Source organism: Christiangramia crocea (assembly GCF_022410465.1).
Classification (GTDB): domain Bacteria; phylum Bacteroidota; class Bacteroidia; order Flavobacteriales; family Flavobacteriaceae; genus Christiangramia; species Christiangramia crocea.
Genome location: NZ_JAJSON010000013.1, coordinates 1 through 57,671, shown reverse-complemented (window position 1 = coordinate 57,671; position 57,671 = coordinate 1). Strand labels below are relative to the sequence as shown.

Here is a 57,671-nt window from a genome sequence, read left to right as displayed (position 1 = left end):
GCGAATGTTCATACTGTTTTTGATAGGTGTTTTTCATATAATATTTATCTGGTCTGGAGATGTTCTGAATCTTTATGCTTTGCTGGGATTAATGGTGACAACTCTTATAGGTAGATCTAACCGATTGATATTATTTCTGTCTTTCTTTTTTTTATTGTTTCCATTTTATGATGAGGTAATGGGGTTCTTCATGGAATCACTAAATTATGATCCGGGCAGTTATTTAAATGGCTATGATGGTGAACTGGTAAACCAAATCATCAGTGAAGGTTCATACCTGGAAGGAATACAATTGCGAATCCGGGAATATTTAAGCAATGTTCCAATGCTCTTCTCTTTCCTTGCACCTATTGCCCTTTCTGTGTTTTTACTAGGATTATATCTGGGAAAAAACCAGATCTATAAAAACCTGGAATCTTTCATTTCCAGAATTGGGAAACCCCTGCTTCTGGCAGGAATACTTTCAAATATTTACCGGCTTGTTTTCTTATTTGTACTTCCTGAATACGATATATATTCTGATGAAAATTTAAGACCATACTTTGTTAAAGCAATGGTAGTATCAGACGTGGTGATGGGCATCTTTTACCTGTGGATAATTGGTTGGCTCTGGTACAATTCAAAACTAAAGACTTTGCTTAAACCTTTGAGATATGCGGGTAGAATGGCACTTACTAATTATATAATGCAAAGCTTTTTAGGTCTTATCCTATTCTCTTCAATAGGTTTTTCGCTATACGAAACCATGAGCCCATTCCAGACTCTATCCACGGCAGTGGCAATATTTTCTGTTCAGGTAATATACAGTAAGCTCTGGTTAACCTATTTTAAGTTCGGTCCCTTGGAATGGCTATGGAGATGCCTTACGTATAAAAAGTTACTACCCATTAGAAGATTACAAAAAGCTAATCTTCCAGAGGTGGGTTATGAAAAGCAATAGAAAACTTTCCTGATAAATTTATAAATTGAACCCACCAGGTTATCAGGACTACATTTCAAACAAAAAGCTAAATCATGGCAGGCAAAAATCATTTGGCTTCAAAGGAGACAAAGAAACTGATCGGGCTTCTAAAAACCCGTTTTGAAAAGCATATGGAACGTCATCAGGGTATCGAATGGGCAGAGGTACAGGCAAAACTGGAAAAGAATGCAGACAAACTCTGGTCCCTTAACGAGATGGAAAACACCGGAGGGGAACCCGATGTGGTTGGTCATGATGAGGATGCGGACGAATATATTTTCTATGATTGCTCGGCTGAGAGCCCTAAAGGTCGCAGGAGTACCTGTTATGATCGTGAGGCATGGGAAGCCCGGAAAAAGCATAAACCCGAAAACAATGCTTTGGATATGGCCGCAGGGATGGGTATAGAATTGCTTACCGAGGCACAATACCGCGAATTGCAGGAGCTTGGTGATTTTGACAGCAAGACATCCAGCTGGCTTAAGACCCCTTCAGAGATCAGGGAACTTGGAGGCGCCATCTTTGGTGATTTTAGATACAGTACTGTGTTTATTTACCATAACGGAGCACAGTCTTACTATGCCGCAAGGGGATTTCGAGGAGTTTTAAGGTTATAGCCGGAAATCCCGGAATCTGTAATTCTATATTCCCGTTTAAAAAACACAGAAAATAATTAATTTCACAACCCGGGATAAGCCTTGTCTTTACGATCAGACTGATCTGGACTCCAAAACATGAACTTTAGCCCCGGAAATCAGGAAAATATGAAACTATTGGATACAATTTTTAAATCTACCTATTACTTCTGGGTGGTCACAAGAGTGGTTTTGATAATGTTATTTGCAAGTACCATCACCTATTATGCAAATGAAGAATTAGATTTGACATCCATTATCATTGGGGTCTTTATACTGGGCTTCGTGATTTCGCTGCTGGTAATAGTTATTAAAAAACTGATGAAAAAGGAAACAAATGCTTTTCTACATATTTATAATGGGGTCTTCGCGATCATTTTCTCTTTGGGGATCATCTATGTAAGTATTGCCTATTTTGACCTTTCCACAGGATGGTATGTTTTATATCTTCCGGTCTGGATACTTTTATACGGACTGTGGGAACTAACCTATGAAAGTCAAAAGCGAGGCCTGGTTTCTAGTGATTCTTAAATGCGCGGGTATAACTGGTAATTCAAACAGGATCAGATCTGATAAATGAAAGAGATAGACTATAATAACTGGAACAGAAAGGAACACTTTGAGTTCTTTTCGGAATATGATAATCCCTTTTTTGGAATTGTAACCGAGATCGACTGTACAGAGGCTTATGAAATTGCAAAGAAGAATAACTTATCCTTCTTTGGCTGTTATCTACACAGGTCTATTATCGCCGTTAACAGAACAGAGGAATTATGCCTGCGCTTGCTGGATGACAAGGTAGTTAGCTTTGATAAGATACATGCGGCAACCACAATTGGCCGGGAAGATGGCACTTTCGGTTTTTCCCACGTGGAATTCTCTGATAGTTTCAGCGATTTCAATAAAAACCTGAAAGACCAGATAAGGATCGTTCAGAATTCTACCGGGTTAAGAGCCACAGGAGATTCTGAAAGACTTGATGTTGTACACTACTCAACATTGCCCTGGTTCAGGATCACCGGGGTGTCCTATGCAAAAAATCATAATTCAGGAGAAAGTGTTCCTAAGATAACTTTCGGGAAGTCCTTTATGGACGGGAATGTGAGAAAGATGGCTGTTTCCATCGAAGCCCATCACGGATTGGTGGATGGGATACATATAGCCAGATTTCTTGACCAGTTTCAGGATTTAATGGCCGAAAGGATCTAACAGATACCCGAATTTTTTAGCGTTTACGGTTACTAATACTTGAAGTGATTTAATTTTGATAATTTGTGAGCACAAAAAGCAATCAGATCCATGAAAAAATTCGCTGGTTTACTCTTCATATTAGGGGGTATTTGCCTTTCATGTACCAATACTGTTAAAACTGAAGATGGCGACACAGAGTCCGCCCCTATCAAAATAGATATTTCCAAGGAAGGAAAGGATGCAGGCTTTCCATTGTTTGAGTATGATTCTACACATGTTTTCCCTACTACCAGGGATCTCGATGTTCCCGAGGATGGAGCCGGGCTGCCGGATGGCAGGCTGGTGGTAGCCGATGATACCGATGGACTTCATTTGATAGAAAAGGACGGGTCTCATCGTATTTTTGGAAAAATGAAAGAGAAAGGTTACAAAGAAGGTGGAGCCAGAGGCGTATTCCTGGAGGATAACAATAAATTTTTACTTGTTTCATGTGTTTATTCAGGAAAGATTTTCAGGATAAATATAGAAACTGAAGATACCGAAATGATCTATCAGCATTCTTACGGAGTGAATAATGTTTACAGGGATAAAAAGGGCAGTATATGGTTCTCACAATCTTCGAATAATCCGAATGGAACCTCAGAGGCATTAGATGATGCTTTTGCTACACCTATACCTACAGGGGCTGTATATATGTTGAAAGAAGGCAGGAAGGACAATGAAGAAATGGAGGCGAAACTTGTGGCAGACAGCTTATATTTTGCAAATGGTATTACTATGGATAAAGACGAGGAACATTTATTTGTAGCAGAATTTAGGATAGACAGGATTTTGAGATTCAAAATTGACCGGGAAAAAGATACACTTTCAGAGAAACAGCACTATGCTTTTGTGCTTTCACCAGATAATTTAGAAACAGATGAAAATGGCAACCTCTGGCTGGCTTCATTAATTCAGAACAAGATCCTGGCTATAGATAAAGACGACCAGAGCATTCATAACGTGTTTTCCGCTCCCTCACCAGATAATTCAAAGAAGCAGCTGGAATGGGTTTTAAAGACCCATTTGGGCGAATCTATAATTGATATTGGTGAACCGGAAATGTGGAAACCATTAAATAATCCTTTAACCGGAGTTTTCTGGTCTCATGACAGGTCCACTGTTTATTTTACAGGTTTGGGGAATGCGCTTCTCAGATATGATTATGATTCCGAAATCGAAATTCTGGATTAAATGGATTCGGGACAGTAATCTTTTAAAAACACTGTAATCCTTTTGTGATCAAAATGGTTATTTTCGCAAACCAGTTTTATAAATTTTAAATTAAAATGGAAGATAGTGATCCTCAGCTTACAGACTCAGCCGAAATGAATAAAGGAAATTCAGAAGTATTACCTGAACTTTATTCCAAACGGGTGATCTATATCTTCTCGGTTATCTTTTCCACTATTTTCGGGACAGTTCTTTTGATGAGCAATCTCAAACAGGTAAAGGATAATAAGGCGAGGTGGGAGGTGCTTGCATTTGGGGTGATTTTTACTGTGGGATCAGCCATTACCCTCACTACAGTTCAGTTACAGACCAATCTGGGAATTCCTTTGAATATCCTGGGAGCTGTTATTCTAAATGAATTCTTCTGGAATAGATCTATAGGTAAGGATGCAGAATTTGAAAAGAAAAGCTGGCATAAACCCGCGATCATTTCAGCACTTATCACTCTGCCATTTGCGATAGCACTTTTCGCAGCCGGTTAGGATTTTTTCAGTTCAATATTTTCATAATTCACGAAATGAGAAATTAGGATTTTCAGAAAATTGGTGAGATTATAATTGTTTTCCCTCCCATCCTGGTAGGCGTTTATTGGCTACATTTAATGCGGTCTTTTTTATAAAACGTTTATAGTTATTTCCGGCAATAGAGATGATTTTCGAGAATGTTTATCCCTGTGCAGCTTTGCAGGAATACGTTAGCCTGTACAGGATACGCCATTTTATCATTCCTCCTAATTTGAGAACTACCCCGAAGCCTTATCCTCCTCATCCCGAGCAGTGCATTATCTTTTATCCCAGAGGTGCAGAGGTCACAAATTTTTCTGGTGAAAATTCAAAGTATACCCGCTCGCGATCTGTTATAGTAGGTCAATTCACAAAACGTATAGACCGTATTAGTATCGATAATGAAATCATGATCATTCTGGTGGTTTTTAAACCGGGAGTACTTCATCGTCTCACCGGTATCCCCTTCAGGCTGCTTATCAACATGGCGGTAGATTTGGAGGCCGTTATTCCAGTAAAGGCACGAGAAGTTAATGTTAGACTGAGCAGCTGCGAAACTTATGAAGAGATGATCGGGGTTATTGAGACATTTTTATTAGACCTAACCGCAACACCAAAAATGCTCTCAAGACCATCTGATAAGATTTTCGAATTCATGGTAAGCAACAGTGGAAAATTCACACTTGACTGGCTTTCAAAGGAGGCCTGTTTATCTTCCCGCCAATTTGAAAGAAAATCACAGGATTATATAGGAATAAACCCTAAACTATTTGCAAGGATCGCCAGATTCAATCAGTCTTATTTCATGAGCATGCAGCCTCTGCGGCCCGATTGGCTTGACATATCACTTTACTGTGGTTATCACGATTATCAACATCTGGTGAAAGACTATAAGGAATTTACCGGTGCTACCCCAACATATTTTATGAGTGAAGAGTCCAGGTCCATAGAAAGGGCATTGGGGTTAAACCGATAAGGCCTAATCAATGTCGTTTTTTTACCACCAGAATATGTCTGGAAATTTCCAATTTTATGTTGTCAATCCCTGCGTTGTCATCCATTTTGTTTAATTAATTCATCAGTTATGAAAACGACATTCAAATTTTTAGGTGGACTAATAATCCTAATTAGTCTGGGGTCATGTGAAAAAGACGTGATCGAATCTGGCGACGCCGAATTATCTTCAGCCGACATAAAAGGCGTCCAAAACTTCAATAATGGTATGATAAATTCATACAGTAATGAAGTTGTACTTCAATGGAACGAATTATTAAGTCAGTCTATAGATGACCTTATGCCGCTGCCGGCGGAATCTAAGATATATGCAATGGTCACGCTGGCTATGCACGATGCTTTGAACAATGTAGTTCCAAAATATGAGACCTATACGCTGGATAATTTAGAAGTTGATGCCACTGGTATTTCCAAAAAGAATATCCATTCCATAGCCGATGCTGCGGTCTCACAGGCGGCGAGGGATATGATGGTTCAGCTGTTTCCGGCATCGGCAGCTGCCGCTGATGCCCAGTTGAATTCCATTCTTGCGGGGATTGAAGATTCAGATCTTAAAATCAGAGGTATTAATATAGGCAAGAATGCCGCGGCAGCCATGCTGGAAAAAAGAGCGAATGATTTTCCACTGCGTTTTGAAACATATATCGGGGGGACCGCACCGGGAGAATATCAGGTCAATTATATGCCCTTTATGCTTGCCAATCCGCCAATATGGCCAGCAAATGCAGCTTACGCTCCTAATATGGGCGAGCTTACCCCATTCGGAATAATTTCAGGAGATCAGTTCAGGGATGAGGGCCTTTATCCTTTAAACTCCAGTGAATATGTGGCAGATTATAATGAGGTTAAATCTCTTGGATGTACCAACTGTCCCATGAGAACTGATGAACAAACTGAGATAGGTGCCTTCTGGATTGAAAGCAATGCCAGTTCCATGAACAGGTTGGCAAGAATCTTAATAGAGGAGCGAAAACTGGATGGCTGGGAAGCAGCAAGGTTAATAGGTCTTGTAGAAATGGCGGTAATAGATGCCTATATAGCCTCATTCGAAGGCAAGGCCTATTACAAATTCTGGAGACCGGTCTCGGCCATACGTGCCGGGGACTTTGACGGAGTTGATGCTACCGTTGGGGATCTAACCTGGACATCAAGTTTCTTTACACCTCCCACAGCAGAATTCCCTTCAACTCATGCCTATGCCGGCGGTTCTGCCGCAGCTGTTTTTAAATCTTATTTCAATAGTGATCATATCAATCTGAATCTTACAAGTCCGTATTACTTACCCGGAGTTGAACGTCATTTGACCAGCTTTTCGCAAATGTCTTACGAAACAGCTATCTCCAGGATTTATATAGGTTATCACTTTAGACATGCTATAGAAGTAGGTGAAAGACAGGGGAAAGAACTTGGCAATTATGTATTTCAAAATAACCTGAGGGAACTTAAAAAGATTTTGTAAAGTGTTTTTAGTGAAAGAATAGAAGGAGTTTACAGTTTCTATGTGATTTCCTGTGAATTTTTGAGAGAAGTCCGGGTCGCTACAGAGGGATCCGGACTTCCTCTATTTCTCGTGGTGAGAATGTCGTTTTTATACCACCAGAATATGCCTGTAAATTTCCAATTTTATAGTGGCAACCCCTGCATTGTCATCATTTTAGTCTAATTAATCCATTAGTTATGAATGCGAAACTTAAATTTTTAGGCGGACTGATATTTATTATTGGTCTAGGATCTTGTGAAAAGGATTCAATCGAATCTAATGACTCCCATTTATTGTATTCTGCAGATGCAAAAGGGCAAAATTTTAACAATGGAATGATAAATTCCTATAGCAATGAAGCCGTACTGCAGTGGAACGAGTTACTCAGTCAGAATTTAGACCAGCAAATCCCCCAACCCCTGGAAGTAAAGATCTATGCCATGGTAACTTTGGCCATGCATGATGCTTTGAACAATGTAGTGCCAAAATTCGAGACCTATGCGCTGGATAATTCTGATGTGGATGCGGAAGGGATTACTAAGAAAAACATCCATTCCATTGCCGATGCTGCAGTATCTCAGGCAGCAAGGGATATGATCGTTCAGCTTTATCCTCCCGCAGCCATGGCCTCGGAATCCCAATTAAGTATTATCCTTTCAGGCATTGAAGATTCCGATCTTAAAAGCAGAGGAATTAACATTGGTAAAGATGCAGCGGCAGCTGTTCTTTCTAAAAGAGCAGGTGATATTTCTATTGGTTTTTCCAGCTATATTGGAGGTACTGAACCTGGTGACTACCAGGCAAATTATCCGCCTTATGTGTTTCCTGGTCCCATCTGGCCTGCAAATGGGGTGTTTGGAGCAAATCTGGGGAATCTTACTCCGTTTGGAATTCTGTCTAGTGACCAGTTCATGGATGAAGCTCCATATTCTATTAATTCTGAAGAGTATTTGGCCGATTATAATGAAGTGAAAGAACTGGGTTGCAACAATTGCCCGCTGCGCACTGCAGATCAAACCGAGATTAGTATTTTCTGGAGGGAAACTTCTTCAAGTTCCATGAACCGGCTAACCCGAATATTAGTAGAAAATAGAAAACTGGATGGCTGGGAAGCAGCGCGGTTAATAGGGCTTATTCAAATGTCGGTGATAGATTCTTATATTGCTTCATTTGAAGAGAAATTTCATTATGCTTTCTGGCGGCCTATTACAGCGATCAGGGCTGGCGATTCAGACGGTAATGAATCTACTATAGGAGATGTGAGCTGGACCCCTTCCTCGCCGAGTCCCACTCCTCCCAACCCAACCTTTCCGCCTTCTAATGCATATAGTGCAGGTGCTGCGGCCGAAATTCTAAAATCCTATTTCCATAGCGATGTTGCAAATTTTAATGTCAGTAGTCCGTACTATTTGCCTGGTGTTGAAAGGTATATGGATACTTTTTCCGAAATGGCTTCAGAAAAAAGCATTTTTGGAGTCTATGCCGGTTACGATTTCAGGCAGGGTGCTGAGGTTGGTGAACGACATGGGCGAGAACTTGGAAAGTATATTTTTGAAAATAACCTGAGGGAAATTAAGAAGTTCCTTTAAAAATCGGGTGGTTTTGCTTAAAAGTCCGGCTTTATATGAGGCCGGACTTTTTTTATAATTGGAGCTCGTATCCGGTAGTATCTGGTCTAAGCTTTTTTGTATTTTTATCGGAATTGAAAATATGCCTTCTGTCTTTAAGAAAATGTAGGCTTAATATAATAATCTACAATATGAAATTAATCAAGATCAGTCTCTTTCTCCTTATTTTAATTCCGGTATTTTCTTTCGCCCAGCTCAACAGGGTGGAAAAGAAGATCGTAAAGTCGGTTGATGAACATACCGAGGCATCCATTGACCTGCTTACAGAAGCTGTGAACATAAACAGCGGTACCATGAATTTTGAAGGAGTACGGGAAGTGGGTAAACTTTTTAAGACTGAACTGGATAAACTGGGTTTTGAAACTCAGCTTACTTCAGGCGAACCTTATGGACGTGCGGGTCATTTAGTCGCTACTCACGAAGGCAGGCCAGGTCTGAAATTATTACTTATAGGCCATCTGGATACGGTATTTGAACTGGACAGTCCGTTTCAAAGTTCAACTATGGAGAATGACTCCATTATGAAAGCGCCAGGAGTAGCCGATATGAAGGGTGGTGATGTGGTAATAATTCTGGCTATGCGCGCTCTAAAGGAGGCGGGTGTATTGGATGAAATGTCGGTAAAGATAGTGATGACCGGGGATGAAGAAAAAAGCGGGGATCCCATTGAACTTTCAAAGGAAGAACTTGTAGAAGGGGCGAAGTGGGCAGATGTAGCCCTTGGTTTTGAGAATGGTGATGGAAACCCGGAGACCATTGTGATCTCGAGAAGAGGCTCCACAAGCTGGAAGCTTGAAGTAAGTGGCAATGCAGCACATTCTTCACAGGTATTTACCGATAAGGTAGGAACCGGAGCCATATATGAGGCTTCCCGAATCCTTAATGAATTCTATGCCGAATTGTCTTCAGAAGAGAATCTTACTTTTAATCCGGGATTTATTCTGGGAGGAACTTCGGTGGATGTGAAAGCAGACAATACTGGCGGTACAGCATTTGGTAAAACGAACGTGGTTGCGCAAAAGGCAGTTGTAAGAGGAGATATAAGGGCCGTTTCTTTAGAGCAATTAGCCCGGGCAAAAGCTACCATGACCAAAATAGTTACTGAAAATTATCCACAAACGGAAGCACAACTCAGTTTTGATGATGGGGGCTATCCTCCTCTCGCACCTGCCGAGGGCAATTCAAAATTGCTGGAATATTATAACGAGATAAGCCAGGATCTCGGGTTTGGAGAGGTTTATGCTGTTGATCCGAGAAACGCTGGGGCCGCTGATATTTCATTTTCCGAGGGACATGTTGAAATGGCTGTAGATGGACTCGGACTAAGCGGTGCAGATGATCATACGGTGAATGAAACCGGAAATTTGAATATGGTCTCACGTCAGGCTAAAAGAGCGGCTATCCTGATGCACAGGCTGTCGCAGATGAAAAGGTTTAAGTAACTAAACAGGTTAACTACTAAAAAGTTGATAAATTACAGAACCGGAGAATCTGAAGCCGACCTCAGAGGTATACTTGACCTTCAAAAACAGAACCTAAGGCAAAATCTCAGTTTGGAGGAGATAACTACCCAGGGTTTTGTGACCGTACAGCATTCTTTTGAGCAATTATACAATCTAAATCAAACTGAAAAGCATGTGATTGCAGAATATAATGGGCAGGTCATAGCTTACTTGCTTGCAATGACTATTATATCTGAGCATGAAGTGCCGGTTCTTAGACCCATGTTCGAGCGGTTTAAAGAACTAATCATTAATAATAGGGGAATTACATCATATAATTATCTGGTTGTTGGCCAGGTTTGTGTTGCAAAGGAATATCGCGGGAAAGGAGTTTTATTTTCCTGCTATAAGGCCTATAAGGATTTTTATTCTGCAAATTATGATTTTGCCATAACCGAAATCTCTTCCTTAAATTCCCGTTCCTTAAATGCACATAAAAAAATAGGTTTCAAGGAAATAGACCGGTATAAGGATAGTTCAGGGATAGAATGGATAGTGATAGTTTGGGACTGGAATTAATCTTCATTAAATTTCAATAATGATCGAAAGAATAAAGGAACTCGAAAAAATTTCAAGACTTCTTAGTCCTTCACCTGAGCAAAAAGAAAACTGGAACGCTCAGGTACTTCAATATTCAGCTAATTTCCTAAAGAATATTGAACAGGATAAGGCCTATTATCATTCCGAAGAAAAAGGAAAGGGCATATATAAATTTGATATTTCCGAAGAACCCACAGAAATTGACAGTCTTATTAAGGCTGTGGAAGGCAACATAGACCGGGTAGGGATCAACCCGGCTTCTGGTGGTTACCTGGGTTATATTCCGGGCGGAGGTATTTATCCTTCAGCGCTTGGTGATTATATGGCAGCCGTAAGCAACAGGTATGCGGGTGTTTTCTATGCTGCTCCCGGAGCCGTGAGGCTTGAGAATATGCTATTGCGATGGATGTGCAGGCTGATGGGTTTCCCGGAAAATTCTGCCGGGAATCTCACTTCAGGAGGTTCTATTGCAAATCTCATTGCCATTGTAACTGCACGTGAAGCTCAAAATCTTAAGGCTCGTGATTTCGAAAGAGCGGTGATCTATCTTTCGGAACAGGCTCATCATTCTATCCAAAAGGCTATTCGCATTGCGGGTTTATCTGAAGCTGTTTTGAGGTATGTGCCGATGGATGAGAATTTGAAAATTTCTGCAAATGAGCTGGAAAAGACAATTATAGATGACAGGAAGAAAGGATTGATTCCATTCTTTATCATTGCTTCCGTTGGAACCACCAACACCGGGGCCGTAGATCCAATTAATGACATTGCCGATATAGCGGAGAAATATGGACTTTGGTTCCATATTGATGCAGCTTACGGGGGATTCTTTAAACTGGTGCCGCAAATGAGAGATAAGTTTGTGGGAGTAGAGAGAGCCGACTCCATCATCCTGGATCCGCATAAATCCCTTTTCCTGCCTTTTGGTACAGGAGCTGTGCTGATAAAGCAAAAAGAGGCCCTTTTAGAAGTGCATCATTACCTGGCCGATTATATGCAGGATACACGTGCGGAAAACGAGGAGATTTCCCCTGCCGATATCTCTCCTGAACTTACCAAACATTTCAGGGGTATGCGGCTCTGGCTGCCTTTGAAATTATTCGGGCTGAAACCCTTCAGAGCGGCACTGGAAGAAAAAATATACCTGGCCAGATATTTCCATAGGGAGATTCAGAAAATTGAAGGTTTTGAAGTCGGGCCGGCACCGCAACTTTCCGTATCTATGTTTCGTTATATTCCTGCGAAAGGTGATGCCAATAGTTTCAATAAGAAGTTGCTGGAAGACATTCAGAAAGACGGAAGGATATTTCTGTCTTCCACCAGTATAAATGGGGTATTCTGGATTAGAGTGGCCGTGCTGGTCTACAGGGCACATTTAGCCCAAATTCAACTTTTACTGGAGATTCTTAAGAGAAAAAAAGACTCTTCAGGTTTATAAGGCTTATTTTTATAACTTAACTACTGAAACTAAAAATTCCATTAATTCTAAACCAACCATTTTAGTTTATGAAATTATTTTATACTTCCGTCCTGGCAATTTTTTTTGCCGGTGTATCTCTAATTGCTCAACAAAAGAATAATACTGACAATCCGGAACCAGATGATGAGTACAACGATCTTGCCTGGAGAAATATTGGTCCGTTCCGTGGAGGGAGGAGTGTTGCCGCCACAGGAGTTGTGGGGCAGCCGGGAACCTATTATATGGGCGGAACCGGGGGAGGTATATTCAAGACTACCAATGACGGTAAATCATGGAAAAATATTTCAGATGGTTTTTTTAATACCGGAACTATTGGAGCTATAGGCCTGTCGGAAAGTGACCCGAATATCATTTATGCTGGTACTGGAGAACATGCCGCCAGAGGAGTAATGACCTCGATGGGTGAGGGGATGTATAAATCTACCGATGCGGGAAAAACCTGGGAGCATATAGGTCTGGAGTTCACAAGACACATATCCGATGTTATTGTCCATCCAGATGATCCTGAAACGGTTTTCGTTTCGGCCCAGGGTGCCCAGTATGGGCCTTCTGCAGAAAGAGGGATTTTTAAGTCGGTCGATGGAGGTAAAACCTGGAAGAAAGTTCTTTACGTGGATGAAAATACAGGAGCTTCCGGACTATCTATGGATATGACGAATCCGCGTATTCTGTATGCTGCTATGTGGGATCATAGACGATATCCGTGGAAAATGGTTTCTGGGGGTGAGAATTCAGGCTTGTATAAGTCGGTAGATGGTGGAGATACCTGGAAGAGACTGGAAGAGGGCCTGCCTGAAGAATTTGGAAAGGCTGGGATATCTGTGTCCCGTGCAAATCCTGAAAGAGTTTATGCCGTAATAGAAGCGGAAGGTGAAAAAGGAGGGGTTTACCGAAGTGATGATGCAGGAGAGAAATGGAAACAGGTGAACAACGAAAGGGTAAATATCGCAAGGGCCTGGTATTATATGGAGATTTTCGCCGATCCTCAAAACGAAAATATCGTATACGTTTTAAATGCTCCGGTAATGAAATCTATAGATGGCGGAAAAAGTTTTTCCAACGTCCCAACACCCCATGGCGATAATCACGATTTATGGATACATCCTGAAAATAATAAGATCTTGATCAATGCTAATGATGGGGGAGCAAATATTTCCAATGATGGAGGCGAGAGCTGGAGCACACAGAAAAATCAGCCTACTGCGCAATTTTACAGAGTGATCACAGATAACCAGGTTCCTTATAATGTATATGGCGGTCAACAGGACAACTCGGCTATTGCCATCGCCAGCCGCACCAGGAATGGAGGTATAGACTGGAAAGACTGGTATTCGGTTGCAGGTTGTGAAAGTGCATTTCTGGCCTTTGATCCCGATGATCCGTCTCATGTTTATGGAGGTTGTTATCAGGGCATCATTGAAAAATGGATGAAGGAAACCCATATGAGTAAACCGATCAATCAGTATCCGGAACTAGGCTTAAGCAAGGAACCAAAAAATGCAAAATACCGTCATAACTGGAATGCACCCATTATTTCTTCACCGCATGATAGGAATACGATTTATCATGCAGGGAACAGGGTTTTCAAAACTACAGACGGAGGCATTAGCTGGGAAATTGTAAGTCCCGATCTTACCAGGGATGAAAAGGATAAACAAGGGCCGGGAGGAGGCCCGTTCACAAATGAAGCTGCCGGGGGAGAAAATTATAATACGATTACCTATTTGGTGGAATCCCCACATGAAGAAGGAATCCTTTATGCAGGAACAGATGACGGGTTAATCCATATTACAAAAGATGGAGGGGATAGCTGGGAAAATATCACCCCTAAAAACCTTCAGCCAGGAATAGTTAATAGCATTGAGGTATCTCCTCATGATCCTTCTACCGCTTACGCGGTGGTAATGAGATATAAATCCATGGACCTGAAACCGTACATATTTAAAACCTCAAATTACGGTAAGAGCTGGTCTTCTATTGTAGATGGGATTAACGGTGATCATACATTTGTTCGAGTGGTAAGGGAAGATAAGAAAAAGAAAGGCCTGTTATATGCCGGTACAGAAACCGGGATGTACGTCTCATGGAACGATGGAAAGGAATGGGTCCCATTTCAGCTTAATTTACCTGTAGTGCCTGTAAATGATCTATATATACATGATAACGACCTGGTGGCGGCAACAGCGGGACGTTCGTTCTGGATTCTTGATGATCTTGCACCTATTCAGAATAAGGTTCAGCCGGAAGAAGAGATGGCCATTTTTAAGCCTAAGGATACCTATTTGTTCTTTGGAGGAAATTCTTCTGATCCCGATATGGGCAAGAACCCTCCCATGGGCGTAATTGTGGATTATTATCTGGCTGAAAAGCCTGCAGATTCTATTCCGCTTAAACTGGAGATATTGCAGGGGGATAAATTAATCCGGTCCCTAAGCAGTATAGCATCGGAAGATTTTTCCAGCTGGCCCGGAGGACCATCCAAACCACTGGTGCTTCCTGCTAAAAAGGGCTATAACAGAATTGCCTGGGATTTTGGAAAAGAGGCCCTGCCGGCAGTTAATAAGGTATTTGCTTTTGGCAGTCTCGATGGCTCACACGTGGGACCTGGTACTTATACTTTGCGTCTTAGCCTGGAGGATAAAATCAAGGAAACCCGAGTGACCATCCTTCCAGATCCAAACATGGATGCTTCTGCATCAGATTATACAGCACAACAGGAAATGCTTTCAGGGATCGAGGCTATACTTACAGAAATGCATGAGTCTGTAAACAAGTTGCGTTCAGTGAAATCCCAGCTGGATAATTACAGAGGCCTGTTAAAGGACCGGGAAGATGCTAAAGCTCTGCTGGAAAAAGGCGAAGAACTGAACCAGCGTATTACTTCGTGGGAAGAAAATCTTATTCAGGCGAAGCAGAAGACGTTCCAGGATGTTATAAATTTCAATAATAAGCTAAATGCAGAACTTTTATTTTTAAGAGGCTTTATACAAGGGCCCTATCCCGAATTAACCGAAGGAAGTAAAGCGCGATTCGAGGACCTGAAAAAAGATTGGATGGTTTATAAAAATGAAAGAGATAATATCATTAATGAAGAGATGGAAGCTTATAACAAGGCTTATGAAGATTTGAAATTACCGGCATTGATTATGGAAGGGAAATAGGCGTTTGAAAAATATTTTGGTCGTAGCCTGCTTCCGGATATTCCTGTCTTTTTTCATATAGGCGGAATAATTCTAATTAAACGATGAAATAAAAGTTATTATAAAAGTAAAACGGAAAGCGATCCCGGATTTGTCGGGCTGTTTTAAACTTTTTGGGATAGACGAAATTATAGGAATATTAGTCTTAAAAACACCTTAGATAATAGAAAAAAATCTTTAAGTTTACATACCAAATCCAAGTCTTAGCCGACTAATCGCGTTCCCTACTCCGCAGCTTCAGAAAGCTGAGACTCCAAAATGTTTTGAACATGAATAAAGTTCGCATTATCGGTTTAGGAGTAATTATAGTAGGATTTCTTACAGGCTATTTTTCTAACGAATCAGGTGCTTACATTGTTTCGGGAATGCTGATCGGTCTTGGCACGGGCTGGACCATTACCGGAAAACTGCATGTGAGGTCAAAAAGAAAAGAAATTACCGTAGAGTCCGATTGATTGATTTTACGTAAAAGCTACCTTCTATTTTTGTAAAAATCAATTGATTTTAGGAGATTCTTATTGCTGAATTTTTCTTTCAGACGTTTTAATAATTTATATAAAAATGGCTCTGGTGTTCCTGGTTGCTTTTCTCTATCTTCGAAAAAATCAAAATTGGCTTTCTTACTAATGAAGAAATTAAAACTGGCATTTTTTATAGCCTTTATATCGCTTATAATACATAGGCAGGATATGAATGCACAGGATAATGTAGCTAGATCGGAAATATTTCTGGTGATACTTGGGACTGTACAGGATGGAGGTTCACCTCATATTGGGTGTAAGAAAAGCTGTTGTACCGGTCTTTTTGAAGAGCCAGATAAGAACAGGAAGGTGGTCTCCCTTGGAATTGTGGATGCTTCGAATGATACTAAATATCTTTTTGAGGCAACACCTGATATTACCATCCAAATGAAAGCACTGGCACAGATGAGCACTTCTTCTCAACAGGAAGTTCCGGATGGGATCTTCCTTACTCATGCTCATATTGGCCATTATACGGGGCTTATGTATTTGGGGAAGGAAGCTATGGGAGCAAAACAAGTAAATGTTTTCGCCATGCCGAAAATGAAAAGCTTTCTTAAAAGTAACGGGCCCTGGAGTCAGTTAGTATCAAATGGGAATATCAGGATTTCTCCCATACGTAATGACGAGGAAATAAGTCTTTCTTCAGATTTGAAGGTGATACCGCTAAAGGTTCCTCACCGCGATGAATATTCTGAAACTGTAGGTTACAGGATCATCGGACCGAACAAAACCGCCTTGTTTATTCCCGATATCGATAAATGGCATAAATGGGAGAGGGATATTAAGGCTGAGATTGGGAAAGCAGATTATGCATTCCTCGATGCGACCTTTTACGATGCTGCCGAAATTAATAACAGGGATATTTCGGAGATTCCCCATCCTTTCATTATTGAGAGCATGTCGCTGTTCGAAGACCTGCCTGAAGAAGAAAAAGAGAAAATATATTTTATACATATGAATCATACTAACCCTGCATTAGATGAAAACAGCAGGCAATATTCGCGAATACTTGAGAAAGGTTTTAATGTCGCCCGCATCTATGATGAGTTTAAACTATAGCAGGTAGAAGTAAACCGTCCTATGTCCCGGTTAACAGGTATTATTCGATAAACCTGATTAGCTCTTTCATTTATCTTCTTCGTTTCAGGTAAGTTTCCATTTTTAATCAAGCCTATAGCAGAACCTGCACAGCTTAGGTATCTCTGCTATCTTGTTTTGTTTAAAAAATAAGTTAAAAGATTAAACAAAATAATTAAAAGTTATATCTTTATGGAAATTAACTAATTGAAAATAAAATTGTTATGAAGAAATTTATTTTAAACTCTGTTTTATTGATCTTTTCTGCTGTACTTTTTACGGCCTGTGAAAAGGATGACCCTTCACCTACAGAGCCCAATGGTTCTGATCTGGCTATCTATGAGGTAATGGACCTGTATACCGGTATAAATGCTAATGGTAAAAGTCCTGCGCCTAAAAAAGGAGATGACCCTATTGCTGTGATCGCTCAGCAGGGTGGATTTGACGAATTGGTTTCGGCGCTGGTTTATGTAGACTCCGAACTTGGTACAGGTCTCGTGGATCTTTTTAGCAGTGATGATGACCAGTACACCGTTTTTGCGCCTTCAGATGAAGCATTTGAAGATCTGTATGCTGCACTTAGTACCGAGGAGGCAGTCGTGGATGAGATCACAGACCTTCCTGCCGAACTCGTACTGGATGTGCTTTTATACCATGTAACCGATGGTAGAAGAGCGGCAAACAGCGTGGTGCCGCCCAAAAACTATAAGAATATAAATACCCTTCTCGGAGAGAAATTTCAGGTTAATACAGATGCCGAGATCATAGCCATAGGTAGTACAGCCCAAATCATTGCGGCCGATGTTTCAGCTTCTAATGGAATAATTCATGTTATTGACACAGTGCTGTTGCCTATAAATTAATATCCTCTATTGTTTTCATTTATTTTCATGAAAAGGCTATCCATCGCGGATAGTCTTTTTTTATATGGTTTTTCAAAATTTGAAACTTATATTCAATATCTTTTTACTTCAATTTAGCCGGTACCACCTTAATATGAAAGAAACAGAGAATACAAGGGATATATTCAATAAATATGCTGAAGGCTACCAGGATAAATATATGGATGTAAGCCTTTATCATGGTTCCCTGGATCTGTTTTGTGAAAACCTGATTAGTAAGCAAACTGAAATTTTGGAAATTGGCTGTGGCCCGGGGAACCTTACAAAATATCTGCTTTCTCTACGCCCCGATTTTAAAGTTCTGGGAATAGATCTCGCCTCTAAAATGATCGATCTCGCAAAGCAGAATAACCCAAAAGCAGAATTCTGCACTATGGACTGCCGGGATATAGACCAGTTGCAGCAGACTTTTGACGGAATAGTATGCGGATTCTGCCTTCCGTATTTAAATCAGAAAGAAACCTTGAAACTCCTTGGAGATATGTCAGCGCTGCTTAATCAGGGCGGAGTGGTTTACATAAGTACTATGGAAGCAGAACATAGCAAATCGGGATACGAAGGTTCCTCTTCCGGAGAGGAAAAACTTTATATAAATTATCATGAGTCAGATTATATTCTAAGAAATCTGGAAAAGCAAGGTTTCAGAATTCTTAAAACTTTCACTTTAGAAAACCCCTTAAATAAAGTGGGTGTGAAGGATCTGGTAATTATAGCTCGCAAAAGTATTTAACCGCTGTAACAAATTTCCGTGATGGAAGTCTATTCAAAAAACAGCCATCATGAGATACAAATTACTTCTTTCGATTTTTCTTTTTGGCAATTTTGTGTGGTCACAAATGCCAAGTGAGCTTACCAATGCTGAAAAGGTTTACGGCCTATCAAGGTTCTGGCAGGAGGTGAACTATAATTTTGTCTATCTGGATAAAGTAGATAGAGAAGCCTGGGATGATTATTATATTCAGCTCATCGATGAGGTGCAACAGACGCCAAACGACTATGAATATTACCGTTTACTGGAGAAATTCTCTGCAAAGCTTAAGGATGGTCATACCGATATCTATATGCCCGAAGCTGTGCGAAACCAGTTGACAGAAACCGATTTTGGGGATTACAGGATATACCTGACCAATATTGACGGAAAAGCCATCGTTTCTGCTGTAAATGAATCTAAAAGTGAGGAGCTCCCTGTGGGAAGTGAGATCCTGAAGGTGGATGGAATTGAAGCAAGTAAGTATATAGATCAGAATGTAAAACCTTATATATCTACTTCTGCAGAACACATCCTCCGGGATTTTGGCGTGTCCAGAATGCTTAAGGGTGCTATTGGTACTTCAGTAGAGATAGAATACCGTACTCCAAAGGACCAAATCAGGAATCTGGTTTTAACCAGGTCAAAAGCTGTAGAGGAAAAGATGAAGCCGGAAAGAGGCAGCAGGGAATTACTGGAATTCAAATGGCTTAACAAAACCACGGCATACCTGGCGCTGAATTCCTTTGGTGATGAAGCTATAATTAAAATGTTCGAGGAGAAACTTCCCGAAATAGCTAAAGCAAAGAGTATAGTCATTGATCTCCGCAATAATGGTGGAGGGAATACGAATATTGGGGTTGATATTCTCAAATATTTTGTGAAGGATACTGTTTTATACGGTTCGCAATCTTCAACCAGAAAACATCTTGCAACATATAAAGCCTGGGGGCGATGGACTCAGGAAAAGGATACTATTGGAAATCCGGGAGCCAGGGACACCTATCTTGCAGCTAAAGATCTGTTAATCCATGATTTTGATAATGAGCCATGGAAGATCGAAAGACCTGAACAGATCTATGTTATCCCCACCGTCATTCTATTCGGGCATAATACTGCATCAGCAGCAGAGGATTTTCTGATCTTCGTGGAAAATCAGGAGCATATGATTACTATTGGTGAGCCAAGTTATGGCAGTACGGGTCAGCCATACGTATTTGAATTGCCAAAAGGAGCTGCTGCAAGGGTTTGTACTAAGAAAGATACTTATCCTGATGGCCGCGAATTTGTGGGTTACGGCATACAGCCGGATATCCTGGTCCGGAAAAAACTTGAGGATTTTATCAATGATAAAGACCCGGTTTTGATGGAAGCCTTAAAATACTTTTCAGATAACAGATCCTTATAAAGCTGAAAGATAAAGGCAGATTTAGTTTTTATATCTTTGAGGTTTAAAAGTTGAAGAGACCACAGCCTTGATTTGGTTGAGGTCTCTTTTTCATTTTTCAGGATTAAAAAAATAATTTGACCGGACTATTTAATTTTTTCAGAAATAACAGAAAGGAAGTAGGTTTTGGCTGGGTGCTTACTTTTCTATCCAGTTTTGGGCAGACTTTCCTTATTTCTATTTACGTGCCAGAGATACTTAAGGCTTTTTCAATTTCAAATGGTCTTTTTGGCAGTATCTATGCGATTGCGACGGTAGCCGCATCGGTTATCATGCTTTCTATTGGCCATATGGTAGATCACAAACCGGTCAAGAAAATTACGGCGCTTACTTTGGTGGGGCTTGCAGTATCGTCCTTTCTGCTTGGAATTTCTCATTTGAGCATCGCTATCCTTATTATAGCACTTATTGGTCTGAGGCTCACGGGGCAGGGACTAATGAGTCATATTAGTCTTACGGTGATGTCCAGGCATTACGATTTGGACAGAGGGAAGGCTCTAAGTATTGCATCTCTGGGATATGCTGTGGGCGAGGCAGTATTTCCTTTGTTCATTTCCACACTTATCCTTTGGTATGATTATGAAATTGCTGCAATGGCAAGTGCAGCATTTCTGTTTTTATATCTGGTGAGGCTTTATTTCATGGATCTTGAATACTTTGACGGGGATCTGGCTTTGGCAAAAAAACCTTCAGCCCTTTCTCTTTTGAAAGACTATAAAGACCTGCTAAAGAAAAAGGTGTTTTTCATCCTTATGCCGGTAAGTTTCGCGCTAAGCTTCACCATTACTGCAGTGTTTTTCTATCAGTATGTGGTGGTTGAAGATAAAGGATGGTCGGTATCGCTGTATGCAAGTTTTTTTACGGCTTATGCCATTACAAGAGTGGTGTTCTCCATCCTGGGAGGAGTGTGGGTGGATAGATATTCGGGAAAGAAAATGTTTAGATTTTACCTGATCCCATTCAGCATTGGTCTTATTCCTTTTGCTCTGTCAGATAGTATTTTCGGAGCCCTTACTTTCCTTATTCTGGCTGGGATAAGTGTAGGAATGGCCGGGACCATAAAATCAGCCGTGCTGGCTGAAGTATTTGGGGTGGAAAAACTGGGCACCATACGCAGTGTATTCACCATGTTCATGGTGTTAAGTACGGCCCTGGGCCCATTGATCTTCGGCACTCTGATGGATATGGGAATTGAATTCCAGACACTTCTTATTATTACTTCGGCTGTGATGGGACTAATCATCCTTAATGCCCAGCGGATCCGGAAAATTCAGTATGCCTGAGACTATTATTTTATTCTGAAGGCTTGTGTGGTCCTTGGCTCTGTGCTTTCAGTATCATGATCATTATACTTCAGGAATTTCGCTTTAAGCCGTTTTACGATTTCCTTAAATTCAGGCTTTTCTATAAGGTTTTTCTCCTGGCCCAGATCAGTTGAAAGATCATAGAGTTCTGTCGCCTTATTCTCACGGTCTACCATGAGTACAAGATTGCCTTCACGAATGGCGCCATCAAAGGCAAATCCAGCCTGGTATAGTACAAATTCATGCAGGGGTTCATTTTCGGGCTGATTCCCGGTAAGGATTGGTAATAATGATGCGCTGTCCTTTGCCTGGTCTTCCTGCATGTTCTGCAGGGTAAGCTCATACATGGTGGCAACCCAGTCATGCCCTACGATCAACTGGTCTGAAACGCTTCCCGGTTTTATGACCGAGCCGGCCTCGGTTCCATCTCCCCATTTGGCAATGAAGGGAACACGGTGCCCGCCCTCATAAATAGAGGCTTTATAATCCCTGAGCGGTCCATTATTGTCATGGGAGGGATCTCCATAATGGGTTACCCGCGGCCAGAGCGCACCATTATCACTGGTAAAAATGATAAGAGTATTTTCAAGCAGGCCTTCCTCCCTCAGTTTCTCTATTATCTTTCCCACCTGCAGGTCCAGTTCATACAGCATGTCTGAAGTAACTGCACCCGTTTTTCCATAAACCTGTTCGTCTATGGTTTCAGGATCCCCGTCAAAATCAAAAGGAGGAGTATGGGGAACATGTATGGCTTGAGAAGCGAAGTATAATAGAAAAGGTTGATCCTTTCCCTGATGCTTGTTCTCCTTAACATGATGGTCTATGAATTGCACCGCTCCATTGGTTAGTATAATTCCTGCCTGGCTGGAGTCATAATTCACATCGCCCCGTGCAGGAACATTTCCAGCCTCAACTATTTCCGAAAGTCCGTTATCGCTAACCCTGTAAAAACCATTTTTAAGTAACCTCGTACTTTCGTTGGTTGCCGGGCTACGTAGGTCTACAGGCCTGTAATTGCCATTTTCAAAATAAGCATAAGGTTCATGCTGAATTCCGCTTAACAGCCCCAGCCAGTAATCAAAACCATGATTGCTAAGGGCGTCATCCACACCCCGGCTATAATCCATGGTATTGAGCTTATTCTTTTCTCTTATCACTTCACCATTAGCATCGTAAACATTTCCTCCAAGATGCATTTTTCCGAAGAAGGCAGTTTTATAACCCGCATTCTGCATGATCTCTCCTACGGTGATATGTCTCCCCGCATTTGTGCGGTCTCCGTTAAAACTAAAACCTGAACTATTGTTAACGTCCCATGAACCGCCAGGACGACCGTTGCGGTATGGATAACTCCCGGTAAGCAGACTAAATCGTGAAGGAGCGCATAATGCGGCGGGAGAATGAGCATCTGTAAATCGCATTCCCTGCATGGCAAGACTGTCTATGTTTGGAGTGGGGACGGTTCCACCATCTATTCCCAGGTCGGCATAGCCTACATCATCGGCCAGGATAAAGACAACATTCGGTAATTTATCGGGGTTCTTCTGACTTTTTGCGCTAAAGAAGAAAAGCAGGGATATCAGTATATATAATGTATAGTGCAGGGGTTTCATGGTAATTGAATTTAGGACTTGCAAAATAGGAAAAATCAGCTACCTGTAGTTACTGAAAACCTAAAACGGGTGACGCTTCAGCAGTGCCACCCGTTCCTATAAATGAGACTGAAAATTAATCTATGACTATTATTCCGGTAAGATAAACCACTTCCACAAGTTCATCTTCCTCATATTTTTCCTCGAGTATCAATCCAATGCCGGGAGCATAGTATTTCAGTTCGTATACATCTTCTTCAAAGGGGTTTACATCCCTTGTAACCAGTACGTTCTCGAAAGTTCCGAGGTCTGTCATCACTGTTTCATCTATGGCGATCACTTCAGCAAAATCCTCGGCCTCTCCCGCATACCATTCCTGGTAATAGAATTGACCAACAACAGGATCTGCAGGTAGCCAGTAACCAGGTAAGGCTCCATCGACTCCGGCTTCCCATGAACCTTCATTATCGATGAAATTTCCTTCCTCATCATAATTTTTAGAGTCTTCACCGAAATACCAGAGATTTCCGTCATCATCCTGAGCAAGCCAGTCATCGGTATCTTCTATGATCACTCCATCTTCCATCACATAATCCCTTTGAATTATTGTGGTGACTCCCATTACAACCTTAGTTTCAATCTTTCTTTCTATAAAGATCACTTCTGAAGGTTCATCAGGCTGTTCTCCATCTTCAAATTCGTAGCCTTGATATTCATAGATATGACCTGCCGGTGGCCCATAATACGGATTGGTAATGTTCGTAGGATCTGAAAATACTGCTTCTTCTATATCCGGAAGATCTTCGGGAGGTTCTGAATCACCTGCATCACAATTGAAGAAGACATGCTCATATTCCACATTTTCGTCACCCTCAAACTGGTCTTCGATATCTTCCCGGCTTAGACTTCCGCTTATCTCGATCTCTTCTTCTATGGTATAAACTCCTTCCCATTCTAACAGGGTCAGGGTGTAATCTATATATTCTTCATCGTCATCATAGATCTCCAGGTCGGGTAGAACCACACATAGAGGATCGGCATAATATTCACCATTTTCTTTAGTGCCGGTCACATTTATTTCTTCTTCATACAGAATATTATCACCTATACTTATTTCAACAGCATACCTTGCAGGGTAATGCCTGCCGTTATCATCACAGTAATTAGCGAAGAAACAATACTGGAAAAGGGGTATGGTTTCGAGCTCAAAGAACAGATATCCATATTCGTTCACATCCCTGTTGTCGTAACATAAGACCGGAACATCCATATAAGGCTTGGTTCCAGCCATCAGCTCAATGCTCATGGGCAGAGGACTATCAGAATAGGCGGCCATGTCTCCATCAATTTTTGGCGCCAGCCATAACAGTTCTCCAGCTTCGTTATAAACTGCAAAATGATCCAGGCCGTAGGTTCCCGGAGGCAGTTTTAGTTGAGGTATATCTTTAGTGAAAAGCTGTCCCGGTTCCAGATCGGCTCTAAATGGTGTGGTGGGATCTCCCAGCATTTCTGTATCCCCCTGCATTAGAATTATTTCCACAAAAAATGGGGTGTCATCTGAACAGTTTGGAATATCTGAAATAGACTGTTTCTGGCTGGATCGATTCATCATATCCAGGATCACAGTGTTAAATCTTAATTGAACGGTTTCTTCTGTCTGGATAGTTTCATTTTCTTCCCGGCTACAGGAAAGGAAGAATAGCAGGAAAAGCATAATGCAAACCTGCTGAAGATTATAATTTTTCATCACAGAATGGTTTATAAAAGATTAGTTGTTTCTTTTTATGGCAAACCGGAGCGAAAAAAAGCAATGTAGATTATAACAGTTCTAACAAATTTATGGGAAGATAAATGAGGCTGGGATGGGGTAAAAACCCCGTTTTTGTATCAAAGACTGAAAGGCCGGTTTTATTACCGGCCTTTTTTCTTCTTATTGTGTTTTTAGAATTCGATTATAAAAAAAATGATTGTACTAGAACCCTGTTCTTACTTCGAAGGTTATAGGTAGGCTGTAAGTTACGTTCACCGGTTTGTTTTTTTGATGTCCGGGCGTCATTTTAGGGATTAGCCTAACTACCCTCATAGCTTCATCTTCAAGTACTTTATGGGGTCCACGAGCATGTATATCTGTCACATCTCCTTTATAATCTATTTTAAAAACTACATAAATCCTGTTGATCCCTTTAAGACCCAGTTTTGCTCCAAGGTTTGTAATGAACTCATGTTTTAACAGTTCCTGTATTTTCCCCGACATGCATTTCTTTTTCGCGGCATTGTCTATTTCATTCTCACAGCCCGGATAAATAGGGATATCAGCAATCAGTACAAAAGGAACTTCCTCTATCTTTTCTTCCATTTTTTCATCTACAATGCCATCAACCTGTATCACTTTTTGAATTGGATCGTCCAGCCTGTTCTCATTGGATTTAATAATAGTCTCTTCTATTTTCAGATCGTCATCTATTATTTCTAATATTTCGGGGGCCGGAGGCGGAGGTAGGGGAGGAACAATCTGTGTCCTGAATTCAGTTACAGCAGGTGCTTCCGTAAGGATCATATCCACCTTAATTTCCTGGTTGCTATAACCAGAAACTTCCCCGAAAGACCATTCTATCCCGATATATGCAATACCTAAACTTATTATTAAACCTATTTGAAAGAATATCAACTTATATGTGTTGAGATCGGCTTTTGGGTTCTTCTTAGCTCTCATTACAGAAATCTTTAATTGACCCGGGGATTCTGACATTTAAATTAAATGTAAAAACCCGGTTAAATTATGACGGTGGTCATTATAGAGATGAATTCTGTTAAAATATGATTTCGGGATAAAAAAAGCTTGTGTAAATGAAGCAGCCAAAAAAGAAACAGGATTTATTGGGAATAAAAAAAGCCGACTCTTTAAAGTCGGCTTTCTCTGTGCGGGCGAAAGGACTCGAACCTTCACACCTTGCGGCACTAGATCCTAAGTTGCCTCGATGAAATAACAATAAAGATTAAAACTACTGAAAATCAATTGTTTAAATCAATTTTAATTCTAGTTGTGTTCAATTAAAATCATTAAATAGCGGCAAATGTTGTACCTATGTTGTACCTAAAAAAGCGTTATCTTAGAGAAGATCTAATAATTTCTGATGAATTCCAATGCTTCAATAGTACTCCGTAAAAAACCAAATAGAAGAGGGCATTTTCCACTTGCCATTCGTATTACCAAATATAGGAAATCTTCTTATTTGTATATAGGCCATTATATTGATATTAAGCATTGGGATAAAAATAAATGTAGGGTCAAGAAATCCCATGAAAATGCTGCCAGAATAAATAATCTACTTTTCACAAAATTAGCGGAAACCAATAAGCAGCTGCTTGAATTACAAACAGAGATGAAGGATTATTCTGCCGGGCAGATTAAAAAAGAACTCTCTATTTCTGAGAAGGATAGTAATTTCTTTGAGTTAGGAGATATTCATTTAAAAGAAGTTAAAGGAAATAATAAGTATGGAAGGTATTCTGTGGATAAAGCCTATTTAGGTCATATTGAGAAATATATAAAATGTAGAAAACTCTCTTATAAGGATCTTGATGAGGCATTTATAAGAAAATATATGCAGTATCTAAGAAATACAGCAAAAGTCTCTGAGAGAACAATAGCAAACCATCTTGTATTTATAAGATTAATCTTCAACAGAGCCATACGGCAGGGACTTATAGATAGGAAATTTTATCCATTTGGACGAGATAAAATTGTAATACGTTTTCCTGAGACGGGAAAGGTCGGATTAACAAGAGAAGAGGTTAAAAAAATAGAGGATCTTAAAAATAATCTTTCCAAAGAGGAACATCATGCCAGGAACGTATGGCTGTTTAGTTTTTATTTGGCCGGTATAAGGATTGCGGATGTTTTAAGAATGCGATGGAGTGATATTTATGATAATAGAATTCATTATACAATGAGTAAGAATTCTAAGGTAGTTTCTTTACAGCTACCAGATAAGATCCAAAAAATTTTGGAAGATTATAATGCTGATAAACAATCGGAGAATGATTATATTTTTCCTGAACTTAAATTAGTAAATCCAGAAAATGAAAAGAGCCTTTTTGATAGATCTAAAAGAGGAAATAGAGTTCTGAATTCATACTTGAAAAATGTTGCACGGAAAGCCGGTATAAAGAAAAAACTAACCATGCATATAGCACGACATAGTTTTGGTAATATTGCCGGTGATAGAATCCCTATCCAAATGTTACAGAAACTGTATCGCCATTCTTCGGTTACTACCACCATAATGTATCAGTCAAATTTTATGAACCGAGAAACTGATAAAGCTTTAAATAGTGTATTAGATTTTTAAAATATTCTTGGAATTGAGGAATGTTTAACCAACTGACAATTTTGCGTTATTTAAATTTTCTGATGACTACATTCCTGCGTTATGACGCCCAATTAATTCTATAACTATTTTTTCCAATTCTTTCTGTTTAAATTCAAACCAATCTTCCCTGTAGTCTGATTGGGCGATTAAAAAATTAAAAAATTAAAATTTTGAAAAGGTTTTCTTTTGTTCAAAGCTTGATGTAAACTATTTCGGAACCTATCATCTTCAACTTGGTTCTTAAAATGATCCATTATTTTAAAGGATTCGTAACTTTCAAATACTTCAAACTTTATTAGATCTTTTTTCTGTGATTTTACCTTATTCAAATCATCCCTGAAAATCTCTTTGTGATAATCTTCATCGCCTGTAGCCAGTAGCTCAATGTTTGGAATCCAAATTATTTCTTTGGTTATTTGATTATAATAGCAGTCATTCCCACAATCTAGGTGTTGGGCGATTTCTCGAATGATGTTTTTATCGGATGGTGTTGAAGCATACTCTAATATTGCAGCCTACGGAATATAACTCTAAAGTTTTGATCGTTTTTATGATAATGATTATATGTGATTGAAATCATAATTAAAGACAATATTGTCCTGTATTTTTGAATCATTATTAATTATTAAAAGAATCCTTATGGAATTTACTCCGGAAAGAACGGTGGCCGATTGTGTGACCGAGAATATAAAGGCCTCTCATGTCTTTAAGAAATATGGAATTGATTTCTGCTGTGGCGGCGGAATTAGTATTCAGAAAGCATGTGAAAAAAATGGATTGGATTACTCTCTTTTAGCTGAAGACCTAAAGAACGTAGGAAATCCGACAGAAAATGAATGGGATTTTAGCAAACTTCCTCTAGATGAACTTATAGATCATATTGTAAGTAAACATCATACCTATGTCGAGGCTAATATTCCTTTACTGCTTCAGTATTCACAAAAAGTAGCGAGAGTTCATGGAGGCAATAATCCTGAACTCATTAAAGTAGAACAGTTATTCCAGAAGGTCGCTGGCGAACTGGCAGGCCACCTAAAAAAGGAAGAGATGATACTTTTTCCGTTTATTAAAAAGATGGTACAGGCTGAAAAAGATGGTATTGAATTAAATGTTCCTCATTTTAATACGGTAGAGAACCCTATTAAGATGATGGAGGATGAGCATGAATTCGCTGGGGATACTTTTAAAGAAATAGCACGCATTACAAATAATTACACCCCCCCGGCTCATGCCTGCAATACATACAGAGCCTTATTTGATAAACTGGTAGAATTTGAAGAAGATCTGCATCAACATATACATCTGGAAAATAATATTTTACATCCGGGAGCTATGAAGCTTGAGAAGAAAATTAGATAGATTTTTTAAAATTTTATCAATTGTTTTAGGCGGATTAGTTTAATTAGAAGATGTTTAAAAACTTACGGTATAGCCAATTAAACTTAAATTATATACTTTTTTTAATTAAACTAAATTTTTAAAGAATATAATATATAATAATAGCAACATTTAAAAATAAACTTATCAATAAAGAATTGAAAACAATTTTAGGTTTTAAATTAGCCAATACAGTGGCATTGAATCCCATACATACACTTGTAATAAGAAATATTTGAAACATCTCTATTAAACTATTACCATTTATCATGACGAGCATTGCACTGGCAGCTCCTAAACAGCTGGATAGTATTATTCCTAATGTGGCGTGCATGTAAAATGATTCCTTAAAATCATTGAAAAATTTGTTGTAGTAATACATAAAAAATTCGATTATGATTACTTCAAAGTTAACTGTGAGTTTTATCCTATTTTATGATCTGAATCATATGATAAATTTAGAGAAGATTCTTTTACCGATATAATTTTCTGTTCTTGATCTTTAATTCATTCTTTTTTTGAAGATTACGCGTTGTACGTATTACGGTCTCAACTCTGAGACCGGTAAGGTCCGCAATTTCCTGTCTAGTTAATCCAACCTTAAATGAAAATGGTTCATTTAAATTATATATATTATATTTTAAATAGTCTAATAGGCGTAAAACTCTATGTTCGGGTTCCTGATAAGAAATTTCCGTAGCCATTATCGATTTGTAATAAAGTCTATGAGCAAGAGCCGTTGTTATTTTTAAATGAATTTCGGGTTGAGACTTTAATAATTTTATAAAAGATGCTTTTTTTAGTAGAATTATTTCTGATTTCGTTGTAGCAATTGCATTAGCCGGATAATCTATATCCGTAAATAATGGAGGTTCTCCGAAACTTTGAGGTGGTTTAAAAAAACTTTGGATAAATTCCTTCCCACTTTCTAGAATATTGTTCATTTTAACCTCACCTGATACGATTTGAAAGTAGTAATTTGCCTTTTGTCCCTCTTTGAATACGAAATCATTCTTACTAAAAGATTTAATTATTGCACCGTTTTTTAATAGCAAATCAGATGGGATCATTGATGATTTATTTTTCTGGAAATAGGTTAGGCCAATTGCATACTAATGTATATAAATATGCTTTGAAATTCAATTTATAGTTGATTTAAGGGATAACTCTTTTAAAAATTATTGCTAAAGAGCCTTTTCCATTTCTTTGATGACAACTATTTTTTATAAAGGAAAGAACTAATAAAAAAGGTTATGAACTCCATGAGTCACCTTGTAGATTAAAGATTTGAATTGTGCCTGGATTTGAATTTTAAGTCAATAATATTAAAAAAGGAAATTTCTGGAAACTATGCATTCTCGACCTGTGATTAACCCTATTTTACTTCTTGGATTTTACTTTCTTATTATATAGGATTTGAATCATAATGTAGTTATGTAGGAAACTTTTATGTAAATTTAACCTGTTCATTTTGCCTCCTAAAAATATTGAAAAAGGTTCATTTTCTTATAAATAAAGTAATATCTGTTGATCAAACCCAGATTCTTAATTACTTCGAGCGGACAAAACACTTGCCTTCACTATACTGAATCATAAAATCGTGAAATATTTCTTTTTAATAGGTGCTTTCAATGCTTTATTCTTCTCCCTCTTGATCCTACAGAAAAAGAAAGCCTTACATGACAAAATTCTCATTTACTGGTTGATATTTTTAGGATTATATACTGGCACCTATGCTTTTGTATCAGATATTTTATTTACCCATTTTCATCTTCTGTCGGTAAGTTTTATTTCTCTGCTCATGCTTCACGGTCCTTTTCTCTATTTGTATATTTCAGCCTTGTTGGAAAGGAATTTTCATTTTAATAAAAAAAGCCTGCTTCATTTCTTACCTTTCTTTTTATTCAATGTTTTCGTGTTGAGCACTCTTTTATTTCCAGAGGTATCAGGGAGGTTAAGATTAGATCATGTAGAACAGGAGCAACAGGCGCCCTGGTTATTTAATTTCTTTTTGGCGCTTACTGCCCTTTCCGGTCCTGCCTATTTCTTGTTAGCTTTCAAACTGTTTAAAGATTTTGATTTTCAGGTGAAAAACAATTTTTCCAGTCGTGAAGATGTGAATCCTGATTGGTTAAGAAAATTAGTTTATTCTTTTGGGGCCGTTTGGACGGTTTTAATCATCGTTGCCGTCATTCATCATGTTTTCAATTTATTCTCGTGGAAATTCTGTACGGATGGATTATTTCTATCCTTATCTGTCTTTGTAATCATGATTGGATATTTAGGTCTTAAGCAGAAGGAAATTTTTATTGATTATCCCCATAAAGAAATCGATTATGTCACCGATGCCGATACCGGTTATTCAAATGTTTTATTTGAAGATGCCGAAGCAAACATGTATCTAAAGAAAATTCAGGGCTACATGGAACAGGAGAAACCATATTTGAATGCTCACCTTAGCCTGCCCGATTTGGCATCTCAACTTGAAATTCCATCACATCACCTTTCAAGAGTAATTAATGAGAGATTAAAATTGAATTTTTTTGATTTCATCAACCAATACAGGGTCGAAGAAGTTAAAACTAAAATAGCCAATCCGAAATTCGATAATTTATCCCTGCTTGGCATTGCTTTCGAAAGTGGCTTCAATTCAAAATCGGCCTTCAACAGAATCTTTAAAAAAATGACCGGCAGCACCCCTAGTGCATATAAAAGGTCGATTACAAGATAATTCATCAAAAATACGAGAGATATAGGTGCCAGCTTCGAAAGTAGGTCGCTTGGGGAAGATATGAGCTATAGTTTTGTTCTAATAAATCAAAACGTAATTATATCATGAAACCAAAACAAAATGCAATTAAAAATTTTAAAAAGAATAATATCTCTAAAATTGACTACCGTAACATCTTATCGCTTTTAACCATATTCATTATGTTTTTTGTCGGCTCCTTACCAGCAAACGCTCATTGTGATTCTTATGACGGCCCTGTAATACAGGATGCACAGAAAGCTCTGGAAAGGAATAACGTGAGTTTAGTTTTAAAGTGGATAAGTGAAGAGCAAGAACCACAAATTGTGGATTTGTTCAACAAAACTTACAATCTTAAAAATAAGGATGAAGAAGTTTACGGAATTGTAAAAAAGCATTTTTTTGAAACCCTGGTCAGATTGCACCGGGAAACAGAAGGGGCTCCTTTTACAGGATTAAAACCTGCAGGTGAGACAAAACAAGTTATAGAACTTAGCGACCACGCCCTGGCAAATAAGGACGTTGATGACCTCATCGAAAAGTTTAACGCTCATTTGGGGAAAGTGATTAGAAAAAAATATTCGGTAGTTGCAGGCCTGGACAAGGTGAAAAATGAATCTGTTGAAAGGGGTAGGGAGTATGTTAGAGCTTATGTGGATTACACCCATACCCTTGAAGCTATTCATGATCTTATGGAGCATGATAGAGTAGCTCCTTCTCATAATCATGAATGAATTATAAATGTTAAGAATCCTCTGAAGATTTTATTTTAATACTATAACTCCTGAATTATGAACAATGCACATCTTCATTTACTTGTAAATCATTTACCATTTTTAGCTTTGGTTATTGGTTCGGTTGTGGTTCTGGCAGGTTTTCTATTGAAGAATAGAGATGTACGCCTCACCGGCCTTGGAATTTTTATTTTTGGATCTCTTACCTCTATACCTGCGTTTTACACAGGTGAGGGAGCCGAAGATATTGTTGAAAACCTTCCAGGTATCAGTGAAGCCTCTATTCATGACCATGAAGAATTGGCAGAGTTGTTTTTAAACCTAATGTTGGTTCTGGGGATTTTTTCTATAATTACTTTTATCATAGAAGTAAAAAAAATCAGGTATTCTAATCTTTTCATGGTCGTTTGTTTGTTAATAGCTGTGGCAAGCGGAATCTTGGCTGGTTATGTTGGAAACACAGGAGGTAAAATCATTCATTCTGAAATAACATCTACCGTGAGATTTATTGAGAACTAGGTTTTAAAAATCTATATGGACTGGAATGATTTAAAAAAAATAGGGTCTGTACAAATATAAAATCTGAAATGATATTATACACTTTAGATTGTTAGAAAATGCTTCAAAGTACTTCTGGCAGAAGAGTGGTCTGATTATGTCTTAAAATATTTGAAATTATAGAAAGATCCAATTGTGATTATGATCATATACTTTAAGCGTGATTTAAGGTACATTTGCTGCCAGTGAAACATGTAATTCTTGCAATTGCCCTGTTGATGATCTCCCGGCCGTTGTGGCCCTTAGTGGAGTACGCCGTGAATTACGATTATATCGTGGATAAACTTTGTGAGAATAAAGATAAACCCGAAATGGAATGTAACGGGAAATGTTATCTTACGAAACAGCTTGCAGAAGAGGCCGCCGGGGAAAAAGAAGACCCATATAGCAATAAAACTTCCAAAATAGAAATTCCCCTGATTATCATTTCTGAACGACTTCCGGAATTTCATTTCGCTTATGTAGAGGAATTTATTACCCTGAATGACTTTGGCTGTCGGCCAGATTTGTATAATTCACTATTTGTCACCAGAATCTTGCATCCGCCTCAGTTGATGTATTTTTTATTAGGGAGTTCCAGAGAATTCTTAAGGAGCTCCATTTTTTGAATTATTAAAACGCCGTGAGCCACGTTATGATTATAGATTGAATTTCTCCTTTAGGATATAACCCAACAATTATTAACAGGTATAAATATGGTATAATGCGGGAGGGGGTATTTTCTTTCTTTACTTTTTTAAAAAAGTAGCTGCTTGCTATATATCTAAAATATCTAACTCAAGATAGAGAATTAAAAATCATTATTTTCATTATAAAATATTTCGAAAAGATAAACCTAAAAAGTATGGAGGAAAAATCAGTTAAGGTTCAGGAAAAATTAAAGAAATATGATTCCCGTGGAGTGCAAACACTATTTAGGACAGTTTCACGAAATCATTATAATCTTCTAAAAATGGTAGACAATAAAGCCAGAATTGTCTTAACGGTAAATTCAATTATTACTTCCTTATTGATTGGAATTCAAGTGTTAAATGTAAATAATGTAAATGTAGATGTAAAAGAAAATTATGGTATAAGAATATTAGTAATATGTGGCTTAATTTCCATGGTTTTGGCACTTTTAAGTATGCTTCCACATCGATATTTGGGAAAGGAATTCAGAGCAAGTAATTATAAAGGGACCCTCTACGCTGCAAATTTTTCAAAACAGTCAATTGACGCCTTCAAGAATGAATTTGATCGAATAATGTTAGATGGCCAGAGTCTGTATAATGAATTGGTTAAAGATTTATATTTTCTGGGAAAGGTCATTTCCAAAAAACAGAAGTTATTAATGTTTTCGGTCTTTGTGTTTCTTGGTGGCTTAATAGCAGCTATTGGTTTTTTTTTACTGAATGAAATGGCTAATTAATCTGAATTCGTCCTTTCTTTAATTTTTTTGTGATACAGGCTCCCCGTAGAAGTTTCCACATGCTTCAGAGCAAATTTCTTAATTTCAAAATCTAAGGATTTCTGTCATCAGACCAAAGCGGATGACAGAGATGTCATTATGATAATAAATATTATAATAATCCATCCCTTTATAAAACTGAATGAACAAGCCAATATCTTCCAGAAATTTGGGATGATAGTACAAGGTAAGGGCGGCATTTAGGCGATCAATATCAAAAAGCTCCCAGTCATTTATTTGATCCAGTAATAAAGTAGTTTCGAGTTTAACCGAAAAGCTGGCTCTTCTGCTTTCGGTAAAAAAGAGTTTATCTACCGGTAATTTATAAGCCAATAAAGAGTTGTGCCATCTTAGACCGCTATAGGTGCCTCTCATCTCCGGAAGCATCCACTTTGAAGGGTGTAACTCAACTGATGATTTAAAGAATCTCAGCGCATTTTTCTTTTCATTGTAGAAACTCTTCAGGATCCCAAACTCCATGAAATTAGTGGCAAAATTCCCGGATCGAAAATTGATCTCAGTTGAAGTGGAATCTTTATAGAAGGTACCATCCTGCCCGTTTGAATGGTGAGCAATTTTTCCAAATACCGTAGTCTTTTTCAGGGGGCCTTTTTCTGACAAGAGGTGATAAACGGAGATTTGTGGGATATAACTTGGAGTTTGAACGGGATAAGAATCTTTGTTGTACATCCGAATCCTTACCTGTGGAGTTAAAACAGCCATCAGTTTGGAATCAGCCCTTTCCCTGATTACAAAATTAGGATTGACATTGGCTTCGAAAATAAGTGGCTCCAGGTCTCCGATATCGGTAGGGAATGTAATATAGCTATCACTCTGGTTTACCAGGGCTATTTTGGTTAGATCTAACTTGGGTAGTGTGTCCAGTTTATTCTGGGCAAATGTGATTATATGTAAGAACAGGAAAATTCCTGTCAGGGCTTTTATCTTCATTTATAAATAAGCTTAATTTTTTTCACGGCATCTTCAGACAGCATAAAACTCGCCTTTGAAAAATCGGGGCGGTTGGATAGGGAGATTTTTTGAAAATTAGTAAGTCCAAAACCTTCTTTAGGGAAAAAGAGTGTTTTATCAATTTCTTCATTGCTGTTTTCATCATGTAGAACGGTTACCGCATAGTGTCCTTTGGGTAGATTTTTAAATGTCACGAATGATCTTCCATTCACGATTTTACCTACTTCTTTTTTAAAATATCTTTTTAATTTCTCATCGGGAATGGTTCCTTCCTTGTTATATAGTGCAAATTGAGCTACCCCTTCAGAGTTTCTGAAGTTGCCAGCTTCAACCCGCAGGGTATATAAATTTTCCTTGGGGGTCTGAGCCATTGAGGATCCGATGGTAAAGGTGGCCAACAGGACAAACAGAATTTTCATGTAATTTTTCATAACTAGTTCTCTTTTATTGTTGTATTAAAGGCAAAATAGGCAAGGGTGCTGGTTAAAGCGATCCGAATGGCAAGAGCCATCAAGGTTTCCAATTCATAAGCTTCATTATTTTTTATGAGCAGGATAAAATAAGTAAGGCTGATAAATAACATGGTCAGTATGGCCACCAGAAGGTGCAATGCCCAGACTTTTGATAGTTTTAATCCTACTGCTGCCATCAGATAAAGCGGACTGGACAACAAGTTCATCCACAGGATAAAAGAGGGGTAATTTCCATTCTTTTGAAGAATAGTAGTAATATTAAACAAGACGGAACTACTGGCAAATAAGGTAATTACCCCAAAAAGAAGAGCACTGAGGCCAAGAATGTTATCTGATTTTAAATAATTCATTTTTCTGTTTGTAGCGATTTGTATCGCCCACGTTTTAGGTTGTTTTCTTGTAACTCCACACAGCCAGCGCATTCATGACCAGGGCATATCCCGATATAATAGTTAGTTGTGGCATAATATCATTTAAGCCTGATCCTTTGAGCATGACCATTCTAATGATTTCTACAAAATATCTGATTGGATTGAGGAGGGTTATTTTTTGGGCCCAATCAGGCATACTCTCTATGGGGGTAAAGAGTCCGCTCATCAAAATGAAAATGACTACAAAGAACCAGGCAATAAACATAGCTTGTTGTTGGGTATCGGTGTAATTGGATATAAAAAGTCCCATTCCTAGAATGACCAGGAGGTAGATAGTGGTAAACAGATAAATAAGCGGAATACTTCCGATCATGGGCACTGCAAAGATGACCTTTGAAATTATCAGGCCTATGGTCATAATGAGAAGACCGAGAGCCCAGAATGGAAACAGCTTTCCTATTATGAACTGGTATTTCTTTATGGGCGTTACGTTGATCTGTTCAAGGGTTCCAATTTCTTTTTCCCGCACAATATTCATCCCGGAGAGGAACAGGGTTAGCATGGTCACCAGCAGTACCAATATTCCGGGAACCATAAAGATTTTGTAATTGAGGGTGTTGTTGTACCAGAAGGAAGGAACCGTCAATACATTTATTTGTTGGTTTTGACGAGGATTGAAGCCCATGGCACTTATGACAATATCCCTGTTGAAATTTTTGATGATCTGGTTGATATATACACTTTCTACTCCTGCCTTTGAACCGTCAATGGCATTGATATATAGTCCCAGGTCAGTTTGCTGTTCCCTCACTAGCTGTTCTTCAAAATTGGAAGGAATCTCCAGGATAACATCTATTTCTCCTTTTTCCATACTTTCATAGGCCAGGCTATGTGCTGGAAAGGATTGAAGCACCACAAAATATCTGGAGGCCTCAAAATCTTCGATAAGAGCTCGTGAAGTGGAGCTTTTGTCATGATCTACGTAGGAGAATTTAATGTTCTCGATATCGAAGGTGGCGGCATTTGATAAAATGATCAGTTGCAGAAGGGGAAGCACAAAAATAATGGGTAACATCCCTTTGTTCCTGAATATCTGCCGAAACTCCTTTTGTACTATATAGCTTATGGTTTTCATTATTCTAGTCTAATTTTATACTTTTTGATGCTTAGGGCAATCAAGAAAATGGCCATTACAACCAGGATCAGGGTTTCTTTCCACAGGTAGATAATACCGACTCCTTTCAACATGATTCCTTTAAGAATAATTATGAACCATTTTGCAGGGATAAAGTGGCTGATATACTGTAGAAGATGGGGCATACTGGAAATAGGAAAAATAAATTCAGATAAGAGGATTACCGGTAGCATTAATCCCATTAGGGAGATCATCATAGCTGTTTGCTGGGTTTCAGCAACAGTAGAGATGAGAATTCCCAAGGACAGTGCAGTAATAATGAACAATACCGTTTCAAATGCCAGCAGGATCAAACTACCCTCTATGGGCATTTCAAAAATTGTTACTCCCAGGATGAGTATGACCAAAGCATTTATAATCGAAAGAAATATGTAGGGGAAAACTTTTCCCACAACTACCTGCACAGGCTTTAAAGGTGAAACCAGCAAAATTTCCATAGTTCCCAGTTCTTTTTCACGTGTAATGGAGATTGATGTCATCATGGCGGAGACCAGCATGAGGATGACTGTCATTACGCCCGGAAGAAAATTGAACACACTTTTAAGCTCTGCATTGAAGTACATTCGTGTCTGCACCCGGATTTCGACACCTGCGCTTGAGGATTCGTTTAATTCCTGCTGGTAGTGCTGGATGATGGACTGGATATAATTTACAATGGTGTTCGCAGTATTAGGTTCTGTAGCATCGGTGATCACCTGAATCTTTCCAAGTTGCAGGGCGTGCAGGTTTTCTGCAAAGCCTTCTTCAAAGACAAGGAAAGCTTTCACTTCTCCTTTTTTGAAAACCGATTCAATCTGGTTTTCATTATCCACCACATTTCCTATGGTGAAATATTCCGAAGCATTGATCTTATCGATTATTTTTCGGGATTCATGATCTTTTGATTTGTCTAGTATTCCGATTTCAACATTGTTGATCTCGTTTGTTATGGCAAAGCCGAAGAGCAGGATCTGGGCTATGGGCATTCCAAATAATATGAACATAGAGCGTTTATCACGAAATATGTGATAGAACTCTTTTTTTACAAATCCGATGAAACGTTTCATATAAGTTTTTTAAGCATGGTACAGATCATTCGACATTCCTGGCCAGTCTCAGGAATACTCCATCCATTGAATCGGTGTTATATTCCCTTTTCAAATTTTTTGGTGTGTCCAAAGCTTCAATTTTTCCTTCCACCATTATGGATACCCGGTCACAGTATTCCGCTTCATCCATATAATGTGTTGTCACGAATATGGTAGTTCCCTGGGAGGCCTGTTTGTAAATTAATTCCCAGAACTGGCGGCGGGTAATAGGATCTACGCCCCCCGTGGGTTCATCCAGGAAAACAATCCTGGGTTCATGTAACAAGGCTACTGAAAAAGCTAGTTTCTGTTTCCAGCCTAAAGGCAGGGCCCCCACCAGTTTATTAGCGACATCCTGCAACCCCAGGCTTTTAATTACTTCCCTGATTTTTGTTTTTATGGTCTTGCGGTCAAGACCATAAATACCACCAAAGAATGTGATATTCTCTTTTATAGTGAGATCATCATACATGGAGAATTTCTGGCTCATGTATCCAATATTCCTCTTGATCCTGTCAGGCTGGGAGTAGACGTCAAAGTCGGTCACAGAAGCCTTCCCGGATGAGGGTTTGGAAATTCCGATGAGCATTTTCATGGCTGTGGTTTTTCCGGCGCCATTCGCTCCCAGGAAGCCAAATATTTCTCCTTTGTATGTTTTAAAGGAAATTTCATTGACCGCTGTGAAATCACCAAACTTCTTGGTCAGATTTTCGACATCTATTACGGTTTCTTCAGACTTCATTATCTTTGGCTTTAATGTCTTTTGTTCTGGACAAGTCCATAAAAATATCTTCGATCCCGGGGGAGGTTGCCTCTATAAACACTTTCACATGACCTTTTTCTTCCAGATATTTTTTTAGTTCTTCAGGAGCAAATTCATCATTGGAGTGGGTGTAATGGACAAATTCCCCAAAGGCGAATACGCTGTCATTCTCAGGATATTCTTTTAGATCCTGGATAAGTTTATACATATCCTTGGATTCAACATTATAGATCTGTTTTTCATGCTCCTCAATAATATTTGAAGGAGTATCTATTTTCAATATTCTTCCGGCCTGAATAAGAGCTATCCGGTCGCATAAGGCAGCTTCATCCATATAGGGGGTAGAGACCAGGGTAGTGATTCCTTTGTTATTCAATCTTTTCAGCATGTCCCAAAATTCCTTTCTTGAAACCGGGTCGACTCCAGTAGTTGGCTCATCCAGGAACAAAACCTTCGGCTTATGGATTAGTGCACAGGAAAGGGCCAGCTTTTGTTTCATTCCTCCTGAAAGTTTTCCGGCTCTTCTTTTCTTGAAGGGTTCGATCTGGAGGTATATATCTTTGATGAGATCGTAATTTTCTTCTATGGTAGTCCCGAAAATGGTAGCAAAAAATTTCAGGTTTTCTTCTACGGTCAGGTCCTGATATAAAGAGAATTTCCCGGGCATGTATCCAACCGACTTTCGGATTTCCTTGTACTCTTTCACAACATCATATCCTGCGACTGTAGCTTCTCCCCTATCTGTAAAAAGCAAGGTGGTTAGGATCCGGAAAAGGGTTGTTTTTCCTGCACCATCGGGACCAATAAGCCCGAACAATTCCCCCGGTTTTACCTCAAAGGAAATGTCCTTTACGGCAGTGACCTTCTTGTAAGACTTCGTAATATTTTCTAATATGATACTCATGTCGTTCTTTATATTTAACTACTCTGTAGTCGATAACCACATTTCTGCCGGCATTCCTATTTTAAGCGATCCGTCGTTTTCTACTTCTATGTCTACGGCATAGACCAGGTTGGCTCTTTCTTCCCGTGTCTGAATTGTTTTGGGAGTAAATTCGGCCGAGGATGATATCCAGCTGATATGGCCGGGGTAAGATTTCATTTGTTCTTTTTTAGAATCTATTTTCACTCGTACTTCCTGGCCCAGCTCAATATCTGAAAGCTGGACTTCACTGATATACACCCGCAGGGTCAAAACATCCAGATCAGCGATCTTGTACAGGGGTCTTCCGAAGGCGGTAATTTCCCCGGTTTCGGCATAGGTGGCAAGAACAGTTCCCTTTATGGGGTTTTCAATGATGCTTTTTTCAATGAGGTCATTGAACTTTGCAATCTGCGCGTCGATCAATTGCATTTCATTTACAATAGGGGAGTTCTTAGTCCTCACATTTTTTATTTCTTCCCTGATTACCTGCACTTCCCCTTCAGCCTGGTCTACCTGCCGCTGGGTTGCGGCGTTTTCTCCAAAGAGGTTCTTTACACGCTTTTCTTCACGTTCCGCAATTTTTAGTTTCTCATTAAGAACATCTATTTGAGAGAAGACACTTTGGGATTTCGAAGCTACAGTCTGTTTAGAGGCCTGGAGTTGTTGTATTTCTAAATGTAGCTGCGTGGTATCGATCAGGGCTACATGGATCCCAGGTTCTATTTGCTCTCCTTCCTTGGCTTTAAAATATTTTATTTTTCCCTGGGCTTCCGAAGAAATGATGACTTCTGTGGCCTCAAAGTTACCGTATCCATCTGCTTTGTTATCATCATTGCAGGATGTAAAGCCAAAAATTGTAAATGATACCAGTATGGTTAATCCTTTTTTCATCGTGTTTATTTTTCAGTATTTCCTTTTATTACTTTGTAGTCGGCTTTGGCCATTTGTAGATCTATTTTATGAAGCTGTTGATCTATTTTTGCCTCGTACAGTTTGTTGAATTCAGTTAAATATTCCGAAGGAGTGATGACCCCGTGAGTGAGTTGTGATTGTGTAGTTTCCACAATACGCTCGCGTAAGGCAATGATTTCTTTGTCCTTCTCCAGCATATTTTGGATTTTGTTGATCTTCATTTGAGCCTCCTCCAGTTCTACGCGATTGTTGAAATTGAAGTTTTCTCTTTCTATATCGATCAGGTTTTTGGATATCTCCAAGGATTTTTTCTGTTCCTTCACCTTGCCCCAGTCAAAAACATTCCAATTGAGTTTCACTCCTACCATGTAGAAATCATCAAAAGAGTTATCAAGCATGTTATAACCCGGTTTCCCATAACCTCCTTGGGCGAATCCATAGATGTTGGGATACAGGCTTTTCGAAAGGAGGCTTTGGTGTTGGTCCAATTCTTCCTGTTTCAGGTTGTAAAGCAAGGTTTCAGGTCTGGTTCCATCGGCCTCCAGGTACCTTTCCTGTTCCGGTAACTCCAGTATGGTAGAAGTATCTATGGGTATGGCTATGTATGCTGAAAGGCTCTGTAGGGCGCTTTGATGTCGGGACTCCACTTCATCCTGTTGCTGTTCAATGTTCAACCTTTCTGCATATAGTACATTCTCTGAAGCCGGTATCGCTGTACCATATTTCACCCGGGATTCCAGTTCTTGAATTCTCTCAGATAAAGCCTCTTTCTTGGAATCCAGAAGTGCCATCTTCTCTCTGAATTGTAAAATCCCGAAATAGTACTGATTGATTCTTTTCTTGATCTGGTAAAGGTTTACTTTTACTTCTTGTTGCTGAGAGAGTAATTCCACCTCTTTGAGATCCTTTCTTGCAGTTATTTTTCCCCCGTTAAAGATCAATTGCTCCACATCAACGGTTGCCCGGTATTGGTCTTTGTCAACAGCCTCAATGTTCTGGCCACCAAAATCCATCGGGATCTCTATAACATCAGACTGGTAAGTTACTTTTGCATTGAGACCTATGTTTGGCAGGTAATCCTTATGGATCACTTCAAGTTCCCGGGCTGTCTTCTCTTCCAGGAGAGATAACTGACTGGCTAAAGGATAATTTCCTTCTGCAAGATCATAGCATTCCTCGAGGGTTAGTATTTCCTGAGCTGAGGTGAGGGAGCTGATCAATAGCAGAATTAAAAAGCTTAATTTTTTCATTCTTTTATTTGGATATAATTGATGATAATATTGACAATTTCCTCTTTTCTGTCTTCCATTAAGTCTTTGTAGGTTTTATCATCAATTTTCAGGAATCCTTTGAGTAATGGAGCTGCGAGGAAGGGAAAAATATTAAGTGATAATAGGTGGATAAATAGTTGTTCTGCCTTTATGGCTCTAATTTTACCATCCCGAACTTCCTGTTCGACCTGGGCCTGGAAATTTCTAAAATCGGGAAAACCTTTTTTTGACTGTAAGGCGTTTATAAAATCGGTATCTCGGTTTAACTCCTGGATTATAAAATTTGGGATATAAGGGTGTTTTTGTATAAAATCAATATATCTATGTGTGAATTTCCTTATTTTTTCAAATAGGGGAATATCTTCATTAATTACTCTGTTTATCTCCGGAGCGATTATAGAAAAAGCTTTGCTAAATACGGCTTCAAATAAGAAGCGCTTACTTCGGTAATAATAGTGAAGCATAGCTTTGTTGATACCCGCTTCATTTGCGATTTCCTGCATACGGGCACCATCCATTCCCTTGCGTTGAAATACTTTCTCCGCCGCATCTAATATTTGGTCTTCAGTTTTTTCGTCTTTCATTTTTATAATTTTTAAGTTAACCAAATAGTTTAACCAAATGGTTTATAAAGGTAAAAAAATATATCTAATACATCATTTTTGAAAGTGTTAAAGTTGGATTTCAGTCATATTTGAACTTTATAAACCAGAGATCCTGTAGGCTCAGGTTCAGGGAAAGAAGATGAAATCTTTCCCGTACAAGAGTAGTGGAGAGCGTTCCTTGTTGACCGTAGGAATAGTGTAGGTTCAACATAGATTTTCTGCTCCTATTAATGGGCAGGCCTATTCCTAGGCTAATCGCATAATTCTCTACTTTTTCGTCATTTATTTTCAGGTTACCGGTATCATATTCAAAACCTCCACGGAGCTTTATCAGGCTGGAATATTTCAAGGGATTACCCCCAGGTGAATATTCGAGACCCACTCCCAGAAGGTCCTGATCTACATAATCCCCAAGCTTATCAGACTGATCAGTCTGTGTCCAGAAATTTCTTTTATAATCGAGATAAGCCATTGTTTTCTTGCCTATACCTGTTTCTATCCCTATTCCGATCTCCAGGGGCAGGTAAAAACTTTGGAGTTCGAGATCATGAGAGGCTCCCAAATTTTGTCCTTCATAGATGTAGGAATATCCCTGCACCTGTCCTCCAAAAAGCTCGGAGGGCGAATTTATAACTATGCCGGCGGTCAGGTTTTCTTTCCAGTCGTACTGTACACCCAGCTCTAATCGTCCTCCTACATAATTATTGACCTCTTTGACCACCACTGCACTAGTGCCGATTAAGTTTAGCTCATCTTCATTTATTTTCCCGAAGATCACCGAGCCTTTTATACCAAGTCTTAGCTTTTCTGATATGGAAGTCCCAAAATTGATATTAAAATCATTCAGACCTCCAGAGCCCTCTATCTTAGTGTGAAATTGTCTTTCTGTTCCCTCTATGGCAGTTTCAATGCCATAGATAGAATATCCAACATTGGTATATGGAAGCAGACTTACTCCTAAGCCTGATTTTTCTGAAATGGCAAATGCGATGGCAATGCTGGAAAAATTTCCACTATTTTTTGATTCTGTTCTGCCGGATTGGGTCAAATAGGATTCTTTGTATCTCAAACCAATATCATAAAAGAAATGATTCAGTGGAATTTTAGCTAACGATGCGGGATTCAAGAGATTGATTCCCTCGGAAGAAGACAATGCGATACCCGCTTTACCCAAAGCATTGTTTTTACCCGGCCCCAGTTTGTTGGTCAGCCCTAAACCGTAATAGGAGTAGGGAGAATTCGAAAGTTCATTACTCTGCGAAAAAACCTGAATGGAGAACAGAAAGAGGATAAACAGCAAATTGTGAATCTTATTCATCATAAATGGCATAGGTGATTTCAATTTTCATCTTCTGCTCCTTTGGGGCGTCCTCGGCGAATAATTCATAGGCATCTACGGAAGAGTTTATCTGTGGGGCATACATTAATAGCGACCAGTTATCACCATCATACTCGTATATTTTGTCATCAATAAATTTTTTAATAGGAACTGAATATTCAACAGTACTAAATTCATATTCCTCCTTTATTATCCTCGCCGTCGTCTGTTGATTGTGATAGCCTAGTACCTCTCCTATAATCTCATTTCTTTGGTTAATGATAAGTAGGGGGAGAGAGTCGTTGACGGGCCGGATTGTTTTATTTTTGGAGACATTTAGGGTAAACTTCAATTCGGCTTCAACAATGTTTCCTGTTCCTTCCAAGTCATCAAGACTTTTTAGGTGGGGTATTTCTATTTTTGTTGCGATCCCGCTTCCTGCCTGAATAAAACTTTGATTTCCGGTCTCCCAACTGGGTAAGCTTTGATTCTGAGGAGGTAATCCTGGTAAGAGATTAGTACTTAATCCGGCAGAGATGTTATGAAAGGTATTTTTAGAGATTATCAGAAGATCCAGAGTTTCCTCCTCATTTACTAATTCTCCGCTGTTAGTGTAATATATCCTGATATAGCTTTGCTTAGAGAAGCCCAGAATCGCCGTGCTGGGAACCTCTGGCTCTACCAGTATTCCTGGATATTCGTTCAGGAATTTGTTGGCATCGGTAATTTCTTTTGTCTGTAATTTTTTAAACAGTCTCTCGCCAAACTCATTATCCAGAGAAATATGGGTTGAATCTTTGGAATGAGGCCTAGGGTGAAAACGATGGTCAGCTATAATATCTGCTGCAGAGCTATAATAACTTGTATTGTAATACAGTTCGTCATGGGGTTCAAGATCTTCGGTAACTTTTGAAATAAGGTACTTCTGAGAAAATAGCGTATCGCCTGAGGTATATTTGTCGTACCTGAGAATAAAAGCTATCGAATCAAATTCTGCTTCAGAGTCAATGGAATACCGGGATGGTACGAGTTGGAAATAAGATTTACTCCTTATTTTTCCGAATACTGGATCATCATATTGTCCTATGAGCGTGCGACGGGAACCAGATACCACCACCGAATCCAGTCTTAGAGTCGATGATTTTACCGTCAGAGTATCAAAAAAAAGGACACGAGTATCGCTGTTTATCCACTCATCTCCCACTGAAGATTCCCGGTCCTGCTCACTACAAGAAGCTGCTGTAAGGATTAATATTAGATAAATTAAGCTGCGCCATTTCATGATGCTCTTTTTTGTATTTCGGGCAAACATATCTAGAGGAAAAGTGGAAATAAAGGAAACTAGACTAACGGGTCTCTTTTCCCTCCCAAGCAGCACAATTTGTCGATGAAAACGCAATAAGAAGTTTCGTCCTGAAAATACGGGAATTAGACGATCCTTTTATCCTATTGATATATTATGTTTTTCAAAAGTAGGATCCAGGGATACTTTTGGTCAAAATTCAATAATGAAAATGGAAAATAGATTGCTGTTGATTCTGGTTTTAGGTATTGGGGGTAAAAGTTTTTCCCAGACCAATTTCCAAACCATGGGTTGGCAGTACAGTCTTTATCCTTCTGGAGAGCAATATACAACAGTAAGTAAAACCGAATTATTTGCTAATTTCAGTAGGCAATTTGAGGAATTCAGTTTAGATCATGCCCTTCGGTTGGAAATGGACCTGGTTGAGTTGCCCATTCAATACTGGACAAGAGGGAGCAGAGACGTATATATTTATGATTTTAGTTATGCTGTAGGACTAAATTACTCATTTTCTAAAAATATAGCGTTCCATGTGGAATTTGAACCGTCGGTCACAAGCACCTTTGAAAATGACTTCTCCTCTGAAGATGTTGTTTTATATGGAGGAGCCTATGCCTTAATAAGTAGACAAATAGCAGCTAAACCGGCTTATCTCAAGATTGGAATAGCCTATTCGAGTCATCTGGGAGAGCCTGAAATGCTGCCTCTTCTTGCTTTTTCAGCCATGATTTCTAAAAAACTGACCGTTCAGTTGGGGTTCCCGAAATCTGAGATTACTTACAGGTTTAGGCCTTCAGGTGTCTTAAGTGCAGGTTTGAGTTATGAAGGTAAATATGTGAACCTGGGTTCTTCTTTATTACAGGAAGGAAATGATCATGCAGAAAAGCTAAAATGGGAATGGACCTCTCTGGGGATGAATTATTCTCATGATCTATCGACCTTATTAGCAATAGAATTGGGAGCGGGTTACCTTTTAAAAAATGAGTTTTCCCTTAGGAATGAAGAAGGGGAGGCCTTCTCAACGATTAAACTGAATCCGTATCCATTTTTATCCTCCGGAATCAAATTAAAGTTTAAATAAAAATATAGAGAAATGGTAAAAATGAAAATAGTATTTACGGTGTTACTTCTTAGCATTTTGAGCATAAGCTGTAGTAACGATGATGATGATTTTGAAAGAGGAAACTGGATCAGGCGTTCAGTATTCGACGGAATTCCCCGAACGAATGCAGTTTCTTTTACCATCGGGAGTAAAGGATATATGGGTACGGGGTACGATGGAGATGATTATCTGAGGGATTTTTGGGAATATGACATTGACGGGAATTTCTGGGTTCAGAAAGCAGACTTTCCTGGAACTCCCAGGAGTGCAGGTGTGGCCTTTGCTATTGGTGATAAAGGGTACCTCGGAACAGGTTATGATGGTGATAATGAATTGAGTGATTTCTGGGAATATGATACAAATACCAACAGTTGGAGTCGTAAAGCGGATTATGCAGGAGGAGTCAGGAGAGAGGCTATAGGATTTGGTGTGACAAATCACGGATATATAGGTACGGGATACGATGGTGATAATGACCGAAAAGATTTTTACAAGTATGATCCAGTGGACGACCAATGGGAAGAATTGGTTGGTTTTGGAGGGGAGAAGAGAAGGTCCGGAACTTCATTTACTATTGATGGTTTGGTGTATATCGGTACCGGAGAAAGCAATGGGATCTATAAAGATGATTTCTGGATGTTCAATCCTGAAACAGAAATATTCACCAAAAAGGAGGATTTAGATGAAGATGATGACTATAACATTATACGTTCAAGAGCTGTAGGATTTGAGCAACATGGGCTGGGATATATTGTCTCTGGGTACCATGGTGGAGCACTCCACAGCATCTGGGAATATAACCCAAAGAATGATGATTGGGAAGAAATAACTCCTCTTGAAGGGGTAATGAGACAGGATGCCATAAGCTTTAGTACAGGGGACAGATCTTTTGTGGGAATGGGAAGATCCGGCACCATATACCTGGATGATATATATCAGTTATTTCCTCAACAGGAATATGATGATGAAGATTAATTTGTTGTTTTAGTTATTTGTTAGCGGAAACCCGGCGTCCTTTTCACTGTTAGTACCACTTTTTATAGTGAGAGGACAATGGGTTTCATTTAGATCATGAAGAATTTTAGTTCTACTTTTCATTTTTCTTTTTTACTTTTTGGAGTGGTTGTTTCATTGATTATGCTTTTTTCTGGTATAAATCATGTGATCCATTCTGAAAGTAGTGAAGAAAGGAATCTAGAGGTGCGAACCTATGGTTATGGTTCGGGTTTTGGTTATAAAATTATTTCAGAAGAAAAGCTTCTAATACAGCAGAATAATATACCCTCTCTCGAACAGAATCAACCGTTTTGTAGTCAGGGGGAAGCGAAAAAAGTTGCTAATTTAGTTATATCTAAACTGGAACGAGGGGAAAATCCTGCTATCTCATATTCAGAATTAAAGGAAATGCAAATTATATTTAAATGTGCTGAATAAAGAAAAGATGTACGAAATTTTTCAATGGCACCGAGGGAAAATTATTCTTCTGCACCTCCTTGCCTGGCTGGCTTTAGGGGTGGTAAATTATTTACCAGATTTTCTTATTCTGGGAACTTACACGTATGGATTTCCCTTGACATATATTGGTTATTTAGTCCTGTTTTATTTTAACTATCTCTTTCTTGTTCCCCAGTTTTTGCTGAAACAGCGTATTAATTTTTATGTAATTACTGCTGTTTTGTTGGTTACGATATCTGTTTTGTTTGGATATTTAATGGAGCCACTTACTTCACCGCTACATATTTTGCGGGATTCATTTTCAAGCCTGGAGATTTCGCCTTTATTCAAGATCCTTACCATTATGCGGATCGTTGTAATAAACTTAGCTTTTTTAATAGCGGGAACAACAATAAGATTATATAAGGAATGGGTGAAAAACAGGATAAGGGAGAAAGAAGTTGAGCAACAAAAAGCACTTTCTGAATTGGAGTTTCTGAAGAATCAATTAAATCCACATTTCTTATTCAATTCTCTAAATAGCATATACTCTTTAGCTCAGAAAAAAAGTCCATATACTCCGGAGGCAATCATCGCGTTATCTGAATTAATGAGATATATGCTTTATGAGACGAATCATCATATAGTATTGCTTGAAAAAGAATTAAATTACATACGGAGGTACATTCAATTACAACGTTTACGACTAATGGATAGTACAGGGGTTAACCTCCAAATTAGAGGTGAAATTGCAAATCAGAAGATTAAACCATTAATTTTAATATCGTTTATTGAAAATGCATTCAAGCATGGCATAAACGAAAAGGGAAATTCCGTTGTCAAAATTCAAATTAAAGTTAACAACAATCAATTGAATTTTTATTGCTCAAATTTTCTAAAGAGCCAACAAAGCAGAAATAATTTTTCTGGTATTGGCTTAACGAACAGCAAGAAGCGGTTAGAGCTTTTATATCCTAATGCCCATACCTTTGAGGTCATAGAAGGAGAGGGGAATTTTATTGTAAATTTATCTCTTAATTTGGATTGCTAATGAGAGTGGTAATTATAGATGATGAGCCCTTGGCTATTGAAGTAGTTGAATCCTACCTAAGCAAGGTGGATGGCGTCGAATTGGTGGCCGCTTGTACCAATCCTTTGGATGCTATTGATGTTTTGAATAAAAATAAGATCGATCTGATAATTCTTGACATAGAGATGCCAAATCTTAATGGTTTAGATCTGGCTAGAAACATTGAGAATTTACCTCAGATAATTATAACCACTGCTTATTCTCAATATGCATTAGAAGGGTTTGAGTTAAATGTGACAGATTATTTAATAAAACCGGTTCCTTTTCATCGTTTCTTGAAAGCTATTGCCAGGGCTAAAAACATACATCAATTGAAAGTGGGTGGGAGAAAAGAAACGGTCCAGGAATCTAATATTTCAGAACATGATTTCATATTCATAAAGGCAGAATATGACAGAACAAGGGTAAATCTCGGTGAACTGGCATATATCGAGGGGTTAAAGGATTACTTGAAAATTCACATTCGACCTTCAAAAAAACCTTTATTGACTTTATCTAGTTTTAAAGAAATCCTGGAAAAACTTCCTCCCACTAAATTTTTTCGTGTCCATCGTTCGTTCATTGTAAACATTGATTTCATTACTGGTATTCAAAAGACAAAAATTTTGATAGGAGATATAAGGATACCTATTGGAGAGAAGTACAAAAAAGAGGTTTACAAACGATTGAATTTATAGAAATTAATTATGTTTTTCCTGGGAGAGAATATTTTTTCATTTACCACTGCAGTCTTCTAAAACAGCTTTTTAACAAGAGGATAAATAACTAAAGGTAACTTTATTTTGTATATCCCGAGCGTTTTCCTTTTAAAGAAGGCCTCTGGGGATATTATGGTTTGGAGGGTGCCTGTACACCCGCAAGGTGAGGTCGAGGACACTCTTTTAATGCGATTAGCATATACAGCGCGTGGGCTCTCTTGTTTAATTATTCCTAGTCACTCACCGGATATAAAATAATGCTTTCAGTTATCTATACATTTAAAGACTCGCTCAGCCCATTCCCACTGTATTTCGCAAAAGCTTCATTCGGGGAAAAGCGCCTCTCTTTAAAGATCTTGAACACCTTCACAAATTTCGATTTCCATTCCACTAATACAAGGAAAAATTGGAACGCTTCATTCCAGCTCGAAGATTTTTGAAGAAGTTCGCTGGATTCAGATTCCCATCTTGTTAAGGATCTCTAATTTATAAATCGACAACTGGAAAAATATTAAAAACTCCATAATTCAATTTTACCAACAATTAATTAGGGTATGGGCTAATTCTCAAACTCTTGAAAATATTCTGGTTTTAGCCTGCTTCACATTCACTCATCTTCTCCTATCTGACCTTCTAATCGTGCGTATACTTTCCTTTTTTATATATGCGAAATACCAGGATATAGAAGTTAGCCGGGCTGCATAAGCCGGTCGGCTACGCACTCCCTTTTATAAGCCCTCTCTAATTCTATATCCTGAATCTGTATCTGCATCAAAAAAGGAAATAGCATACGGCCCTATAAGAAGTAAATCAAATAAGAATGTCATGAGATCACTCCATAGAAACATATCCGCAATCAGAACGAAAGATCAAAAGGGAAAAGCTCCGGGTATAAAAAGTAAATCAATTTTTATTAATCAGGTCTGGTCACAGACCATAATATTAAACGTTATGAGTGCTATTAGAAATAAAGTTCAGTTAATCGGAAATGTGGGAAATGTTCCCAAAGTCAGAAACCTCGACAGCGGTAAGAAAGTTGCCTCCTTCTCCATTGCAACCAATGAATTCTTCAAAAATTCAAAAGGAGAAAAAGTGCAGAATACCCAGTGGCACAACATTATAGCATGGGGTAAAACAGCAGAGATCGTTGAGCAATACGTCGGTAAAGGAGAAGAAATTGCCATTGAGGGAAAATTAACTTCCAGATCCTATGAAACTAACGAAGGTGAAAAAAGATATGTTACCGAAGTGGTAGCTAATGAAATCCTTCTTTTAGGGAATGCCAAAAATGCGAATGAATCAGATTCGTAGAAAAACAGAGGGCGTTGATCTCACCTCACGCCCTCTTTTTACATCTACCTATTTAACATTAAGAGTAAAATGAAAACTAAAGTTAATGAAATATCGATAAAATATCAGGGGAACTTTAAATTAAGTGAAGCACCTAAAATCACCTCTTCCCTGAGTGCTTTTGAGCTACTATACCGCACCTGGAACAAATACCAGATCGAACTTCAGGAATGTTTTAAAGTTTTACTTTTAAACAACTCAAATAAAGTCAAAGGAGTGTATCAGGTTTCTTTGGGTGGAATTACCGGAACATTGGTAGATATTCGTATCCTATTTGGCGTAATACTCAAAAGCCTTACAACATCCATAATTGTAGCGCATAACCACCCTTCCGGTACCTTAAAACCAAGTTTTGCCGATAAAAAAATAACTAGCAAGATCCAGAAAGCCTGCAGTTATTTTGATATCAAACTCCTCGATCACCTGATCTTAACTTCCGATCGTGACTACTACTCCTTCGCCGATGAAGGGATGCTATGATCCTTTTTTGTCCCAATTTAAAAAGGTGGTCTGTATAGATCACCTTTTTTTATTTTCCGAATTCTCGATGATTTATCCGAAACAATGAATTTTTAATAATTCTATTTCACCAAAACTCTTAAAATAGAAGAAGCCTTTGGTCTTTTAAAATCTCCTTGTATAACTTAAAAAATAACAGTTAGTGCAAACCAACCTGTATGAAAATTTTGTCCCGCCAGCGGGACGAAATGGTATAGCAAGAGGGTAACACGCGCTGCGATGTTACAGTTAATTTTTCATTTGAGATGTAATCAAATGAATGGTTCTGAAGTCAAATTAATTGATAAAGAAGAAAGAGCAGAAAGTTTTTTACTAAAAAATACTCGCAGACCCCATAAACAGGCTAATTTTTTACTAAAAAATGGATAAAGGATATGAAAAAGAAGGCTTTGCTACCTTCAAAATTAAAAGTTCGGTAGCGAATAAATTCCGAAAATACAGTCGTGAAATTGGTCAATCCCAATCGATGACCTTACTGCTCATGCTCGATTTTTTTGAGGGAAACAATATATCGCCATCAGAGAATATGGGACCCAAAATGCAAACCCTGGAAGCAGCAATGAAAAAACGTATCAATGCCCTGATCGCTATTATCCGGGATATTGAACAGAACCAAACTCTTCCTACCAAAGGAATGCTACAGGCAATCTTTGAAGAATTGCCGGCTCAATCTAAAAAGAAGGTGAACCATTCGTTTGAGGAAGCTTTTAAGAATTTAACCAAAAACCAGCCTTCACTTTCGAAAACCAAACCTGAGATCGATCACAACGACATCCGAAAAGTCCTGGGCAGACTTAAAGAGGTGAAACCCAGTTTCGGAAAACCCTATTGGAAACTGGCTCTGACCACTTCTGAAATAAACCACCTTAAATCAAAATATCATGTATATCACGATTAGCAAGCAAAAATTGGATTTTCAGAAAATATATCGGGAAGCTAATCAATATACAAATCTGGTAACATAAAAAAGTGAGTGAGGTCAACTACATACGTCATCTGAATGGGGTCTTGCGGAAATTTTTCGAGGATGACAATATCTCGTCTTCACATCGCAGCTTATACCTGGCCTTTTTTGAATTATGGAATCAAAAACATTTTCCGGAAACCCTCATGATCAACAGAAAACAGGTAATGTTGCTGGCCAAAATACGTTCCCGGACTACTTATCACAAACTACTTCAGGATTTAAAAAAGTGGGGGTATCTTCAACATAGCGCCTCACATAACCCGCAAACTGGTTCACTCGTTGAGATGTTCAGATTTGATACACTACATGATCAAAAAATGGACAGGAGTTGTTCAGTTTCTGAACAGGTACCTGTCCAAAAAATGGTCTCTTTTAATAAACATAAGAATAAAAATATTATAAACTCTTTTAAACAAACATGTCCAAAAAATGAACAGGTAGTTATTAAATATTTCGATGGAAAAAATAGAAGTACCCTGGAGGCTAAAAAATTCTATAATTTTTACGAATCCATAGGCTGGAAATTAAATGGAAAACATCCGATCACAAACTGGAAGGCCTGTGCGCGAAACTGGATGATAAAAGCGGATGAAATGAAAAATGATCAAAGACATAATGCACCGTCCCATAATAGGGACAACTTAGATACAAGTATTAAGAAAAATTATGGCAAACCTTTATAAACTTTGAAATCAGAGTAAGTTTAATGGTATACTTGAAAACCAACTATTGATTTTCCATTATTATTTACATGCTTTATTATTTAGTAGGTAAAAATCACGAAGAAGTATTTTTCGAACTTAGAATATAGAAATGCGACAGTCCATAAAAAGATAAGTTGGATGATTTGATGTTAGTTTAGGCTCCCGTAATTTAATTATTAGCTATTTCTAATTTTTCAATAAAATATGTAAGCAAATAATTGAATTTGACATGAAAAAATATAGAGAGAAAGAGTTTGTAAAGGTGTTGTACCTATGTTGTACCTGAAATAAAAAAAGCCGACTCGTTAAAGTCGGCTTTTCTCTTGTTGTGCGGGCGAAAGGACTCGAACCTTCACACCTTGCGGCACTAGATCCTAAGTCTAGCGTGTCTACCAATTCCACCACGCCCGCATTTTAAGTTTTACAACACTTAGGACTCGTTGTAAACCCTGCTTAATTACTTAAGCGGGTGCAAATATAAATATAGTTTTTAAAAATCAAATAGTGATATGAGAAAATATTGAAAAAAATGATCGAAAAAATTATTAGCCTAAATTCGGGGTTTTCCAGGTCCTGATTTTCAGAAGTTTTGATTTTTTTTAGAGTTTTCTGAAACATGAAAGAATTTATTGCAGGATCAGGAAGAGACCAAAATATGGTTATAGTTTTCCAATGATATCTTAGTAACTTTACGCAAACCTGAAATCAAAATTAATGGATTCAATAAAAGTATACTTAGAAAAAAATAAGGAACGCTTCCTTGCAGAATTGAGGGAACTACTGAAGATTCCTTCCATTAGTGCAGATCCGGCATACAAAAGTGACATGCTGAAAACGGCCGAGGCTGTTAAAGAGAATCTGCTTGATGCTGGCTGTGATCTTGCTGAGGTATGTAATACACCGGGTCATCCCGTGGTTTATGCGGAGAAGATAATCGATAAAACTTTACCAACGGTACTGGTATATGGACATTATGATGTGCAGCCGCCAGATCCGCTGGATCTTTGGGATTCACCGCCTTTTGAACCTGTGATAAAAGAGACGAAGATACATCCTGAAGGGGCCATTTTTGCAAGGGGAGCCTGTGATGATAAGGGCCAGATGTTCATGCATGTAAAGGCTCTTGAATATATGACCCAAAATGATGAGTTGCCATGTAATGTAAAATTCATGATAGAGGGGGAGGAAGAAGTTGGTAGCGAACATCTGGAATGGTTTATAAAAGAATATAAGGACCGACTCACAAATGATGTGATCCTGATCTCAGATACGGGAATGATCGCTAAGGATGTACCTTCAATAACAACTGGTCTTCGTGGACTTTCCTATCTGGAGGTTGAAGTGACCGGGGCCAACAGGGATCTGCATTCGGGACTTTACGGTGGAGCCGTGGCCAATCCGCTGAATGTATTAAGTAAGATGATCGCTTCGCTTACCGATGAGAACAATCATATCACTATTCCCGGTTTTTATGATAAAGTAGAGAACCTTTCGGATGAAGAAAGAAAGAAAATGGCCGAAGCTCCCTTCGATCTTGAGGAGTATAAGGAAAAGCTTGATATTGATGATGTCTACGGCGAGAAGGGGTATTCTACCCTGGAGAGAGGTTCTATTCGCCCAACCTTAGATGTGAACGGAATGTGGGGAGGTTATATAGGCGAAGGTGCCAAGACCGTTCTTCCTTCAAAAGCCTTCGCTAAGATATCCATGAGACTGGTGCCTGATCAGGACTGGAAAGAGATCACTGAACTGTTCAAAAAACATTTTGAAAGTATTGCTCCCAAAGGGGTAAGAGTTGAAGTGAAACCACATCATGGCGGTTATCCTTATGTAACACCAATAGATACCATAGGATACCTGGCCGCGAGCAAAGCTTATGAAGAAACTTTTGGGAAAACTCCAATTCCGCAGAGAAGCGGAGGTAGTATCCCTATCGTTTCACTATTTGAAAAAGAATTGAAAAGCAAGATCATCCTGATGGGTTTTGGATTGGATACCGATGCCATCCACTCGCCAAATGAGAATTTCGGAGTATGGAATTACCTGAAGGGAATAGAGACTATTCCATGGTTCTATAAATATTTTACTGAAATGAGTAGGAACAATTAGGTAGGATAAGGTCATTTCGACCAATGGGAGAAATGAATTCTAAAAGTCGTTCGGAGGCAAAGCCGAAGGGATCTTTTAACCAATCAGGAATCCAAACGGCGAATCAGATTTTATTAAGATTTGATTCGCCGTTTTGTTAACTTTGTATACCAAATTTTTACAAACCATGAAGAAAATATTAAGTATGGTCTTGCTGGCATCGGCAATGACCTTTATTGCCTGTGATAGCAATGATTCACAGGAAACCGATCCAAAAGAAGTAGCCACTTCTGAAAATTTTGAATACAAGGTAGATGAATTTGCAGATCTTAAGATCCTGCGTTACCAGATTCCGGGTTGGGAAAACCTTAGCCTGAAAGAACAAAAACTGGTCTACTATCTTACCCAGGCCGGACTTGCCGGAAGGGATATCATGTGGGATCAGAACTATAAGCATAACCTTGAGATTCGTGAGGCTCTTGAGAATATTTACGTGAATTACCAAGGCGATAAAGAATCTGATGAATGGAAAGCTTTTGAAACTTACCTGAAAAGAGTCTGGTTCTCTAACGGAATTCATCATCATTACTCTAATGATAAGTTGAAGCCGGAATTCAGTAAAGAATATTTCAACAGCCTGCTGGAAGCTACCAATACCGAGATTAGTGGGGAACCTTATGAAGTGATCTTCAATGATAAGGATATGAAAAAGGTAAATCTGGATGAGTCAAAAGGCCTTGTGGAAGGTTCAGCTGTTAATTTCTACGGAGAAGGTATAACTACCGAAGAGGTGACAAAGTTCTATGCGGCAAAAAAATCTCCAAATCCGGAGAAGCCTCTTGCCTTCGGAATTAACACGAAACTGGTTAAGGAGAATGGTGAGTTAGTTGAGAAAGTATACAAAAGTGGCGGACTTTATGGTGATGCCATAGATGAGATTGTTTCTTGGCTTGAGAAAGCTAAAGGTGTTGCCGAAAATGAAAAACAGGCAAATGCACTAGGACTTCTTATTGAATACTATAAGACCGGGGATCTTCAAACCTGGGACGAGTATAATGTTGCCTGGGTAGAAGCTACCGAAGGGAATATAGATTATATAAACAGTTTTATAGAAGTATATAACGATCCAATGGGGTACACCGGTTCTTATGAAACTATCGTTCAGATCAAGGATTTTGATATGTCTGAAAAGATGAGCGTAGTGGAGAAGAACGTTCAGTGGTTTGAGGATAACTCGCCTATTCAGGATGAGCACAAGAAAGATTCGGTGGTTGGAGTGACCTATAAAACCGTGATCGTTGCAGGTGAGGCCGGAGATGCTTCTCCAAGTACGCCAATCGGCGTTAACCTGCCGAATTCAAGCTGGATTAGAAAAACTCATGGAAGTAAGTCAGTCTCTCTTGGGAATATAATCAGCGCCTATGAAAATGCGGGCGGATCAGAAAAGCTTAAAGAATTTGCTCATGATGAGGAAGAGATCTCTCTTTCGCAAGAATACGGCAAAGATGCTGATAAACTTCATACCGCGCTTCACGAAGTGGTAGGTCATGCTTCTGGTCAACTGAATCCCGGTGTGGGAACCACTAAAGAGACACTCAAGAGCTATGCTTCAACCCTGGAAGAAGGGCGTGCAGATCTTGTAGGTTTATATTACCTTATGGATCCAAAGCTCGAAGAACTGGGCCTTACCGATGATGTGGAAAAACTGGGAAAAGCTGCCTATAACGATTATATCCGGAACGGATTGATGACGCAATTGGTGAGAATCGAGCCGGGAGCGGATATTGAGGAGGCTCATATGAGAAACCGTCAGTGGGTTAGTGCATGGGCATTTGAGAAAGGAAAAGAAGAAGGAGTGATCGAAAAAGTTCAGAAAGACGGTAAGATTTATTACAATATTAAAGACTACCAGAAGCTGAGAGAACTTTTTGGAGAGTTATTAAGAGAAACCCAAAGGATCAAATCTGAAGGGGATTATGAAGCTGTTAAGAACCTGGTGGAAAATTATGGAGTAAAGGTAGACCAGGAATTACATAAGGAAGTGCTGGAAAGGAATGCAGCGTTTAAATCAGCCCCTTATAGCGGATTTGTAAATCCCGTTCTCGTTCCGGAAATGGATGAGAACGGAGAGATCACAGCTATAAAAGTGACTCAACCGGAATCATTCCAAGAGCAGATGCTGGATTATGCCAGGGAATACAGTTATCTAACTGAACAGGCAGAAACTAAGAAAGAAGAGGAGACTGCTGAAGTTCAGTAAATTCAAGTTGCTTAGGAATAAAAAAAGCGCGGCAATTTGCCGC

53 protein-coding genes and 1 tRNA gene (1 of these 54 running past the window's edge) are annotated in these 57,671 nt (G+C 38.9%); 37 read left to right on the top strand and 17 right to left on the bottom strand.

From position 1 onward, the window contains the following. From LU635_RS04725 to LU635_RS04635, 19 genes are all read left to right on the top strand, one after another. Positions 1 to 940, top strand: partial view of a DUF418 domain-containing protein gene (locus LU635_RS04725; protein WP_240096732.1) — the 3' portion only. 311 nt of this gene lie to the left of the window's left edge; the window shows 940 of its 1,251 coding nt (coding positions 312-1,251); its start codon lies off the left edge, out of view; it ends in the stop codon at positions 938 to 940. A gap of 74 nt (positions 941 to 1,014) precedes the next feature. Further along, positions 1,015 to 1,578, top strand: a complete 564-nt coding sequence (locus tag LU635_RS04720; RefSeq protein ID WP_240096730.1) for a DUF4256 domain-containing protein — start codon at positions 1,015 to 1,017, stop codon at positions 1,576 to 1,578. Between the two features lie 147 nt (positions 1,579 to 1,725). Then, positions 1,726 to 2,127 (top strand): hypothetical protein, encoded by a 402-nt coding sequence (locus tag LU635_RS04715; RefSeq protein ID WP_240096728.1) that lies wholly within the window; start codon positions 1,726 to 1,728, stop codon positions 2,125 to 2,127. Between the two features lie 45 nt (positions 2,128 to 2,172). Then, the gene (locus LU635_RS04710; RefSeq protein WP_240096727.1) at positions 2,173 to 2,805 is read left to right on the top strand and encodes a chloramphenicol acetyltransferase; all 633 of its coding nucleotides are present in this window, start codon (positions 2,173 to 2,175) and stop codon (positions 2,803 to 2,805) included. 90 nt (positions 2,806 to 2,895) lie between these two features. Continuing rightward, complete coding sequence (locus LU635_RS04705) at positions 2,896 to 4,020, top strand: SMP-30/gluconolactonase/LRE family protein (protein WP_240096726.1); 1,125 nt, start codon at positions 2,896 to 2,898, stop codon at positions 4,018 to 4,020. Between the two features lie 95 nt (positions 4,021 to 4,115). Further along, a complete protein-coding gene (locus tag LU635_RS04700) occupies positions 4,116 to 4,541 on the top strand; it encodes a hypothetical protein (protein ID WP_240096724.1) in 426 nt (141 codons plus the stop codon). Between the two features lie 166 nt (positions 4,542 to 4,707). Beyond that, entirely contained in the window at positions 4,708 to 5,538 is an 831-nt protein-coding gene (locus LU635_RS04695; RefSeq protein WP_240096723.1) for a helix-turn-helix domain-containing protein, read from the top strand. 108 nt (positions 5,539 to 5,646) lie between these two features. Next, positions 5,647 to 7,035, top strand: a complete 1,389-nt coding sequence (locus LU635_RS04690) for a vanadium-dependent haloperoxidase (RefSeq protein WP_240096721.1) — start codon at positions 5,647 to 5,649, stop codon at positions 7,033 to 7,035. A 218-nt stretch (positions 7,036 to 7,253) separates the two neighbouring features. Further along, on the top strand, positions 7,254 to 8,645 hold the full coding sequence (locus LU635_RS04685; RefSeq protein WP_240096718.1) for a vanadium-dependent haloperoxidase: 1,392 nt from the start codon (positions 7,254 to 7,256) through the stop codon (positions 8,643 to 8,645). A gap of 170 nt (positions 8,646 to 8,815) precedes the next feature. Next, positions 8,816 to 10,126, top strand: a complete 1,311-nt coding sequence (locus LU635_RS04680) for a M20/M25/M40 family metallo-hydrolase (RefSeq protein WP_240096716.1) — start codon at positions 8,816 to 8,818, stop codon at positions 10,124 to 10,126. A gap of 24 nt (positions 10,127 to 10,150) precedes the next feature. Next, a complete protein-coding gene (locus tag LU635_RS04675; RefSeq protein ID WP_240096714.1) occupies positions 10,151 to 10,705 on the top strand; it encodes a GNAT family N-acetyltransferase in 555 nt (184 codons plus the stop codon). 19 nt (positions 10,706 to 10,724) lie between these two features. Continuing rightward, positions 10,725 to 12,164 carry a pyridoxal phosphate-dependent decarboxylase family protein gene (locus LU635_RS04670; RefSeq protein WP_240096712.1) on the top strand — a complete coding sequence of 480 codons (1,440 nt, stop codon included), beginning with the start codon at positions 10,725 to 10,727 and terminating at the stop codon, positions 12,162 to 12,164. A 68-nt stretch (positions 12,165 to 12,232) separates the two neighbouring features. Beyond that, positions 12,233 to 15,367 carry a WD40/YVTN/BNR-like repeat-containing protein gene (locus LU635_RS04665; RefSeq protein ID WP_240096710.1) on the top strand — a complete coding sequence of 1,045 codons (3,135 nt, stop codon included), beginning with the start codon at positions 12,233 to 12,235 and terminating at the stop codon, positions 15,365 to 15,367. Positions 15,368 to 15,675: 308 nt separating this feature from the next. Further along, positions 15,676 to 15,861 (top strand): hypothetical protein, encoded by a 186-nt coding sequence (locus tag LU635_RS04660; RefSeq protein ID WP_240096707.1) that lies wholly within the window; start codon positions 15,676 to 15,678, stop codon positions 15,859 to 15,861. A 171-nt stretch (positions 15,862 to 16,032) separates the two neighbouring features. Beyond that, a complete protein-coding gene (locus LU635_RS04655) occupies positions 16,033 to 16,989 on the top strand; it encodes an MBL fold metallo-hydrolase (protein ID WP_341482114.1) in 957 nt (318 codons plus the stop codon). Positions 16,990 to 17,231: 242 nt separating this feature from the next. Then, positions 17,232 to 17,870 carry a fasciclin domain-containing protein gene (locus LU635_RS04650; RefSeq protein ID WP_240096705.1) on the top strand — a complete coding sequence of 213 codons (639 nt, stop codon included), beginning with the start codon at positions 17,232 to 17,234 and terminating at the stop codon, positions 17,868 to 17,870. 133 nt (positions 17,871 to 18,003) lie between these two features. Further along, positions 18,004 to 18,639, top strand: a complete 636-nt coding sequence (locus tag LU635_RS04645; protein ID WP_240096703.1) for a class I SAM-dependent methyltransferase — start codon at positions 18,004 to 18,006, stop codon at positions 18,637 to 18,639. A 49-nt stretch (positions 18,640 to 18,688) separates the two neighbouring features. Then, entirely contained in the window at positions 18,689 to 20,065 is a 1,377-nt protein-coding gene (locus LU635_RS04640; RefSeq protein WP_240096701.1) for a S41 family peptidase, read from the top strand. 116 nt (positions 20,066 to 20,181) lie between these two features. Beyond that, positions 20,182 to 21,387: an MFS transporter gene (locus LU635_RS04635; RefSeq protein ID WP_240096699.1), complete on the top strand. Its 1,206-nt coding sequence runs from the start codon at positions 20,182 to 20,184 to the stop codon at positions 21,385 to 21,387. Positions 21,388 to 21,392: 5 nt separating this feature from the next. Here the strand turns inward: LU635_RS04635 and LU635_RS04630 are convergent, their stop codons facing one another. The 3 genes from LU635_RS04630 to LU635_RS04620 all read right to left on the bottom strand — a co-directional run bounded on the left by LU635_RS04630 (position 21,393) and on the right by LU635_RS04620 (position 25,713). Then, positions 21,393 to 23,021, bottom strand: a complete 1,629-nt coding sequence (locus LU635_RS04630) for a sulfatase-like hydrolase/transferase (protein WP_240096697.1) — start codon at positions 23,019 to 23,021, stop codon at positions 21,393 to 21,395. 115 nt (positions 23,022 to 23,136) lie between these two features. Next, positions 23,137 to 24,747 (bottom strand): hypothetical protein, encoded by a 1,611-nt coding sequence (locus LU635_RS04625; protein ID WP_240096695.1) that lies wholly within the window; start codon positions 24,745 to 24,747, stop codon positions 23,137 to 23,139. 225 nt (positions 24,748 to 24,972) lie between these two features. Then, positions 24,973 to 25,713 (bottom strand): energy transducer TonB, encoded by a 741-nt coding sequence (locus LU635_RS04620; RefSeq protein WP_240096693.1) that lies wholly within the window; start codon positions 25,711 to 25,713, stop codon positions 24,973 to 24,975. Between the two features lie 421 nt (positions 25,714 to 26,134). On the opposite strand from LU635_RS04620, the gene LU635_RS04615 reads away from it, so the two are divergent. Continuing rightward, a complete protein-coding gene (locus LU635_RS04615; RefSeq protein ID WP_240096691.1) occupies positions 26,135 to 27,352 on the top strand; it encodes a site-specific integrase in 1,218 nt (405 codons plus the stop codon). Positions 27,353 to 28,012: 660 nt separating this feature from the next. Next, complete coding sequence (ric, locus tag LU635_RS04605; RefSeq protein WP_240096689.1) at positions 28,013 to 28,732, top strand: iron-sulfur cluster repair di-iron protein; 720 nt, start codon at positions 28,013 to 28,015, stop codon at positions 28,730 to 28,732. 491 nt (positions 28,733 to 29,223) lie between these two features. Here ric and LU635_RS04600 read toward each other — a convergent pair whose 3' ends face one another. Further along, positions 29,224 to 29,820, bottom strand: a complete 597-nt coding sequence (locus tag LU635_RS04600; protein ID WP_240096687.1) for a Crp/Fnr family transcriptional regulator — start codon at positions 29,818 to 29,820, stop codon at positions 29,224 to 29,226. Positions 29,821 to 30,668: 848 nt separating this feature from the next. Between LU635_RS04600 and LU635_RS04595 the strand changes: the two genes are divergently transcribed. The 5 genes from LU635_RS04595 (at position 30,669) to LU635_RS04575 (ending at position 34,202) form a co-directional block, all read left to right on the top strand. Beyond that, entirely contained in the window at positions 30,669 to 31,481 is an 813-nt protein-coding gene (locus tag LU635_RS04595) for a helix-turn-helix domain-containing protein (RefSeq protein WP_240096685.1), read from the top strand. A 104-nt stretch (positions 31,482 to 31,585) separates the two neighbouring features. After that, positions 31,586 to 32,233: a DUF6448 family protein gene (locus LU635_RS04590; protein WP_240096683.1), complete on the top strand. Its 648-nt coding sequence runs from the start codon at positions 31,586 to 31,588 to the stop codon at positions 32,231 to 32,233. A gap of 57 nt (positions 32,234 to 32,290) precedes the next feature. Continuing rightward, positions 32,291 to 32,752, top strand: coding sequence for a hypothetical protein (locus LU635_RS04585; protein ID WP_240096681.1), 462 nt, complete (start codon positions 32,291 to 32,293; stop codon positions 32,750 to 32,752). A gap of 224 nt (positions 32,753 to 32,976) precedes the next feature. Then, positions 32,977 to 33,399 (top strand): hypothetical protein, encoded by a 423-nt coding sequence (locus LU635_RS04580; RefSeq protein ID WP_240096679.1) that lies wholly within the window; start codon positions 32,977 to 32,979, stop codon positions 33,397 to 33,399. 236 nt (positions 33,400 to 33,635) lie between these two features. Beyond that, positions 33,636 to 34,202, top strand: a complete 567-nt coding sequence (locus tag LU635_RS04575) for a Pycsar system effector family protein (RefSeq protein WP_240096677.1) — start codon at positions 33,636 to 33,638, stop codon at positions 34,200 to 34,202. 84 nt (positions 34,203 to 34,286) lie between these two features. On the opposite strand, the gene LU635_RS04570 is transcribed toward LU635_RS04575, so the two are convergent. The 12 genes from LU635_RS04570 to LU635_RS04515 all read right to left on the bottom strand — a co-directional run bounded on the left by LU635_RS04570 (position 34,287) and on the right by LU635_RS04515 (position 45,395). After that, the gene (locus tag LU635_RS04570; RefSeq protein WP_240096675.1) at positions 34,287 to 35,192 is read right to left on the bottom strand and encodes a hypothetical protein; all 906 of its coding nucleotides are present in this window, start codon (positions 35,190 to 35,192) and stop codon (positions 34,287 to 34,289) included. After that, positions 35,189 to 35,644, bottom strand: a complete 456-nt coding sequence (locus LU635_RS04565) for a DUF2141 domain-containing protein (RefSeq protein WP_240096672.1) — start codon at positions 35,642 to 35,644, stop codon at positions 35,189 to 35,191. Before LU635_RS04565 ends, LU635_RS04570 begins: the two co-directional genes overlap by 4 nt. A gap of 2 nt (positions 35,645 to 35,646) precedes the next feature. Then, positions 35,647 to 36,036 (bottom strand): hypothetical protein, encoded by a 390-nt coding sequence (locus LU635_RS04560; RefSeq protein ID WP_240096670.1) that lies wholly within the window; start codon positions 36,034 to 36,036, stop codon positions 35,647 to 35,649. A 34-nt stretch (positions 36,037 to 36,070) separates the two neighbouring features. Further along, positions 36,071 to 37,192: an ABC transporter permease gene (locus LU635_RS04555; protein WP_240096668.1), complete on the bottom strand. Its 1,122-nt coding sequence runs from the start codon at positions 37,190 to 37,192 to the stop codon at positions 36,071 to 36,073. After that, complete coding sequence (locus tag LU635_RS04550; RefSeq protein WP_240096666.1) at positions 37,192 to 38,298, bottom strand: ABC transporter permease; 1,107 nt, start codon at positions 38,296 to 38,298, stop codon at positions 37,192 to 37,194. Before LU635_RS04550 ends, LU635_RS04555 begins: the two co-directional genes overlap by 1 nt. 25 nt (positions 38,299 to 38,323) lie before the next feature. Beyond that, positions 38,324 to 39,061 (bottom strand): ABC transporter ATP-binding protein, encoded by a 738-nt coding sequence (locus LU635_RS04545; protein WP_240096664.1) that lies wholly within the window; start codon positions 39,059 to 39,061, stop codon positions 38,324 to 38,326. Then, on the bottom strand, positions 39,051 to 39,986 hold the full coding sequence (locus tag LU635_RS04540; RefSeq protein WP_240096661.1) for an ABC transporter ATP-binding protein: 936 nt from the start codon (positions 39,984 to 39,986) through the stop codon (positions 39,051 to 39,053). Before LU635_RS04540 ends, LU635_RS04545 begins: the two co-directional genes overlap by 11 nt. 18 nt (positions 39,987 to 40,004) lie before the next feature. Beyond that, positions 40,005 to 40,898 carry an HlyD family secretion protein gene (locus LU635_RS04535; RefSeq protein ID WP_240096659.1) on the bottom strand — a complete coding sequence of 298 codons (894 nt, stop codon included), beginning with the start codon at positions 40,896 to 40,898 and terminating at the stop codon, positions 40,005 to 40,007. Between the two features lie 5 nt (positions 40,899 to 40,903). Beyond that, a complete protein-coding gene (locus tag LU635_RS04530; protein ID WP_240096657.1) occupies positions 40,904 to 42,169 on the bottom strand; it encodes a TolC family protein in 1,266 nt (421 codons plus the stop codon). Further along, positions 42,166 to 42,774, bottom strand: coding sequence for a TetR/AcrR family transcriptional regulator (locus LU635_RS04525; RefSeq protein ID WP_240096655.1), 609 nt, complete (start codon positions 42,772 to 42,774; stop codon positions 42,166 to 42,168). Before LU635_RS04525 ends, LU635_RS04530 begins: the two co-directional genes overlap by 4 nt. A 100-nt stretch (positions 42,775 to 42,874) precedes the next feature. Continuing rightward, entirely contained in the window at positions 42,875 to 44,116 is a 1,242-nt protein-coding gene (bamG, locus tag LU635_RS04520) for a BamG family beta-barrel-assembly machinery protein (protein ID WP_240096653.1), read from the bottom strand. Continuing rightward, positions 44,106 to 45,395 carry a DUF4270 family protein gene (locus LU635_RS04515; protein ID WP_240096651.1) on the bottom strand — a complete coding sequence of 430 codons (1,290 nt, stop codon included), beginning with the start codon at positions 45,393 to 45,395 and terminating at the stop codon, positions 44,106 to 44,108. Before LU635_RS04515 ends, bamG begins: the two co-directional genes overlap by 11 nt. Before the next feature lie 232 nt (positions 45,396 to 45,627). Between LU635_RS04515 and LU635_RS04510 the strand changes: the two genes are divergently transcribed. From LU635_RS04510 to LU635_RS04470, 9 genes are all read left to right on the top strand, one after another. Beyond that, the gene (locus LU635_RS04510; protein ID WP_240096649.1) at positions 45,628 to 46,497 is read left to right on the top strand and encodes a DUF6268 family outer membrane beta-barrel protein; all 870 of its coding nucleotides are present in this window, start codon (positions 45,628 to 45,630) and stop codon (positions 46,495 to 46,497) included. A gap of 21 nt (positions 46,498 to 46,518) precedes the next feature. Beyond that, entirely contained in the window at positions 46,519 to 47,493 is a 975-nt protein-coding gene (locus LU635_RS04505) for a Kelch repeat-containing protein (RefSeq protein WP_240096647.1), read from the top strand. A gap of 96 nt (positions 47,494 to 47,589) precedes the next feature. Continuing rightward, a complete protein-coding gene (locus tag LU635_RS04500; RefSeq protein ID WP_240096645.1) occupies positions 47,590 to 47,952 on the top strand; it encodes a DUF4907 domain-containing protein in 363 nt (120 codons plus the stop codon). After that, the gene (locus tag LU635_RS04495; protein WP_240096643.1) at positions 47,942 to 49,003 is read left to right on the top strand and encodes a sensor histidine kinase; all 1,062 of its coding nucleotides are present in this window, start codon (positions 47,942 to 47,944) and stop codon (positions 49,001 to 49,003) included. The genes LU635_RS04500 and LU635_RS04495 overlap by 11 nt, the downstream gene beginning before the upstream one ends. After that, positions 49,003 to 49,719, top strand: coding sequence for a LytR/AlgR family response regulator transcription factor (locus tag LU635_RS04490; RefSeq protein WP_240096641.1), 717 nt, complete (start codon positions 49,003 to 49,005; stop codon positions 49,717 to 49,719). Before LU635_RS04495 ends, LU635_RS04490 begins: the two co-directional genes overlap by 1 nt. 972 nt (positions 49,720 to 50,691) lie before the next feature. After that, positions 50,692 to 51,051 carry a single-stranded DNA-binding protein gene (locus LU635_RS04485; RefSeq protein ID WP_240096639.1) on the top strand — a complete coding sequence of 120 codons (360 nt, stop codon included), beginning with the start codon at positions 50,692 to 50,694 and terminating at the stop codon, positions 51,049 to 51,051. A 69-nt stretch (positions 51,052 to 51,120) separates the two neighbouring features. After that, positions 51,121 to 51,570, top strand: coding sequence for a JAB domain-containing protein (locus LU635_RS04480; RefSeq protein WP_240096637.1), 450 nt, complete (start codon positions 51,121 to 51,123; stop codon positions 51,568 to 51,570). Positions 51,571 to 51,970: 400 nt separating this feature from the next. Next, complete coding sequence (locus LU635_RS04475; protein WP_240096635.1) at positions 51,971 to 52,507, top strand: BfmA/BtgA family mobilization protein; 537 nt, start codon at positions 51,971 to 51,973, stop codon at positions 52,505 to 52,507. Between the two features lie 71 nt (positions 52,508 to 52,578). Further along, the gene (locus LU635_RS04470; protein WP_240096633.1) at positions 52,579 to 53,259 is read left to right on the top strand and encodes a hypothetical protein; all 681 of its coding nucleotides are present in this window, start codon (positions 52,579 to 52,581) and stop codon (positions 53,257 to 53,259) included. 350 nt (positions 53,260 to 53,609) lie between these two features. Here the strand turns inward: LU635_RS04470 and LU635_RS04465 are convergent. Beyond that, positions 53,610 to 53,691, bottom strand: a tRNA-Leu gene (locus tag LU635_RS04465). Positions 53,692 to 53,994: 303 nt separating this feature from the next. On the opposite strand from LU635_RS04465, the gene LU635_RS04460 reads away from it, so the two are divergent. Further along, entirely contained in the window at positions 53,995 to 55,389 is a 1,395-nt protein-coding gene (locus LU635_RS04460; RefSeq protein ID WP_240096631.1) for a dipeptidase, read from the top strand. A 166-nt stretch (positions 55,390 to 55,555) separates the two neighbouring features. After that, the gene (locus LU635_RS04455) at positions 55,556 to 57,628 is read left to right on the top strand and encodes a dipeptidyl peptidase 3 (RefSeq protein ID WP_240096629.1); all 2,073 of its coding nucleotides are present in this window, start codon (positions 55,556 to 55,558) and stop codon (positions 57,626 to 57,628) included. Positions 57,629 to 57,671: the final 43 nt, after the last annotated feature.

Excerpts from the sequence above, each read along its gene's own strand:
- LU635_RS04525 (WP_240096655.1), bottom strand. The coding sequence starts at position 42,774 with ATGAAAGACGAAAAAACTGAAGACCAAATATTAGATGCGGCGGAGAAA.
- LU635_RS04540 (WP_240096661.1), bottom strand. The coding sequence starts at position 39,986 with ATGAGTATCATATTAGAAAATATTACGAAGTCTTACAAGAAGGTCACT.
- LU635_RS04515 (WP_240096651.1), bottom strand. The coding sequence starts at position 45,395 with ATGAAATGGCGCAGCTTAATTTATCTAATATTAATCCTTACAGCAGCT.
- LU635_RS04715 (WP_240096728.1), top strand. The coding sequence starts at position 1,726 with ATGAAACTATTGGATACAATTTTTAAATCTACCTATTACTTCTGGGTG.
- LU635_RS04570 (WP_240096675.1), bottom strand. The coding sequence starts at position 35,192 with ATGAAGATAAAAGCCCTGACAGGAATTTTCCTGTTCTTACATATAATC.
- LU635_RS04645 (WP_240096703.1), top strand. The coding sequence starts at position 18,004 with ATGAAAGAAACAGAGAATACAAGGGATATATTCAATAAATATGCTGAA.
- LU635_RS04685 (WP_240096718.1), top strand. The coding sequence starts at position 7,254 with ATGAATGCGAAACTTAAATTTTTAGGCGGACTGATATTTATTATTGGT.
- ric (WP_240096689.1), top strand. The coding sequence starts at position 28,013 with ATGGAATTTACTCCGGAAAGAACGGTGGCCGATTGTGTGACCGAGAAT.
- LU635_RS04510 (WP_240096649.1), top strand. The coding sequence starts at position 45,628 with ATGGAAAATAGATTGCTGTTGATTCTGGTTTTAGGTATTGGGGGTAAA.
- LU635_RS04630 (WP_240096697.1), bottom strand. The coding sequence starts at position 23,021 with ATGAAACCCCTGCACTATACATTATATATACTGATATCCCTGCTTTTC.
- LU635_RS04485 (WP_240096639.1), top strand. The coding sequence starts at position 50,692 with ATGAGTGCTATTAGAAATAAAGTTCAGTTAATCGGAAATGTGGGAAAT.
- LU635_RS04535 (WP_240096659.1), bottom strand. The coding sequence starts at position 40,898 with ATGAAAAAAGGATTAACCATACTGGTATCATTTACAATTTTTGGCTTT.
- LU635_RS04620 (WP_240096693.1), bottom strand. The coding sequence starts at position 25,713 with ATGAGAGCTAAGAAGAACCCAAAAGCCGATCTCAACACATATAAGTTG.
- LU635_RS04490 (WP_240096641.1), top strand. The coding sequence starts at position 49,003 with ATGAGAGTGGTAATTATAGATGATGAGCCCTTGGCTATTGAAGTAGTT.
- LU635_RS04590 (WP_240096683.1), top strand. The coding sequence starts at position 31,586 with ATGAAACCAAAACAAAATGCAATTAAAAATTTTAAAAAGAATAATATC.
- LU635_RS04575 (WP_240096677.1), top strand. The coding sequence starts at position 33,636 with ATGGAGGAAAAATCAGTTAAGGTTCAGGAAAAATTAAAGAAATATGAT.
- LU635_RS04460 (WP_240096631.1), top strand. The coding sequence starts at position 53,995 with ATGGATTCAATAAAAGTATACTTAGAAAAAAATAAGGAACGCTTCCTT.
- LU635_RS04530 (WP_240096657.1), bottom strand. The coding sequence starts at position 42,169 with ATGAAAAAATTAAGCTTTTTAATTCTGCTATTGATCAGCTCCCTCACC.
- LU635_RS04505 (WP_240096647.1), top strand. The coding sequence starts at position 46,519 with ATGAAAATAGTATTTACGGTGTTACTTCTTAGCATTTTGAGCATAAGC.
- LU635_RS04545 (WP_240096664.1), bottom strand. The coding sequence starts at position 39,061 with ATGAAGTCTGAAGAAACCGTAATAGATGTCGAAAATCTGACCAAGAAG.
- LU635_RS04650 (WP_240096705.1), top strand. The coding sequence starts at position 17,232 with ATGAAGAAATTTATTTTAAACTCTGTTTTATTGATCTTTTCTGCTGTA.
- LU635_RS04665 (WP_240096710.1), top strand. The coding sequence starts at position 12,233 with ATGAAATTATTTTATACTTCCGTCCTGGCAATTTTTTTTGCCGGTGTA.
- LU635_RS04585 (WP_240096681.1), top strand. The coding sequence starts at position 32,291 with ATGAACAATGCACATCTTCATTTACTTGTAAATCATTTACCATTTTTA.
- LU635_RS04455 (WP_240096629.1), top strand. The coding sequence starts at position 55,556 with ATGAAGAAAATATTAAGTATGGTCTTGCTGGCATCGGCAATGACCTTT.
- LU635_RS04700 (WP_240096724.1), top strand. The coding sequence starts at position 4,116 with ATGGAAGATAGTGATCCTCAGCTTACAGACTCAGCCGAAATGAATAAA.
- LU635_RS04600 (WP_240096687.1), bottom strand. The coding sequence starts at position 29,820 with ATGATCCCATCTGATTTGCTATTAAAAAACGGTGCAATAATTAAATCT.
- LU635_RS04550 (WP_240096666.1), bottom strand. The coding sequence starts at position 38,298 with ATGAAACGTTTCATCGGATTTGTAAAAAAAGAGTTCTATCACATATTT.
- LU635_RS04480 (WP_240096637.1), top strand. The coding sequence starts at position 51,121 with ATGAAAACTAAAGTTAATGAAATATCGATAAAATATCAGGGGAACTTT.
- LU635_RS04560 (WP_240096670.1), bottom strand. The coding sequence starts at position 36,036 with ATGAATTATTTAAAATCAGATAACATTCTTGGCCTCAGTGCTCTTCTT.
- LU635_RS04640 (WP_240096701.1), top strand. The coding sequence starts at position 18,689 with ATGAGATACAAATTACTTCTTTCGATTTTTCTTTTTGGCAATTTTGTG.
- LU635_RS04655 (WP_341482114.1), top strand. The coding sequence starts at position 16,033 with ATGAAGAAATTAAAACTGGCATTTTTTATAGCCTTTATATCGCTTATA.
- LU635_RS04565 (WP_240096672.1), bottom strand. The coding sequence starts at position 35,644 with ATGAAAAATTACATGAAAATTCTGTTTGTCCTGTTGGCCACCTTTACC.
- LU635_RS04720 (WP_240096730.1), top strand. The coding sequence starts at position 1,015 with ATGGCAGGCAAAAATCATTTGGCTTCAAAGGAGACAAAGAAACTGATC.
- LU635_RS04680 (WP_240096716.1), top strand. The coding sequence starts at position 8,816 with ATGAAATTAATCAAGATCAGTCTCTTTCTCCTTATTTTAATTCCGGTA.
- LU635_RS04615 (WP_240096691.1), top strand. The coding sequence starts at position 26,135 with ATGAATTCCAATGCTTCAATAGTACTCCGTAAAAAACCAAATAGAAGA.
- LU635_RS04710 (WP_240096727.1), top strand. The coding sequence starts at position 2,173 with ATGAAAGAGATAGACTATAATAACTGGAACAGAAAGGAACACTTTGAG.
- LU635_RS04625 (WP_240096695.1), bottom strand. The coding sequence starts at position 24,747 with ATGAAAAATTATAATCTTCAGCAGGTTTGCATTATGCTTTTCCTGCTA.
- LU635_RS04660 (WP_240096707.1), top strand. The coding sequence starts at position 15,676 with ATGAATAAAGTTCGCATTATCGGTTTAGGAGTAATTATAGTAGGATTT.
- LU635_RS04500 (WP_240096645.1), top strand. The coding sequence starts at position 47,590 with ATGAAGAATTTTAGTTCTACTTTTCATTTTTCTTTTTTACTTTTTGGA.
- LU635_RS04670 (WP_240096712.1), top strand. The coding sequence starts at position 10,725 with ATGATCGAAAGAATAAAGGAACTCGAAAAAATTTCAAGACTTCTTAGT.
- bamG (WP_240096653.1), bottom strand. The coding sequence starts at position 44,116 with ATGATGAATAAGATTCACAATTTGCTGTTTATCCTCTTTCTGTTCTCC.
- LU635_RS04695 (WP_240096723.1), top strand. The coding sequence starts at position 4,708 with ATGATTTTCGAGAATGTTTATCCCTGTGCAGCTTTGCAGGAATACGTT.
- LU635_RS04475 (WP_240096635.1), top strand. The coding sequence starts at position 51,971 with ATGGATAAAGGATATGAAAAAGAAGGCTTTGCTACCTTCAAAATTAAA.
- LU635_RS04555 (WP_240096668.1), bottom strand. The coding sequence starts at position 37,192 with ATGAAAACCATAAGCTATATAGTACAAAAGGAGTTTCGGCAGATATTC.
- LU635_RS04690 (WP_240096721.1), top strand. The coding sequence starts at position 5,647 with ATGAAAACGACATTCAAATTTTTAGGTGGACTAATAATCCTAATTAGT.
- LU635_RS04705 (WP_240096726.1), top strand. The coding sequence starts at position 2,896 with ATGAAAAAATTCGCTGGTTTACTCTTCATATTAGGGGGTATTTGCCTT.